Source organism: Cupriavidus consociatus (genome assembly GCF_017814975.1).
Lineage (GTDB): Bacteria > Pseudomonadota > Gammaproteobacteria > Burkholderiales > Burkholderiaceae > Cupriavidus > Cupriavidus consociatus.
Map to the genome: position 1 here is coordinate 1 of NZ_JAGIQA010000019.1, position 55,338 is coordinate 55,338.

Annotated in this window: 58 protein-coding genes and 1 tRNA gene (1 of these 59 only partly in view); 32 read left to right on the forward strand and 27 right to left on the reverse strand. The window is 67.7% G+C overall.

Annotated features, from left to right (window positions below; genetic code table 11):
* Positions 1-339 precede the first annotated feature (339 nt).
* From J8I82_RS23810 to J8I82_RS23820, 3 genes are all read left to right on the forward strand, one after another.
* Positions 340-726 (forward strand): DUF488 domain-containing protein, encoded by a 387-nt coding sequence (locus tag J8I82_RS23810; protein ID WP_209761328.1) that lies wholly within the window; start codon positions 340-342, stop codon positions 724-726.
* A 56-nt stretch (positions 727-782) separates the two neighbouring features.
* Positions 783-2,027 carry a nucleoside recognition domain-containing protein gene (locus J8I82_RS23815; protein WP_209761329.1) on the forward strand — a complete coding sequence of 415 codons (1,245 nt, stop codon included), beginning with the start codon at positions 783-785 and terminating at the stop codon, positions 2,025-2,027.
* 460 nt (positions 2,028-2,487) lie between these two features.
* Entirely contained in the window at positions 2,488-2,766 is a 279-nt protein-coding gene (locus tag J8I82_RS23820; RefSeq protein ID WP_029046679.1) for a DUF1488 family protein, read from the forward strand.
* A 66-nt stretch (positions 2,767-2,832) separates the two neighbouring features.
* On the opposite strand, the gene J8I82_RS23825 is transcribed toward J8I82_RS23820, so the two are convergent.
* Positions 2,833-3,303 (reverse strand): universal stress protein, encoded by a 471-nt coding sequence (locus J8I82_RS23825; protein ID WP_209761330.1) that lies wholly within the window; start codon positions 3,301-3,303, stop codon positions 2,833-2,835.
* Positions 3,304-3,522: 219 nt separating this feature from the next.
* On the opposite strand from J8I82_RS23825, the gene paaA reads away from it, so the two are divergent.
* The 7 genes from paaA (at position 3,523) to J8I82_RS23860 (ending at position 9,095) form a co-directional block, all read left to right on the forward strand.
* Entirely contained in the window at positions 3,523-4,539 is a 1,017-nt protein-coding gene (gene paaA / locus J8I82_RS23830) for a 1,2-phenylacetyl-CoA epoxidase subunit PaaA (RefSeq protein WP_209761331.1), read from the forward strand.
* A gap of 52 nt (positions 4,540-4,591) precedes the next feature.
* A complete protein-coding gene (gene paaB, locus J8I82_RS23835) occupies positions 4,592-4,879 on the forward strand; it encodes a 1,2-phenylacetyl-CoA epoxidase subunit PaaB (RefSeq protein ID WP_209761332.1) in 288 nt (95 codons plus the stop codon).
* Between the two features lie 12 nt (positions 4,880-4,891).
* Positions 4,892-5,734: a 1,2-phenylacetyl-CoA epoxidase subunit PaaC gene (gene paaC / locus J8I82_RS23840; protein ID WP_209761449.1), complete on the forward strand. Its 843-nt coding sequence runs from the start codon at positions 4,892-4,894 to the stop codon at positions 5,732-5,734.
* Positions 5,735-5,765: 31 nt separating this feature from the next.
* On the forward strand, positions 5,766-6,326 hold the full coding sequence (gene paaD / locus J8I82_RS23845) for a 1,2-phenylacetyl-CoA epoxidase subunit PaaD (protein ID WP_209761333.1): 561 nt from the start codon (positions 5,766-5,768) through the stop codon (positions 6,324-6,326).
* A gap of 27 nt (positions 6,327-6,353) precedes the next feature.
* Positions 6,354-7,442: a 1,2-phenylacetyl-CoA epoxidase subunit PaaE gene (gene paaE / locus J8I82_RS23850; protein WP_209761334.1), complete on the forward strand. Its 1,089-nt coding sequence runs from the start codon at positions 6,354-6,356 to the stop codon at positions 7,440-7,442.
* A 232-nt stretch (positions 7,443-7,674) separates the two neighbouring features.
* Positions 7,675-8,466 (forward strand): DUF1835 domain-containing protein, encoded by a 792-nt coding sequence (locus J8I82_RS23855; RefSeq protein WP_209761335.1) that lies wholly within the window; start codon positions 7,675-7,677, stop codon positions 8,464-8,466.
* 11 nt (positions 8,467-8,477) lie between these two features.
* Positions 8,478-9,095 (forward strand): TetR/AcrR family transcriptional regulator, encoded by a 618-nt coding sequence (locus tag J8I82_RS23860; protein ID WP_063240960.1) that lies wholly within the window; start codon positions 8,478-8,480, stop codon positions 9,093-9,095.
* A 36-nt stretch (positions 9,096-9,131) separates the two neighbouring features.
* Here the strand turns inward: J8I82_RS23860 and kefC are convergent, their stop codons facing one another.
* On the reverse strand, positions 9,132-10,946 hold the full coding sequence (kefC, locus tag J8I82_RS23865; RefSeq protein ID WP_209761336.1) for a glutathione-regulated potassium-efflux system protein KefC: 1,815 nt from the start codon (positions 10,944-10,946) through the stop codon (positions 9,132-9,134).
* Positions 10,943-11,497, reverse strand: a complete 555-nt coding sequence (gene kefF / locus J8I82_RS23870) for a glutathione-regulated potassium-efflux system oxidoreductase KefF (RefSeq protein ID WP_209761337.1) — start codon at positions 11,495-11,497, stop codon at positions 10,943-10,945. The genes kefC and kefF overlap by 4 nt, the downstream gene beginning before the upstream one ends.
* Before the next feature lie 334 nt (positions 11,498-11,831).
* Here kefF and J8I82_RS23875 point away from each other — a divergent pair, with 334 nt between their 5' ends.
* Positions 11,832-12,530 (forward strand): GNAT family N-acetyltransferase, encoded by a 699-nt coding sequence (locus J8I82_RS23875; protein WP_133097733.1) that lies wholly within the window; start codon positions 11,832-11,834, stop codon positions 12,528-12,530.
* Between the two features lie 82 nt (positions 12,531-12,612).
* On the opposite strand, the gene J8I82_RS23880 is transcribed toward J8I82_RS23875, so the two are convergent.
* The 5 genes from J8I82_RS23880 to J8I82_RS23900 form a co-directional block, all read right to left on the reverse strand.
* Positions 12,613-13,107, reverse strand: coding sequence for an Lrp/AsnC family transcriptional regulator (locus tag J8I82_RS23880; RefSeq protein ID WP_010813460.1), 495 nt, complete (start codon positions 13,105-13,107; stop codon positions 12,613-12,615).
* Between the two features lie 416 nt (positions 13,108-13,523).
* Positions 13,524-14,123, reverse strand: a complete 600-nt coding sequence (locus J8I82_RS23885; protein WP_209761338.1) for an EF-hand domain-containing protein — start codon at positions 14,121-14,123, stop codon at positions 13,524-13,526.
* A 156-nt stretch (positions 14,124-14,279) separates the two neighbouring features.
* The gene (locus J8I82_RS23890) at positions 14,280-15,014 is read right to left on the reverse strand and encodes a type II secretion system protein N (RefSeq protein WP_209761339.1); all 735 of its coding nucleotides are present in this window, start codon (positions 15,012-15,014) and stop codon (positions 14,280-14,282) included.
* Positions 15,015-15,102: 88 nt separating this feature from the next.
* Positions 15,103-16,323, reverse strand: a complete 1,221-nt coding sequence (locus tag J8I82_RS23895; RefSeq protein ID WP_209761340.1) for a globin domain-containing protein — start codon at positions 16,321-16,323, stop codon at positions 15,103-15,105.
* 94 nt (positions 16,324-16,417) lie between these two features.
* Positions 16,418-16,870, reverse strand: coding sequence for an RrF2 family transcriptional regulator (locus J8I82_RS23900; protein ID WP_209761341.1), 453 nt, complete (start codon positions 16,868-16,870; stop codon positions 16,418-16,420).
* Positions 16,871-17,075: 205 nt separating this feature from the next.
* Here J8I82_RS23900 and gspG point away from each other — a divergent pair, with 205 nt between their 5' ends.
* The 11 genes from gspG to gspF all read left to right on the forward strand — a co-directional run bounded on the left by gspG (position 17,076) and on the right by gspF (position 28,642).
* Positions 17,076-17,549 (forward strand): type II secretion system major pseudopilin GspG, encoded by a 474-nt coding sequence (gene gspG, locus J8I82_RS23905; protein WP_209761342.1) that lies wholly within the window; start codon positions 17,076-17,078, stop codon positions 17,547-17,549.
* 28 nt (positions 17,550-17,577) lie between these two features.
* On the forward strand, positions 17,578-18,075 hold the full coding sequence (locus J8I82_RS23910; RefSeq protein ID WP_209761343.1) for a GspH/FimT family pseudopilin: 498 nt from the start codon (positions 17,578-17,580) through the stop codon (positions 18,073-18,075).
* Entirely contained in the window at positions 18,072-18,476 is a 405-nt protein-coding gene (gspI, locus tag J8I82_RS23915; RefSeq protein ID WP_209761344.1) for a type II secretion system minor pseudopilin GspI, read from the forward strand. The genes J8I82_RS23910 and gspI overlap by 4 nt, the downstream gene beginning before the upstream one ends.
* Complete coding sequence (locus J8I82_RS23920) at positions 18,454-19,161, forward strand: PulJ/GspJ family protein (RefSeq protein ID WP_209761345.1); 708 nt, start codon at positions 18,454-18,456, stop codon at positions 19,159-19,161. Before gspI ends, J8I82_RS23920 begins: the two co-directional genes overlap by 23 nt.
* On the forward strand, positions 19,158-20,189 hold the full coding sequence (gene gspK, locus J8I82_RS23925; RefSeq protein ID WP_209761346.1) for a type II secretion system minor pseudopilin GspK: 1,032 nt from the start codon (positions 19,158-19,160) through the stop codon (positions 20,187-20,189). Before J8I82_RS23920 ends, gspK begins: the two co-directional genes overlap by 4 nt.
* 207 nt (positions 20,190-20,396) lie before the next feature.
* Positions 20,397-21,878, forward strand: coding sequence for a type II secretion system protein GspL (gene gspL, locus J8I82_RS23930; RefSeq protein ID WP_209761347.1), 1,482 nt, complete (start codon positions 20,397-20,399; stop codon positions 21,876-21,878).
* Between the two features lie 19 nt (positions 21,879-21,897).
* Complete coding sequence (locus J8I82_RS23935) at positions 21,898-22,506, forward strand: type II secretion system protein M (RefSeq protein WP_209761348.1); 609 nt, start codon at positions 21,898-21,900, stop codon at positions 22,504-22,506.
* Positions 22,506-23,384, forward strand: a complete 879-nt coding sequence (gene gspN, locus J8I82_RS23940; protein ID WP_209761349.1) for a type II secretion system protein N — start codon at positions 22,506-22,508, stop codon at positions 23,382-23,384. Before J8I82_RS23935 ends, gspN begins: the two co-directional genes overlap by 1 nt.
* 34 nt (positions 23,385-23,418) lie before the next feature.
* Positions 23,419-25,857 (forward strand): type II secretion system secretin GspD, encoded by a 2,439-nt coding sequence (gspD, locus tag J8I82_RS23945; protein WP_209761450.1) that lies wholly within the window; start codon positions 23,419-23,421, stop codon positions 25,855-25,857.
* A gap of 8 nt (positions 25,858-25,865) precedes the next feature.
* A complete protein-coding gene (gspE, locus tag J8I82_RS23950; RefSeq protein ID WP_209761350.1) occupies positions 25,866-27,407 on the forward strand; it encodes a type II secretion system ATPase GspE in 1,542 nt (513 codons plus the stop codon).
* A gap of 17 nt (positions 27,408-27,424) precedes the next feature.
* A complete protein-coding gene (gspF, locus tag J8I82_RS23955; RefSeq protein WP_209761351.1) occupies positions 27,425-28,642 on the forward strand; it encodes a type II secretion system inner membrane protein GspF in 1,218 nt (405 codons plus the stop codon).
* Positions 28,643-28,738: 96 nt separating this feature from the next.
* Here gspF and J8I82_RS23960 read toward each other — a convergent pair whose 3' ends face one another.
* A complete protein-coding gene (locus J8I82_RS23960; RefSeq protein ID WP_209761352.1) occupies positions 28,739-30,013 on the reverse strand; it encodes an NYN domain-containing protein in 1,275 nt (424 codons plus the stop codon).
* A 343-nt stretch (positions 30,014-30,356) separates the two neighbouring features.
* Here J8I82_RS23960 and J8I82_RS23965 point away from each other — a divergent pair, with 343 nt between their 5' ends.
* Positions 30,357-33,950 carry an indolepyruvate ferredoxin oxidoreductase family protein gene (locus J8I82_RS23965; protein ID WP_209761353.1) on the forward strand — a complete coding sequence of 1,198 codons (3,594 nt, stop codon included), beginning with the start codon at positions 30,357-30,359 and terminating at the stop codon, positions 33,948-33,950.
* A gap of 74 nt (positions 33,951-34,024) precedes the next feature.
* Here the strand turns inward: J8I82_RS23965 and J8I82_RS23970 are convergent, their stop codons facing one another.
* Positions 34,025-34,636: an HD domain-containing protein gene (locus tag J8I82_RS23970; RefSeq protein WP_209761354.1), complete on the reverse strand. Its 612-nt coding sequence runs from the start codon at positions 34,634-34,636 to the stop codon at positions 34,025-34,027.
* 173 nt (positions 34,637-34,809) lie between these two features.
* Here J8I82_RS23970 and J8I82_RS23975 point away from each other — a divergent pair, with 173 nt between their 5' ends.
* The 4 genes from J8I82_RS23975 (at position 34,810) to J8I82_RS23990 (ending at position 38,314) form a co-directional block, all read left to right on the forward strand.
* Complete coding sequence (locus tag J8I82_RS23975) at positions 34,810-35,160, forward strand: GFA family protein (RefSeq protein ID WP_209761355.1); 351 nt, start codon at positions 34,810-34,812, stop codon at positions 35,158-35,160.
* 8 nt (positions 35,161-35,168) lie between these two features.
* Complete coding sequence (locus J8I82_RS23980; protein ID WP_209761356.1) at positions 35,169-35,576, forward strand: VOC family protein; 408 nt, start codon at positions 35,169-35,171, stop codon at positions 35,574-35,576.
* Between the two features lie 143 nt (positions 35,577-35,719).
* Positions 35,720-37,015, forward strand: coding sequence for an MFS transporter (locus J8I82_RS23985; RefSeq protein WP_209761357.1), 1,296 nt, complete (start codon positions 35,720-35,722; stop codon positions 37,013-37,015).
* A gap of 171 nt (positions 37,016-37,186) precedes the next feature.
* Positions 37,187-38,314, forward strand: a complete 1,128-nt coding sequence (locus J8I82_RS23990) for an MFS transporter (RefSeq protein WP_209761451.1) — start codon at positions 37,187-37,189, stop codon at positions 38,312-38,314.
* A 51-nt stretch (positions 38,315-38,365) separates the two neighbouring features.
* Here J8I82_RS23990 and J8I82_RS23995 read toward each other — a convergent pair whose 3' ends face one another.
* On the reverse strand, positions 38,366-39,250 hold the full coding sequence (locus J8I82_RS23995) for a DODA-type extradiol aromatic ring-opening family dioxygenase (RefSeq protein WP_209761358.1): 885 nt from the start codon (positions 39,248-39,250) through the stop codon (positions 38,366-38,368).
* A gap of 283 nt (positions 39,251-39,533) precedes the next feature.
* Here J8I82_RS23995 and J8I82_RS24000 point away from each other — a divergent pair, with 283 nt between their 5' ends.
* The gene (locus J8I82_RS24000) at positions 39,534-39,890 is read left to right on the forward strand and encodes a hypothetical protein (RefSeq protein WP_284183138.1); all 357 of its coding nucleotides are present in this window, start codon (positions 39,534-39,536) and stop codon (positions 39,888-39,890) included.
* Positions 39,891-40,047: 157 nt separating this feature from the next.
* Positions 40,048-41,052 carry a hypothetical protein gene (locus tag J8I82_RS24005; protein WP_245180040.1) on the forward strand — a complete coding sequence of 335 codons (1,005 nt, stop codon included), beginning with the start codon at positions 40,048-40,050 and terminating at the stop codon, positions 41,050-41,052.
* A 22-nt stretch (positions 41,053-41,074) separates the two neighbouring features.
* Here the strand turns inward: J8I82_RS24005 and J8I82_RS24010 are convergent, their stop codons facing one another.
* Complete coding sequence (locus J8I82_RS24010; RefSeq protein ID WP_209761359.1) at positions 41,075-41,431, reverse strand: DUF2314 domain-containing protein; 357 nt, start codon at positions 41,429-41,431, stop codon at positions 41,075-41,077.
* Between the two features lie 139 nt (positions 41,432-41,570).
* Here J8I82_RS24010 and J8I82_RS24015 point away from each other — a divergent pair, with 139 nt between their 5' ends.
* Positions 41,571-42,206, forward strand: a complete 636-nt coding sequence (locus J8I82_RS24015; RefSeq protein WP_209761360.1) for a DNA-3-methyladenine glycosylase I — start codon at positions 41,571-41,573, stop codon at positions 42,204-42,206.
* Positions 42,207-42,582: 376 nt separating this feature from the next.
* Here J8I82_RS24015 and J8I82_RS24020 read toward each other — a convergent pair whose 3' ends face one another.
* Positions 42,583-43,551 (reverse strand): cation diffusion facilitator family transporter, encoded by a 969-nt coding sequence (locus J8I82_RS24020; protein WP_209761361.1) that lies wholly within the window; start codon positions 43,549-43,551, stop codon positions 42,583-42,585.
* 163 nt (positions 43,552-43,714) lie between these two features.
* Between J8I82_RS24020 and J8I82_RS24025 the strand changes: the two genes are divergently transcribed.
* Together J8I82_RS24025 and J8I82_RS24030 are read left to right on the forward strand one after the other, a co-directional pair.
* On the forward strand, positions 43,715-43,966 hold the full coding sequence (locus tag J8I82_RS24025; protein WP_209761362.1) for a hypothetical protein: 252 nt from the start codon (positions 43,715-43,717) through the stop codon (positions 43,964-43,966).
* Between the two features lie 229 nt (positions 43,967-44,195).
* Positions 44,196-44,570 carry a calcium-binding protein gene (locus J8I82_RS24030; protein WP_209761363.1) on the forward strand — a complete coding sequence of 125 codons (375 nt, stop codon included), beginning with the start codon at positions 44,196-44,198 and terminating at the stop codon, positions 44,568-44,570.
* Between the two features lie 84 nt (positions 44,571-44,654).
* Here the strand turns inward: J8I82_RS24030 and J8I82_RS24035 are convergent.
* The 14 genes from J8I82_RS24035 to J8I82_RS24100 form a co-directional block, all read right to left on the reverse strand.
* Positions 44,655-44,730, reverse strand: a tRNA-Ala gene (locus J8I82_RS24035).
* A gap of 74 nt (positions 44,731-44,804) precedes the next feature.
* On the reverse strand, positions 44,805-46,526 hold the full coding sequence (gene soxB / locus J8I82_RS24040) for a thiosulfohydrolase SoxB (protein ID WP_209761364.1): 1,722 nt from the start codon (positions 46,524-46,526) through the stop codon (positions 44,805-44,807).
* Between the two features lie 57 nt (positions 46,527-46,583).
* Entirely contained in the window at positions 46,584-47,084 is a 501-nt protein-coding gene (locus J8I82_RS24045; RefSeq protein WP_209761365.1) for a TlpA disulfide reductase family protein, read from the reverse strand.
* Positions 47,085-47,089: 5 nt separating this feature from the next.
* On the reverse strand, positions 47,090-47,755 hold the full coding sequence (gene soxX / locus J8I82_RS24050; RefSeq protein WP_209761366.1) for a sulfur oxidation c-type cytochrome SoxX: 666 nt from the start codon (positions 47,753-47,755) through the stop codon (positions 47,090-47,092).
* A 19-nt stretch (positions 47,756-47,774) separates the two neighbouring features.
* Positions 47,775-48,602, reverse strand: coding sequence for a sulfur oxidation c-type cytochrome SoxA (gene soxA / locus J8I82_RS24055; RefSeq protein WP_209761367.1), 828 nt, complete (start codon positions 48,600-48,602; stop codon positions 47,775-47,777).
* An 89-nt stretch (positions 48,603-48,691) separates the two neighbouring features.
* Positions 48,692-49,147, reverse strand: a complete 456-nt coding sequence (locus J8I82_RS24060) for a DsrE family protein (RefSeq protein ID WP_209761368.1) — start codon at positions 49,145-49,147, stop codon at positions 48,692-48,694.
* Between the two features lie 106 nt (positions 49,148-49,253).
* On the reverse strand, positions 49,254-49,565 hold the full coding sequence (gene soxZ / locus J8I82_RS24065) for a thiosulfate oxidation carrier complex protein SoxZ (protein ID WP_209761369.1): 312 nt from the start codon (positions 49,563-49,565) through the stop codon (positions 49,254-49,256).
* Positions 49,566-49,624: 59 nt separating this feature from the next.
* Complete coding sequence (gene soxY / locus J8I82_RS24070) at positions 49,625-50,080, reverse strand: thiosulfate oxidation carrier protein SoxY (RefSeq protein ID WP_063240926.1); 456 nt, start codon at positions 50,078-50,080, stop codon at positions 49,625-49,627.
* Positions 50,081-50,289: 209 nt separating this feature from the next.
* The gene (locus tag J8I82_RS24075) at positions 50,290-50,616 is read right to left on the reverse strand and encodes a c-type cytochrome (protein ID WP_035826540.1); all 327 of its coding nucleotides are present in this window, start codon (positions 50,614-50,616) and stop codon (positions 50,290-50,292) included.
* A 129-nt stretch (positions 50,617-50,745) separates the two neighbouring features.
* Complete coding sequence (locus J8I82_RS24080) at positions 50,746-51,783, reverse strand: c-type cytochrome (RefSeq protein ID WP_209761370.1); 1,038 nt, start codon at positions 51,781-51,783, stop codon at positions 50,746-50,748.
* Positions 51,767-53,116: a sulfite dehydrogenase gene (gene soxC / locus J8I82_RS24085; protein ID WP_209761371.1), complete on the reverse strand. Its 1,350-nt coding sequence runs from the start codon at positions 53,114-53,116 to the stop codon at positions 51,767-51,769. Before soxC ends, J8I82_RS24080 begins: the two co-directional genes overlap by 17 nt.
* 108 nt (positions 53,117-53,224) lie before the next feature.
* Positions 53,225-53,641 carry an ArsR/SmtB family transcription factor gene (locus tag J8I82_RS24090; RefSeq protein WP_209761372.1) on the reverse strand — a complete coding sequence of 139 codons (417 nt, stop codon included), beginning with the start codon at positions 53,639-53,641 and terminating at the stop codon, positions 53,225-53,227.
* Between the two features lie 134 nt (positions 53,642-53,775).
* The gene (locus J8I82_RS24095; RefSeq protein ID WP_209761373.1) at positions 53,776-54,669 is read right to left on the reverse strand and encodes an EamA family transporter; all 894 of its coding nucleotides are present in this window, start codon (positions 54,667-54,669) and stop codon (positions 53,776-53,778) included.
* A gap of 133 nt (positions 54,670-54,802) precedes the next feature.
* Positions 54,803-55,338, reverse strand: the final stretch of a protein-coding gene (locus tag J8I82_RS24100) for an NAD(P)/FAD-dependent oxidoreductase (protein WP_209761374.1). Its footprint extends 730 nt past the window's final position; 536 of the gene's 1,266 nt are visible here — the last part of the coding sequence; the start codon falls outside the window, past its right edge — the gene reads right to left on this strand; the stop codon is at positions 54,803-54,805.

Consider the following 55,338-nt stretch of genomic DNA (forward strand, 5'->3'; position numbering starts at 1 on the left):
TCAGCAATCTTTTTTTGCTGCGGTCAGCGCTGCAAACCTCGCCGCGCCAACCTCCCGGTCGACCCCGCAACCCTTGCCGCGTCTGCCTTTGCAGCGCCGCGTTGTGTTGCGAGGGGGCGAATATTAAGGGACGCCGAGGGGGCTTGGCAAGGGGTTCCAGGAAATAATTCGAATCGACCACAAACATGCCTCTGGCTGCTCTTTTATGGCGCAACGGCTTCCTCCTATATAGACGTCACAGAAACGTGCAGATGTTTGTCATGCACGACCCGTTGATTCATGATCTGGTCTTCAGCCTCGCGCAGCCGCGCAGGCAGTCCGGACCGCGGGACCTCCTCCATGACCATCCGAATCGTAAGACTGGGAACACCACGCGCAGCTGACGAAGGCCTGCGTATCGGTACAGTGCGGCGGCCGCCACGCGGCGTGCCGAAGTCCGAGTTTGCCAGCCGTGATTATTACGATGTCTGGTACCCCGACCTATCCCCTACCCCGGAACTGGTTGCGCAGGCGCAGGCCGCAACGGACGACAAGGCATGGCGAGCATTCGTCCGCCATTTCCGCAAGGAAATGGGCGAGCCGGAGCCAAGCCGCACGCTCGACCTGCTGGCTGCGCTGTCGCACCAGACCAATTTCTCACTTGGTTGCTATTGCGAAGATGAGGCGCACTGCCACAGATCGGTGCTGCGCGAACTGCTGGCCGAGCGCGGCGCAAAAATCGCCTGATCCGCCCTGCCTGGCGGGTGATTTTCCCGCTTTGACCTTTTCGTTTGCGCAATCCGATGGCCCTGAACGTTGTCTGGCTCGGCTTTTTCCTGGTTTCCTTTGTCGCCGCATGCATCCGCCTCGCCAGCGGCGACCTGGCTGTCTTCCCGGCCATGCTGTCGAGCCTGTTCGACAGTGCGCGCACGGCCTTCGAGATTGCACTCGGGCTCGCCGGCGTCATGAGCCTGTGGCTGGGCATCATGCGCATCGGCGAACGGGCCGGTGTTGTCGACGCCTTTGCACGGCTGGTGAATCCATTGCTGCGGCATTTCTTTCCCGGCGTGCCGCAGGGGCATCCGGCGCAAGGCGCCATGATGATGAACGTGTCGGCTAACCTGCTGGGCCTGGATAACGCGGCGACGCCTCTGGGGTTGAATGCGATGCGCGAGCTGCAGACGCTAAACCGTCGTCCGGACGTGGCCACCGATGCGCAAATCATGTTCATCGTGCTGAATACGGCCGGACTGACTTTGATTCCGACATCGGTCATCGCGATCCGACAGGCAATTGCCGTCAAGCAGGGACTGGTGGGCTTCAATGCGGCAGATATTTTTCTGCCGACACTGCTGGCCACCGGTGGCTCGTGCCTTGCAGGCCTGCTGGCTGTCGCCTGGGTACAGCGGCTCAATCTGCTGCGGCCCGCCGTACTGGCCGCCTTCGGCATGGTTGCCGCGGCGCTCGCCGGGATGTTTGCCTGGTTGAAGCATGCGCCGCCCGAGCAGGTCGGCAGCGTGACGGCTTTGGCCGGAGCGGGCTTTATCCTGTCGCTGATCACGTTGTTCCTGATCTGCGGCGCCCTGCGGCGGGTCAACGTCTATGAGGCCTTTATCGATGGCGCCAAGGAAGGTTTCGGGGTGGCGGTGCAAATCATTCCGTATCTTGTCGCCATCCTGGTCGCAATCGGTCTATTCCGGGCGACCGGCTGCATGGATGTGCTGATGGGCTGGCTGACGCTCGGCTTTGCACACATCGGCATCAATACTGATTTTGTCCCGGCCTTGCCGGTGGGCCTGATGAAGATCCTGTCAGGCGCCGGTGCGCGCGGCTTGATGGTCGATGTGATGACGACCTATGGCGTCGACTCGTTCCAGGGTCGCCTTGCGGCAATCATCCAGGGGTCGACCGAAACCACCTTCTATGTCCTGGCGGTCTACTTCGGCAGCATCAATGTGCGAAATACCCGCCATGCGCTTGGCTGCGCGCTGGTGGCAGATGTTGCCGGCATTTTTTGTGCAGTAAGCGCCGCTTATTTGTTTCGTTAGTAGCGTAGATTCCATCTTTGTCGTATGTACACAACATCATTGTGCGCATCATCAGACATTGACACAACTGCGCTTGGTGCGACGCAACAAAACATGTATAGTGAAGTCTGTCTCCTCCACCACCTCGGTGGATTCCAACCCACGCACAACCTGCGTGGGTTTTTTTTTGCCCTGATGCCGGCCTGTGCGACAACCGCTGCACCTCAAAGCCCCGGCAACGCTCACATGTTGGGAAACGGCGCAACAGTGGAACTTGGTGACGCCCAACAGGGCATCGCATGGGAGCGCGGCTCCGCACCCGCCCCTGTTGCTGCGCAACATCCACGCTGCAGAGTGGCAACCAAGGTCACTCCAAAATAGCATCGGCAGCCGGCGCGCTGAAGACCTCTCCGGATCCTTTACGGAAAGCCGCAATGGCCTAGAATGATTGAATACGTCCGTCGCCAGCACGAGGTACGCCATGCCTGAGATCACGTTCCCTCGCAGCGTCCCGACCTACTGCGCAGCCAGCCTCACGCTGTCCTGCCCCGCTACGGTCAATGGCAGTCCGACTCAGTATTCCGTCACCGCGGAAGCCCTTGAGGCCCACTTCGGTGCGCGCTCGCCGCGCGAGGAAGACCTGGTTGCCGCCTTCACCAGTAATCGCCAGCGTATCGAAAGCCTCGCCGAAAGCCTGTTCGAGCTCACCCAGGCACGCGAGATCGTGCTGCGCAGCGGCCATTTCCGCTTCGCCGGATGATCCCCTGCCGCAATCGACCACTGCATCGAGGTTGAGACGCCGGGCCAGACCGGCGTCTTCGCATGCTCAGTCGGCCTTGGCTTCTCCGCGCACCAGCAGCACCGGCATGGTCGACTGCCGGATCACCGCTTCCGCCACGCTGCCCAATACCAGCCGACGCACACCGCGCCGCCCGTGCGTGCCGATTACCAGCAGGTCGGCCCCCCACTGGCGTGCGGCGTCGTTGATCGACGCACCGATATCGCCGGGCACCGCCGCCTCGCTGACCAGCCGGGTTTCATGCGGCACGCCGGCCGCGGACAGTTGCTGCGCGGCGTCCTGCAGCGCACGCTTGCCGCTTTCTTCAAAGGCCTTCTGGAGCTGGCTCGGATCGTAGTAGCCGACATCGAACATCAGCGTACCCGTGTCGACGACATAAAGCGCCAGTACCGTGGCACCGCCCGGCGCCGCCACGCGGATGGCTTCGGCCAGTGCCAGTACGGAGGTGCTGCTGCCATCCACCGCCACCACGATCTTGCTGTATGCCGCGCTTGCCATATGCGTTACCTCCGTAGACAAAGGGGAATCAGGGGTCGGACCGCAGGAGGCCGTTCCGGCTTCGATACTACCCGTGCAAAAGTCGTCACGTAGCCGCCCCGCCCTGGCGACAGTCAACAAACCCCGTCTTAAATTGACCGACCGGTCGGCTTATATATAATAGGGCCAGCCGTCGCGCCACGGTTCCCACCGGCCGCGGCCCCCGCCAGAGGAGGCGCTATGTACACCCAAAGCCTGGACGTTCCCGGCCACGCTGACTCCGCCCAAATCGCCGCCCCTCAGGACGATGAAGTCCGCCAGGCCGCTTTCGACGCGCGCATGTCCGCCGACGGCAAGATCGAGCCGCAGGACTGGATGCCGGCTGCCTACCGCAAGACACTGGTGCGGCAGATTTCCCAGCACGCGCACTCCGAGATCGTCGGCATGCTGCCCGAGGGCAACTGGATCAGCCGCGCGCCCTCACTCAAGCGCAAGGCGATCCTGCTGGCCAAGGTGCAGGACGAAGGCGGCCATGGCCTGTACCTGTACTCTGCGGCCGAAACGCTTGATGCCTCCCGCGACGACCTTGTGGACGCGCTGCACAGCGGCAAGGCCAAGTATTCCTCGATCTTTAACTACCCGACGCTGACCTGGGCCGACGTGGGCGTGATCGGCTGGCTGGTGGACGGCGCGGCGATCATGAACCAGATCCCGCTGTGCCGCTGCTCTTATGGCCCGTATGCGCGCGCCATGATCCGCATCTGCAAGGAAGAGTCGTTCCACCAACGCCAGGGGTTCGACGCACTGCTGGCGATGATGCGCGGCACCGACGCCCAGCGCGCGATGGTGCAGGACGCGGTTGACCGCTGGTGGTTCCCGGTGCTGATGATGTTCGGCCCGCCCGACGCGGCCTCGACCAACAGTGCGCAGACCATGGCCTGGGGCATCAAGCGCATCTCGAATGACGACCTGCGCCAGAAGTTCGTCGATGCCACGGTGGAACAGGCGCGGGTGCTGGGCGTGACCCTGCCCGACCCGGGACTGCAATGGAACGCCGAGCGCGCCCACTATGACTACAGCCCGCTGGACTGGGACGAGTTCTGGCGCGTGATCAACGGCGACGGCCCCTGCAACAGGGAGCGCCTGGCCACGCGCGTCAAGGCGCACGAGGACGGCGTCTGGGTCCGCGAAGCCGCACTGGCCCACGCCGCCAAGCAGGCCGAGCGCGAAGCGGGCGAGCGCCGCGCGGCTGCCTGATCGCTGCCTGAACACAAACCGCAGCCAGCACGCAAGGACTGAGGAGACAACGATGAATCGCAAGGAATGGCCGCTGTGGGAGGTGTTCGTGCGCAGCAAGCAAGGACTGGAGCACAAGCATTGCGGAAGCCTGCACGCCGCCGACGCGCAGCAGGCGCTGCACATGGCGCGCGATGTCTACACGAGGCGTCAGGAAGGCGTGTCGATCTGGGTGGTGCCGTCCGCCGCCATCACGGCGAGCGTGCCGGACGAAAAGCCGGAGCTGTTTGACCCCATGGCCGACAAGATCTACCGGCATCCGACGTTCTACCAGTTGCCCGACGAAGTCAACCACATGTAAGGGCCACGCATGATGACCGCGTCCCCGCAACCCGCCTCCCTGGATCACCTGCCGCCGGCCCGCACCGCCGCGCTGCGCTATGTGCTGCGCCTGGCCGACAACGCGCTGGTGCTCGGCCAGCGCAATGCGGAATGGTGCGGCCACGGCCCGGTGCTGGAGGAAGACATTGCGCTGGCCAACATCAGCCTCGACCTGATCGGCCAGGCGCGCCTGCTGTACGGGCGCGCCGGCGAACTGGAAGGCGAGCTGACCGGCCTGCCACGCCATGAAGACGACTATGCCTACTGGCGCGCCGAGCGCGAATTCCGCAACTGGACACTGGTGGAACTGCCTCACCGCGGCCCGCTGGCCGGCACCGCCTCCGCGGCACGCGACTACGCTGTGACCATCATGCGCAATTTCCTGTACAGCGCGCTGATGGTTGAACTGTGGGAGGCGCTGCAGTCCGGCAGCGATGACCAACTCGCCGCCATCGCCGCCAAGTCGGTCAAGGAGGCGCGCTACCACCTGCACCATGCCGCCGGCTGGGTGGTGCGCCTTGGCGACGGGACCGAAGCGTCGCACGCCCGCATGCAGCGAGCCTTGGACCACCTGCTGCCCTATATGAATGAGTGCTTTGCCGAAGACCCAGTGGAAACTGAAGCCGCGGCGCAGGGCATCGGCGTCGCCACCGCCTCGCTGCGAGCTGCCTGGGACGCGACCGTCGCCGAGACCCTGCAAGCTGCCACGCTGACTCTGCCGCCCGCGAGCAGCTTTGTCTCGACCGGCAAGCTCGGCGTGCATTCCGAGCACATGAGCTACCTGCTGGGCGAGATGCAAGGCCTGGCGCGGGCCCATCCGGGCGCGCAATGGTAAGTACCCGCTTCGGCGCAAAGGACTGACCGGCATGAACGTCACCTCCCCGCCCCGTCCAGCGAACGCCGCCGCCGATGCGCGCGTCGCGCAGGCATGGACCGCACTGGAAGCGATCCCCGATCCGGAGATCCCGGTGGTGTCGATACGCGAACTCGGTATCCTGCGCGGGATCGTCGTCGATGCCGACGGCATGCTGGAAGTGACCATCACGCCAACCTACTCCGGCTGCCCGGCAATGTCGCAGATCGCCGAGGACATCGGCCATGCGCTCGACGCCGCCGGCCTGGCGCCGTGGCGCCTGCGCACCGTGCTGGCGCCAGCGTGGACCACCGACTGGATCACCCCCGCCGCGCGTGAGCGCTTGCGCGAATTCGGCATCGCGCCGCCCGGCCAGTGCGGCACGCCGGCGGCGGCCCAATCGTTGCGCTTCGTCCCGCGTGCCGCGCGGGCAGGCGCGCCGGACCGAGTCGCCTGCCCGCGTTGCGGCAGCGTGCACACGCAGGAAATCTCGCGCTTCGCCTCGACGGCGTGCAAGGCGCTGTACCGCTGCCTGGACTGCCGCGAGCCGTTCGACTATTTCAAACCCTACTGAGCCCCGCCGGGCCGGAGCCAGGCTGCCATGACCCCACAGTTCCACCCGCTGCGCGTGGCGCAGGTGCGCCCCGAGACTGCCGACACCATCTCGATCGCGTTCGAGGTGCCGGAAACGCTGCGCGACGCCTACCGCTTCACCCAGGGCCAGTTCCTGACGCTGAAGGCGCCGGTCGACGGCAAGGACTTGCGGCGCTCGTATTCGATCTGCTCGGCGGTGCAGGACTACGACGCACAGGGCGAACTGCGCGTGGCGGTGAAGCTGGTAGAGGACGGGCTGTTTTCGTCCCACCTCCACGACACCATCGCCCCCGGCCAGGTGATCGACGTAATGACGCCAGACGGCCGCTTTCACGTGCCGCTGGATCCGGCCGCGGCGCGCCACTATGTCGCCTTTGCCGCGGGCAGCGGCATCACCCCGGTGCTGTCGCTGATCCGCACCACGCTGCAAGCCGAGCCCCGCAGCCGCTTCACGCTGGTCTACGGCAACCGCAATGTCGACAGCATCATCTTTTCCGAGACGTTGGAAGACCTGAAGAACCAGTACCTGTCGCGCTTCACGCTGTACCACGTGCTGTCGCGCCAGCCGCAGGAGGTCGACCTGCTGCACGGCCGGCTTGACCACGACCGCGTCACCGCCTTCCTCCAGACCCTGATCCCGGTGGACGACATCGATGCGGCCTTCGTCTGCGGACCGGCGTCGATGATCGACGAAGTCGAGGCGGCACTGCGCGACGCTGGCATGGATCCGCACCGCATCCACGCCGAGCGCTTCGGCGTGCCGCTCGCCCAGGCCAGGCCCAAGCTGCCACACACGCACGCCGACCAGGCGGGCACCGCCGAGCTGGTGGTGGTGCTCGACGGCAAGCAGCACAGCATGCGCCTGCCGCTGGAAGACGCCAACGTGCTCGATACCGCGCTGGCCGCCGGGCTCGATCTGCCGTACGCCTGCAAGGGCGGCGTCTGTTGCACCTGCCGCGCCAAGGTGCTGGAAGGCCAGGTCGAGATGGAGAAGAACTACACCCTCGAACCGTGGGAGATGGAAAAGGGCTTCGTGCTCACCTGCCAGGCGCGCGCGCTGACGCCGCGGGTAGTGGTCAGCTACGACGAGCGCTGATCGAGGTACGCGGCGCAGGGATGGCCAGCGCCGCGTACGCGTGCCGACATTCGCCGCCTTTGACCAGGCCGGGCCGTGATTACAATGGCGGCAGGCCGGCAGCGGCCTGGCGCGATGCTTGCTGGGGCGGTAAACGGCGGTGGCGCATGGCCTTGCACGGCAGCGCCTGCCGACTGTCATGCTGGCGCCGCGCGGTGCCAGCGAACCGTCCCACCCATATACAATCACGGCCATGCAATATATCCACGTCGTCAACGGTGATGTAGCAGGCACGACCCTGCGCCAGGCGCTGGCGCAGGCCGCGCGGCCGGACCCTGTCGTGGTGCTGCGCGACGACCTGGCCGTGGGGCCGCTGGCCGACATCGACAGCACCGGGCTGATTCGTTCCGGCTTCTGGCAGCGGGTCGCCCCGCACACCGACATCGATTTCGCCGCCGAGATGCGCCAGGCGCTGGACCAGCTCCAGGGGCTGCGCCAGGACGACATGGAAGTCGCCATCTGGCACGGCCAGAGCGCGGCCGACCAATTGATGCTGCGCCGCGTCGTGTTCCACCTGTACCAGGCGCCACAACGGATCAATGAAGTCGCAATGGACCTGCGCGAGCTGGAAATGCCCGCGCAAGGCAACCTGGCCGCCATCGGCATGTATTCGCCGGCGCGGCTGGCGCGGCGTTTCTCCACCATCGCGCCGGTTTCGGTGCTGCGGCTGGGACGGCTCGGCTACGAGTGGCAGCAGAACGTCAAGGAAAATGCCGACGTCCGCCTGTGGAAGGGCAACACGCTGGTTCCCGCCGCCTACCACACCATCGACGACATCATCATGGATCGCGCGCCGGCCGAATGGACTCCCGCATCGCAGGTGGTGGGCAGCGTGATGGGCGCGATCGAAGGCCTGCTGGCCAGCGACTGGTTCGTGTTCTGGCGCTGCCGCGAGCTGATCGCCTCCGGCCAGATGGTGCTGCGCGGCAACTCCGATTCGCTCGAGACGTGCGAGCTGCGCCGCCACGCCGGCGGTGGCGAGTAACCCCGATACACATGGCCCGTACCAAGGCACCCGATTTCGAGGCGCAGCGCGAACAGATCCTGGACCTGGCCGCAGCCGCCTTCGCCAACAGCAGCTACCCCAGCACTTCGATGGCCGACCTGGCCGCCGCCTGCGGCACCTCCAAGGCGCGCCTCTACCACTATTACGAGAGCAAGGAAGCGATCCTGTTCGACCTGCTGGACCGCTACACGCGGCGGCTGATGCTGCTGGTCACCGAGGTGGAAGCCGACGCCGAGCGCCATGCGCGCACCGACAAGGAGGCGTTCGCCAACCTGATCCGCGCCTTCCTGGCCGAGTACGAAACCTCGCAGACACGCCATATCGCGCTGATCAACGACGTCAAGTTCCTCGCCGAAGGCCAGCGCGACGTGATCCTGGGCCGCGAGCGTGACGTGGTCGCGGCTTTTTCGCGCCTGCTGCGCCGGGCTTACCCGGAGCGCGTCACGCGCGATAACCAGACCGCGCTCACCATGACCGTGTTCGGCATGATCAACTGGACCTTCACCTGGCTCAAGCCGGGCGGCCGGCTGTCGTACGCCGACTTTGCCGAAACGGTGCTCGACCTTCTCGAAGGCGGACTGCCGGGCCGCGCTGCCGCAATCCGCTGAGGAAGGCTGGCCCGCCACGACCTGCGCGGGCCATCGTCAGGACCATCCTGCCTCTTCGCGCTGCCGGCGCTGCTCGCGGTCCTGCCTGAACATTTCCTCCAGCTCGTCGCGGGCCTGGCGCGCCAGCGAGACCAGCTTCTTCTGGTCGGTGTAGTGTGGATAGAAGCGGTCGATCGCCTGGATGTTATGCCGGCGGAAGCGCAGCGCCACATTGCGTGCCTCGGCCGGGTCAAAGCCCAGCCCTTCCAGAACGCGCCGCCCCATCGTCAGCGACCCCTCGAACATCTCGCGCTCGAACAATTGCACGCCGCGGTCCTTGAGCTGGTAGATGTGCGACACATGGCGCGCCCGCGCATAGATCCGCAGTTCCGGATAGCGCTCGCGCACGCGGTCGATCAGCTGCAGGCTCTCGTCCATGCCGTCGATCGCCACCACCAGGATGCGCGCGCGGGCGATACCGGCGGCTTCCAGCAGGTCTAGCCGCGTGGCATCGCCATAGAAGATCTTGAAGCCGTACTGGCGCAGGAACTCGATCTGGTCCGGATCGTGGTCCAGCACCGTGACGCCGATGCCCTGGCTGTACAGCAGCCGCCCGATGATCTGTCCGAAGCGGCCGAAGCCGGCGATCAGCACCGGGTTGTCCTGCGGCGTGATGGCCTCGTCCGGACGCGCCCTGGCGCGGCCCAGCCGCGGCGCCACAAGCTGGTCATAGGCCAGCAACAGCAACGGCGTAGCCACCATCGACAGCGCCACCACCAGCACCAGCAAGGCCTCGGTCTCACGCGGCAGCAAGCCCGCGCCGCCGGCGACACCGAACACCACGAAGGCGAACTCGCCGCCCTGCGAGATCAGCAGCGCAAACAGCAGCCGCTGGCCGCGCGCTATCCCGAACCTGCGTGCCAGCAGCACCAGCACCCCGGTCTTGGCCACAACGAAGGCGGCTACCAGGCCGAGCACCAGCCACGGCGAGCGTGCCAGCACGGCAAAGTCGATCGACATGCCGACCGCCATGAAGAACAGTCCCAGCAGCAGCCCCTTGAACGGCTCCAGGTCGGCCTCCAGCGCATGGCGGTATTCCGAATCGGCCAGCAGCACGCCGGCCAGGAAAGTCCCCAGCGCCATCGACAGCCCGACCGCGTCCATCATCAGCGCGATACCCACCACCAGCAGCAGCGCAAACGCGGTGAACATCTCGCGCATGTCGGTGCGCGCGATAAAGCGCAGCGCTGGCCGCACCAGGTAGCGGCCGCCGACCACCACCGCGCCAATCACCGCTACCGCCTTCACACCAGCCACCCAGCCGGCGGCACCTGCACCTGCTCCTTCGGCGCCCTCGAGGGCGAGCAGCGGCAACAGCGCGATCATCGGGATAGCGGCAATGTCCTGGAACAGCAGGATGCCGAAGCTGGCCGCGCCTGCCGGCGTGCCGAACAGGTTGCGCTCGGTCAGTGTCGCCAGCGCGATCGCGGTGGACGACAGCGCCAGGCCAAGGCCCGCGACCAGCGCCACCTGCCACGACGCACCCGCCAGCGCGGCCGCCCCGCCAATCACCAGCGCGCAGGCGGCAAGCTGGGCGCCACCGTAGCCAAAGATGCTCCGCCGCAAGGCCCACAGCTTGCGCGGCTCCAGTTCCAGGCCGATGACGAACATCATCAGCACCACGCCGAACTCGGAGAAATGCAGGATCGACTCGACGTCGGAGACCAGGCGCAGCGCAAACGGACCGATCGCCGCCCCCGCCAGCAGGTAGCCCAGCACGGCGCCCAGGCCGCTGCGCCGCGCCAGCGGCACCGCCACCACCGCCGCAACCAGGAACACCAGCAGCGCAATCAGGAAGCCATGCTGGTTCATGCGCGCACCTCCGCGGGCATGGCGTCGGCGCCCAGGCGCCCGCAGACGTGCGCGATATGGTCGGCCAGCGCCTGCGCATCGGCATTGTCAGCGTCATGCAGCACCACCGGCGGCAGCCAGGTCATGCCGCACAGGAGCGCGGTCTGCTCCAGCGGCAACAGGAATTCGCCGATCGGATGGCCATGGTTGCCATCAGGGCCATAGGCATCGGCGCTGCCGCCGGTACTGACCACCGCCAGCATCGACTTGCCGCGCAGCGCCGTGCCGCCAGGGCCATAGGCCCACCCGTGCTCGAGCACCTCGTCCAGCCATAGCTTGAGCAGCGCGGGCACGCTGTACCAGCGCACCGGAAACTGCAACACGACGGTATCCGCGACCGCCAGCACGCGCTGCTCGGCGACGACATCGATGTCGTAATCCACATAGAAACCGTAAAGATCGCGTACCTGAACCTGCGGCAACGAGGCCAGGGCATCGGCCAGCGGCCGGTTGACGCGCGATCGGCTGGGCGTGGGATGCGCGTAGATCACTGCAATGGGAGACTCGGTCATCGAAGACGGGGCGGCTTGGCCAAGGGAGCGGGATCATGGCGCGGGCATGGCTTGCTTGCGGCGTTGCAGCATATCCACAGTTGATCCCGCGCAACAATTCATCACATTTTTTTAGATCATTGATTTTATTGCATTTTTCGAAGCGATGCGGCGGGGCGGCCGGCTGCTGCGGCGCAGGAAGCTTACGCCAGACTGACAATTCCACTACAATACTTTTCACGCTGCATCAAGATAGTGTTTCCCCGAATCACGCACCGGGCCAGGGAAAAAGTGCCTGGCGAAACACCACCGCAGTGCCTATTTTTATCTCTTACCGCACCAGGAAGGAATTAACGTGAACCCGCTCGAACTGAGCAAGGCTGTCGGCGCACTGACCGACGAAGATCTGCGCAAGGCAGCTGCAGCGACGCAGGCCGCCCACCGTGCCACCGTTCTGGTGCGCGAGCTGGCCGCCCATCATCGCTCGCGCCTGCTGAAGCATTTCCTCGCCCTGGGCGAGGACGATCGCCTGCTCCGTTTCGGCCAGTCGGTGGGCGACCACGTGATCGAAGCCTACGTGGACAGCATCGATTTCGACCACGACACCGTATTCGGCGTCTACGACGACAAGCTCGAACTGATCGGCGTGGGCCACTTCGCCAACCTGCGCGACAACGCCCAGGGCCGCGTGGCGGAGTTCGGCGTGTCGGTGTCGCGCAGCGCCCGCGGCCGCGGTATCGGCAGCGCGCTGTTCGAGCGTGCGGCCATGCATGGCCGCAACACCAGCGTGCGCACGCTGTACATGCACTGCCTGTCGCGCAACGCCGCGATGATGCACATCGCCAAGAAGGCCGGCATGAAGGTCCAGTACGCTTACGGCGAGGCCGACGCCTACCTGGAACTGCCGCCGGCGGACACCGTCAGCCGCCTGACCGAGGCGCTGGACGAGCAGATGGCCGACCTGGACTATGCGGTGCGCCGCAACCTGCGCGACGCACGCCGCTTCGGCCTGCGCTTCTGGCGTTCGATGGTGCCGCAAAAGCACACCGCCTGAGCGGGCTGCTCCCGCTTCGCCGCTACGGCCACCACGGCGCATCGCAACGATGCGCCGTTTTTGCATGTGCCCTTGATACCGGTCAGGCCGCGCCGCCGACCGGCAGCGCCGTCGTGTCCTTGATGCTTTCCAGCGCAAAGCTGGAGCGCACGTCGATCACCGACGGATGGGCCAGCAGTTGTTCCTGCATGAAGCGCGCGAAGTGCTCCATGTCCTCGACATAGACCTTGAGCAGCAGGTCCATCTCGCCGGTCATGGCATGGCAGGCCGCCACCTCGGGCCATACCGCGATGGAGGCGCGGAACAGGTCCAGCGGCGCCTTGCCCTTGGGCGCGCCGCCATGCTTCTCCAGCCGGACATTGATATAGGCCAGCAGGCCGAGCCCGATCTTGTTCGGCTCAAGCAGCGCCGCGTATTGCCGGATCACGCCGATCTCCTCCAGCCGCCGGATTCGGCGCAGGCAGGGGCTGGGCGACAGGTTGACGCGCTCGGCCACCTCCAGGTTGGTCAACCGGCCGTTGGTCTGCAGCACTTCCAGGATCTTCCGGTCGATCTTGTCCAACTCCACCTTGCTCACGATATTGTTGCTCCGCAATATGTTTATTGGCAATTTTTTTGCGCAAATTTAGCAAGCCGTGCACAAGTACGCAATTTTTTGTGTGATTGCGTCCGCTGCGGGCCGGATTTCTGACGAATCGGCAGCCTTTTGGGTCACTCGTGCTGCAGCCGGTCGGGCTGGGCAACCTGTTCGGTGGCACGGCTGCGGGGTTGCGGTCGCGCCCGCGGCGACCGGGAGAAGGCAAGGATGGTGCCAAGGCCGGCCGCACAGGGAAGCGGCATTCTACGGGCGTTTGCCGCCGGGGTCAGATACTTCCTGGTCAACGCGCGGTCCGTCGCAATGACGGACGCCCCAAAAGCAAAAGCGCGCGGCCCGGGGCTCGCGCGCTGAACAGCGGTTTCAGGCAGGACGACCATGGCCGTCCCGACGCAGCCTCAGCCGCCGCTGCTGGACGGAGCACCCGGTGCTGACGGGTTCGCAGGCGCTGGCTGGCTGCCCGGAGCACCCTGGCCCTGCGGGCCACGGCGATGGTGCTCGCGGTGCATCTTCTCCATGCCGGCGCGGATTTCGTCGCGGGTCAGCTTGCCGTCGCGGTTGGCGTCGAGCTGGTCGAAGCGCTTGGCCAGCCGCGGCATGCCGGCATTGGCCTCGGCCTTGGTCAGGGCGCCGTCGCCGTTCTTGTCAGCAGCCTTGAATTTCTCATCGAAAGCGGCCTGCATGCGGGCGTGGCGCTCGGCCATGACTGCCTTGCGGTGCGCGTCCATCTCGGACTTGTCGATTTTGCCGTCGCGGTTGGTGTCGAGCTTGTTGAAGTAGGCGTCGGCCTCCGCCTTCGAAATCGCACCGTCGTTGTCGGTATCGACCGCCTTCATCCACCCGCCGCCATGGCCCATATGGTGGTGGTGGCCGGGGCCAGCCTTGCCGGCCGGTGCGGCGGGGGCGCTGGCCTGGGCGAAAGCGCCGCCGGCAACCAGCAGGGCGGCCGAGGCGGCCAGGAATTGTTTCAGGATCTGCGGCTTGTGATTGCGTTGCATGTCTTGCTCCTTGTCATCACGTTGGCATGTACGGATTAGAACGCAGACGATGCAGGGAGGTTGGCGCTTTTAATACGATGTTACCCGCCTCACAGAAAGGCTGGCGCCCCGTAAGGGAACGCAACGGGCCGCGAATATTCGCGGCCCGTTGCCAGACTAATGCTTGGGGATCAGCATCCCGTCCTGGCTGGGCGGCGGCGCCATCATGGGCTGATGCGGTGCGGCAGGCTGCGCCTGGAGTTGGGACTGGACCTGGGGCTGCGGAGGCTGGCCTGGAGCCGGTTGCGCCGGTTGCGCCGGTTGGGCCGGTTGGGCCGGTGGGGCCTGCTGGCTGGCCACCGGGGTCGGCGGAACCGGCGGCGGCATTGGCGTCGCCATCGGCGCGGCGGCGCCAGCGGGCGGCGTCGGCAGCGCGGGAGCCGGCGTACCGGCGACCGGAGCGCGCGCGGCGCCGGGCTGCACCGGCAATGCGATCTCCTGGCGCACGCCGCTGCGATCGATCACCACCGAGCGCTGGCGGATCTCCACCAGCCGGATCTGCTGCGACAGTTCGGCACCGGACCGCACCGCCTTGGGCGGCCCGCCATCCAGCGACACGATCGCTGCGCCGGCGCCGCCATCGACCTCGGCCACCACGCCGAGCAACTGCACGTCACGCGGACCACCCTGGGCCGAGCCGCCGAACAGCGTCGCCACGGCGCCGGTCTCGACCGCCTCGGTCTGGGCAACGCGCGCGCTCTGCGGCACCGGGAGGGTGCGCATCGCGCTGAAGGTCAGCACCCAGTACGTGGCCAGCGCGCACAGCGCGACAAACAGCGCCACGCTTGCCAGGCGTGGCAGCCACGGCGCAGCGGCATTGAAGCGAAGGACGGGCCGGAGGGAGAGTTGCACGGGAACGGTACCCCTGACGCAAATGAACGATCGCGCCAAGCGTACCAGAGCCACATGACACTGTCGCCACTCCCCCGGCAGACCGGACTCAGAGCAGGTCGTCGAGCAGGTCGGGCCCGAAGACTTCGCGGTCGATGTGCGCCACCGGCACGCCGGCGCTGACCAGCGCATGGCGCTGCGCCTGCATAAAGCCGAGCGGGCCGCACAGGTAGAAGCGGCCATCGATGAAGCGCTGCAGCTCCGGCTGGGCCAGCAGCTCGGCCGTCGGCATGGTGCCGGCGTGGTCGTAGTCGCGGCCGACGGCGTCGGCGGCCTCGGGCGCTTCGTAGCTGATATGCGTCACCAGTTGCGGCAACCGCTCGCGCGCCCACTGCACGTCGGCGCGATGCGCATGGTGGCGGCCGCTGCGGGCGGCGTGGGCGAACAGGATCGGACGCTGCGAGCCCTGGGCGGCCAGCGTGCGCAGCACCGACAGCATCGGCGTGATGCCGATACCGGCCGACAGCAGCACCAGCGGGCGATGACCGTCGAGCGCCGGGGTGAAGTCGCCGAACGGCGCACTCACCTTCAGCTCGGTGCCTTCCTGCACGTTGGCATGCAGCCAGTTGGAGACCGCGCCAGCCGGCGTCGACTGATCGCCGTCTTCACGCTTGACCGAAATGCGCCAGGTCGGCAGGCCGGTCTCGCCGGACAGCGAATACTGGCGCAGCTGGCGCGTGCCGTTATCGAGATGCGCCTCGACGCTGACGTACTGGCCGGGACGGAAGTCGCGCAGCGGGCCGCCGTCCGCGGCGGCCAGCGTCAGCGACACCACATGCTCGCCCTGCGCTTCGCGGCGCATCACGCGCACCGCCGTCAGCTCGCCGGCGCCTACGCCGGTGCGCTGGTATAGGCGTGCCTCGGCGGCGATCAGCTCGCCGGCCAGCAGCCAGTAGGCTTCGTCCCAGGCGGCAATCAGCGGCGGCGTGGCCGCATCGCCCAGCACCGCCTTGATCGCGCCCAGCAGGTGGCGGCCGACGATCGGATAATGCGAGGCGGTCAGGCCCACTGCCGCATGCTTGTGCACGATGCGGTCGACCACCGGCGCCAGCGCCGCGCCATTGTCGATATTGGCGGCGTAGGCGAACACGGCCGACGCCAGCGACTGCTGCTGGCTACCGTTGGCCTGGTTGCCCATGTTGAACAGGTGCGTGAGTTCAGGCCGGTCGGCGAACATCTCGCGGTAAAAGTGGGTGGTGATGGCCAGGCCATGCTCGCGCAGCACCGGGACGCTCGCATCGATATAGGGGCGGGAAGCGGCGGACAGCATCAGATAACACTCCATTTAATTCATGCATGCTATATGCATGTTTTTTCGCACAATAAAACCGGCGCTCGTCAGCGCCTGCGCGGAGCATGTCCACTCAGGCCGAACGCCGGTTCAGGAAATCCCGATGCAGCTGGATGATCGACTCGGCGGTCTTGCTGCCGATGACGTCGGCCAGCGTGACATCATCCAGCGCGCGGTAGAACGCCTGCTCGGCCACATCCAGCGCGCGCTTCAGGCGGCAATTGCCGTTCAGCGCACAAGGCGGGTTGTCGCAGTCGATGATGGCCTTGTGGCCTTCCAGCTCGCGCAGGATCGTGCCGATGGTCAGCTGTTCGGCACCCGGCCCCAGCTGCAGGCCGCCGTGGCGGCCGCGCGTGGCCGTGATCCAGCCCAGCTTCGACAACCGCGCCGCCACCTTGACCAGGTGGTTGTGCGAGATATCGAACTGCTGCCCCACTTCCGCAATAGTGATCGGCCTGCTGCCGTCGCCTCGGGCGACGTACATCAGCAAGCGGAGTGCATAGTCGGAAAAGCGGGTCAGTTGCATCGTGGCGACATCTTAAAAAATGTGCATCCATGATGCAAGTTAAATCGGGAGCCCGCATCAGCTGTGCTTTGCATCACACATTGCCGCGACGCCGACGCCACCCCCATAAAACAGTCATGTGGCGCCGGTTATACTGACTGGCGAAACCGGCCCGCCGCCAGCCCGGCCGCGGGCCTAGCCATTCCAGCAACGAGGTTCACAGACGATGCGCATTTTCACTACCCGTTCCGCCAGCCCTGCCAGTTCCCGGCCCGCGCGCGCGCGCCGCGCACGCGGCTTCACCCTGATCGAAATCATGGTGGTGATCGTGATCCTTGGCGTGCTGGCGGCGCTGGTAGTGCCCAAGATCATGAGCCGTCCGGACGAAGCGCGCATCGTCGCTGCGCGCCAGGACATCTCGTCGATCATGCAGGCGCTCAAGCTGTATCGGCTCGACAATAGCCGCTACCCGACCACCGAGCAGGGCCTGGCCGCGCTGGTGACCAAGCCCGCCACCGAGCCGGTGCCGAACAACTGGAAAGGCGGCGGCTACCTGGAGAAGCTGCCCAAGGATCCCTGGGGCCATCCGTACCAGTACCTGAACCCGGGCGTGCGCGGCGAGATCGACGTGTTCAGCTTCGGCGCCGATGGCCAGGCCGGCGGCAACGGCAACGACGCCGATATCGGCAACTGGGAATAAGTCCCGGCGCGCCCACCTCCCCTGACCCATGACCACGGCGCCGCGCCACAGCGCGCCCTTGCGGCGCCGGGGCTTCACCCTCCTCGAGCTGCTGGTGGTCATGGTGATCGCCGGCATCGTGATCTCGCTGGTGGCGGTCAACGCCTCGCCCAACGAGCGCGGCCGCGTGCTGGATGACGGCCAGCGCATTGCGCGGCTGTTCGAGCTGGCGCAGGAAGAAGCGCAGCTCGGCGCCCGCCCGATTGCCTGGGAGGGCGACGCAGGCGGCTGGCGCTTCCTGGAATCGAGCCCGAACGGCTGGATCCCCATGCGTACCGACGTGTTCGCGCCGGGCCATTGGCGGCTGGCGCTGGACCAGGTGGTGGTTGCCGAAGGCGGCCGGCCCACCGGCACCGGCGGCCCGCTGCGGCTGGTATTCGGGCGCGAACTGATCGATATGCCGCAGCGGCTGGTGCTGGTGCGCGGCGATATCCGCGTGGACGTCACCGGCGACGGCAGCGGCCGTTATGTCGCCAGCACGCCATGACCCGCGCTCCCCTGCACGGTCTCCGCCGCGCCGGCTTTACGCTGATCGAGGTGCTGGTCGCACTCACCATCCTGGCGGTCGCGCTGACCGCGGCCATGCGCGCCATGGGCTCGATGGTCGACGCCGGCGCCGCGCTGCAGACCCGCATGCTGGCCGAATGGAGCGCCGAGAACCACCTGGCCGCGCTGCGCCTGGCCAAGACCTGGCCCGAGCCCGGCGTCAGTGGTTATGCCTGCCCGCAAGGCGGCACCCCGTTGTACTGCGAGCAGTCGGTCTCGGGCACGCCCAATCCGGTTTTCCGCCGCGTCGAGATCGCGGTCTACCCGTCGGCCACCGACAAGTCCGTGCGGCTGGCGTGGCTGGTCACCATCGTTCCCAATGAAGCCCGCAACGTGCTCTGAGCGCCAACGCCCAGGCCAGCGCACCCGCGGCTTCACGCTGCTGGAGATGCTGGTCGCGATCACGCTGCTGGCGGTGATGGCGGTGATCGGCTGGCGCGCGCTCGACAGCCTGACGCGCAGCCGCGAGCGCCTGACCGACCACGATGCGCGCCTGGATGCGTTGAAGATTCTCTACGGCCAGTTCCAGGCCGACTGCGAGCACCTGGCCAATCCGACGCTGCTGCAGGGAAGCCCGGTCGAGGTCGGCCAGAACCGGCTGCTGCTGGTGCGCGACCGCCGCGACGAGGGGCAGCCGCCGGCCTGGCAGGTGCTGTCGTACCAGATCGACGGCAGTACCTTGGTGCGGGTGGCTGCCCCGCCGGTGGCGGACCGGGCCGGGCTGCAGTCGGCGCTGCTGTCGCTGCGCCAGGGCGGCAGCAACGCGGCGCAGGTGCGGCGCGTGCTGCCCGACGTCGCCGGCATGAGCGCGCGCGCCTGGGTGGAGCCAGCCGGCTGGCAGGTCGATACTGGCCGCATCCGCAACGTGCTGTTCTCCGGCAACGCCGCCAGCGCGGTGGCGGCCTCGGACGTCGGCACGGCATTGCCCAACACCGCGGTGCGTGCGGTCGAACTGACCGTGTTCGCGCGCATGGGCGACGGCGACGCGCCGCGGCAGTTCCAGAAGATCTGCATGACCGGGCTATGACGCGCGCTCACGTCCGCTCCCGCCCGGCCTTCGCGAAGCGCGGCGCCCGCGGCGCCGCCGTGGTCACTGCGCTGCTGATGGTGACGCTGGCCGTGGTGGTGGTGTCCGGCATGCTGTGGCGCCAGCAGGTGCAGATCCGTGCGATCGAGAACCAGCGGCTGCTGGCGCAGGCGACCTGGATCGAGCGCGCCGCGGTCGACTGGGCGCGGCTGATCCTGCGCGACGACCAGCGCCGCACCAACGTCGACCAGCTCGGCGAGCCCTGGGCGGTGCCGATCGCGGAAACCCGGCTGTCGGATTTCCTCGGTGCTTCGCTGCGCACCGACGTGGCCGGCGAAACCTCGTTCCTGTCTGGCCGCATCCTCGATGCGCAGGCCCGCTTCAACCTCGCCAACCTGGTGATCTGGACCGCCACCGCCGGCCAGGGGCGCGCCGCTTCGGTCGATCCCGCGGCCCAGGCCGCCTACCGCCGCCTGCTGCAGACCGTGGGCCTGAACCCGCAACTGGCCGAGTCCACCGCGCGCGCCATGCTGCAGGCGGCGCAAGGCGGCAGCGACGGCGGTGGCCGAGCGGCGCCGCGCCCGCTCGACAGCGTGCAGGGGCTGCTGTCCCTGCCCGGCTATACGCCGGAAATGGTCGCCGTGCTGGAGCCCTTCGTCACCGTGCTGCCCGAGCGCACCCTGGTCAACGCCAATACCGCCGAGGCCGAAGTGCTTGCCGCCGTGATCGACAAGCTGCCGCTGGAGCGCGCCCGCGAACTGGTACGCCAGCGCGACCGCGCCTATTTCAATAACATCGGCAACGTGCAGACCCAGCTGGCAGCGGTCGCGCCGCAGGCGGACAGCGCCAACCTGGCCAATATGATCGACGTGCGCTCGCACTATTTCCTGGTCTACGGACTGGTTCGCCACGAACGCGCCAGCCGGCTGCAGGTCTCGCTGATCTTCCGCGGCGAGCCGCTGGGCGCCACCAATACGACACGGGTGGTCTGGGTACAGGACGCCGACCGGCTGCCGGACCTGCGCTGAATGTCTGATACAAGGCGCACGGGCATGCATGGGCGGCGCGATTCGCAAGCGTTGGCAACCGGGGAGGAATAGTATTGACGCGGTTTAGTCACACAGGCAAGGTATGCTGCGACGCTGGCGCGAGCGAGGCGCCACGCGGCAATGCGCCTTCCCGGATTTTTTCCCACGTCCCGCCATTGACGCCATTGACGCCACGTTAAGGAAAACTTGAGCACCACCCTGTATGTCCGCCTGCCGCACCGGCCGCACGATCAGCCGCAACCCTGGCAGTTCGGCGCCCTGTCGTTCGCGCTTGTGCGCGCCGGCACCGACGCCGCACGGCGCGCGCCCGGCGGCACGGCCCCTGAAGTGTTGCGCGAAGGCCACGCCCGCATCGCCGACCTGCCCACTGCCGAACGCCTGGTGCTGATCCTGGCAGCCAGCGACGTACTGCTGACCACCGCCAGCGTGCCGCCGCTGCCGCCGGCGCGTTTGAAACAGGCGCTGCCCAACCTGATCGAAGACGCACTCGCCACCGACGCCCAGCCCTGCCATATCGGCGTGGGGCCCGCGCTCGACGGCAGCGCCGCGATTCGCGGCCCACGCCGGCGGCTGCTGATGGTGGCTGACCGCGCCTGGCTGCGGGCCGTGCTCGACGCCTTCGCCGAACACCGCCATCGCCGCCGCCATGTGTTGCCGGCGCAGCTGTGCGTGCCGCCGGCAGCGGCACGGGCCACCGCCGCCGAAGCGCCCGCGCAGGCGCCGGGCGCCGAGCCCACGCTGCGCCCGGCGGAGTACACTGCACAGGACGAGCCGGCCACGCTGGTGGTCGAGGCAGCCGCGAGTGCCTTGGCTGACGGCGGCGAACTGCTCGACAGCGCCACCGTCGGCGCCACCGAGCCTGCCCCTGTGCTGGCCAGCCAGTGGCAACTGACCGTGCGCACCGGCGCACACGCAGGCTACGGCCTGCTGCTGGGCGACGACGCTCTCGCGGCCTGGCAGGCACTGGCGCCCGACGGCACCTGGTACGCCGACGCCGATGCCGCCGCCGCGGCGCCGGTTCCCGCATTGCGCAACGCCGCCCGCGCCGGCTGGCCGCTGTGGATCGAAGGCGCGCAGGCGTGCCTGCGCGAGCCGGCACTGGACCTGGCGCAGTTCGAGTTCGCGCAGGGCCGGGCCGACCGCTGGAACCTGGCTGCATGGCGGATTCCGCTGGCGCTGCTGGCCGGCATCGTGCTGGTGCAGGTGCTGGGCATGAACATCCACTGGCTGCTGCTGCGCAACGAGCAGCAGCGCGTGGAAGCCGCACAGCAGCAGGCCTTGCGCAGCGCCTTCCCCCAGACCCAGACCATCCTCGACGCGCCGCTGCAGATGCGGCGCCAGGTCGAGCAGCTGCGCATCGCCAGCGGCCGCAGCACGCCGGAAGACTTCCTGCCGCTGGCCGACCGCTTTGCCCAGGCCGCGCGCCGGCTGCCGCCCGACGCGCTGCAGGCGCTGGAATACCGCGGCCGCATGCTGGTGGTGACACTCAAGCCGGGCACGGACATTGCCAGTCTGCGCAACGCCGTGCGCCAGGCCGGCCTGCAGATGGAAGAGGACAAGACCGGTGGCGCACCAGGCAGCGCCCCGGGCAGTGCGGCAGGCGGCGCGACGGGCAGCGCCACGCCGGTGACGCCGGGCTCTCGCTGGACCGTCAGGCCGGGCCTGTGAGCGCGGCAGCACGATACGCATGGATGCCATGAAAGACTCCGCCCGAAACCAGCCATCCCGCCCCGCCCGTTCCCAAAGCCCCACCGCCCTGCGCGCGCGCATGGCGCGGCTGCGCCCGAGCGTGCCACAGGCCTGGCAGGATCACTTCAACGCCTTCTGGTCGGCGCGCAACCCGCGCGAGCAGGCCATCCTGGCCGGCGGCGCCGCGGTGATGGTGCTGGTGATTGGCTATACGCTGCTGTGGGAGCCGGCCGCCGAAGGCCGCCAGCGCCTGGCGCGCAACCTGCCCCAGATGCGCGCAGACCTGGCCGAAATGGAATCGCTGGCGCAGGAAGCGCGCGGCCTCAAGGCCACGCCGGCACCAGCGCTGCGCGGCGACGCGCTGACGCAGGCGCTGCAGGACAGCCTGGGCCAGCATGGCCTGAAGGCGACGCGGCTTGCCGCCGGTGCCGACAATAACGTCCAGGTGCAGCTCGACAAGGTACCCTTCGGCGCGTTCAGCAGCTGGCTGCAGGACGTGCGCCAGCAGCAGCGCATGAAAGTGATCGACGCCCGCATCGTCTATGTCGGCGCCACGGCGCTGGTCAATGTCAGCGCGACCCTGCAGGGTCCGGGCGGCCGCAGCTGATGGTACGGCTGGAAACGCTGCGGCTGCCGCGCCGCAAGCTGCGCCAGCCGGGGGCATGGCTGGGCCTGCGCTGGCTCTCGCTGGGACTGGCCAGCGCCGCGGCCACGGTGGTGGCGATGCTGCCGGCCGCGTGGATCGCCGAACGCGTGGCCACGCAGACGCAGGGACGGGTCCTGCTGGCCGATGCCAGCGGCTCACTGTGGCGCGGCAGCGCCACGCTGGCGCTGTCGGCCGGCGCCGGCAGCCAGACCGCCACGGTGCTGCCGGGCCGGCTGCAGTGGACGCTGGCCTTCTGGCCGCTGCTGACCGGCACCGCGCGCGCGGTGGTGACGCACACCGAAGCCATGGCCGCGCCGGTGGCAATCACCGCGACGCCAGGCGGCTGGACCGTGCAGTCCGGCGCGATGCGGCTGCCGGCATCGCTGCTGGAAGGCATCGGCGCGCCGTTCAATACGCTGCGCCCGGATGGCCTGATGCGCGCGGACTGGTCGACGCTGCAAGGGAGCTTTTCCGGCCGGAAAGGCGACGCAAAGGGCGACGTAAAGGGCGACGTAAAGGGCAACGCAAATGGCAGCGGAAATGGCAATGGCATGCGCGGCCATGTCACGCTGCGCATCGAGCAGGTGTCCTCCGCGGTCAGCCGGCTGCGCCCGCTCGGCAGCTACCGCGCCGAGATCGACTGGAGCGGCGCCGGCGGCGGCAAGCTGCAACTGAGTACTATCGCCGGGCCCCTGCACCTGGAGGGCAGCGGCTCGCTTGGCCGGCAGGCGCGCTTCGAGGGCACCGCCCATGCCGAGCCCGATGCGGAAACGCAACTGACCAGCTTGCTGAGCCTGCTGGGACGACGAGACAACAACGTGACAAGGCTGCGCTTCTGATGCCAGGCAGCGCCTGGAGCGTACGGAAATGACTATGACAACCCATGCCACCCGACCTGTTTTCCAGACCGCCTGCGCCCGCGCCGTGGCCCTGCTGTGCGGGCTCTCGCTGCTGGCGCCCGCGCCGCTGTGGGCCCAGCCGGGCGCACGCACCACGGGCACGCCGCCGGCACCGCCCGACGTCACGCCGGCCAACCGGGACCAGGTGGTGCTTAACTTCGTCAATGCCGACCTGGACGCGGTGATCAAGGCGGTCGGGCAGGCCACCGGCAAGAACTTCGTGATCGATCCGCGCGTGAAGGGCACGGTCAACCTGGTCACCGAGCAGCCGGTGTCGCGCGCGCAGGCGCTGCAGACGCTGGGCTCGGTGCTGCGCATGCAGGGCTACGCCATGGTCGAGAGCAACGGCTTTACCAAGGTCGTGCCCGAGGCCGACGCCAAGCTGCAGGGCTCGCCCACGGTGATCGGCGCGGCGCCGGGCCGCGGCGACCAGGTGATGACGCAGGTGTTCCGGCTCAACTACGAATCGGCCAACAACCTGGTGCCGGTGCTGCGGCCGATGATCGCGCCCAACAACACCATCACCGCCTACCCGGCCAACAACACGCTGGTCATCACCGACTACGCCGACAACCTGCGGCGGCTGGCGCGCATCATCGCCGCGATCGACGCGCCCGCTTCGGGCGAGGTCGAACTGATTCCGCTGCGCCATGCGCTGGCCAGCGACACCGCGCAGGTGCTGCAGAAGCTGCTCGACCCCGGCGCGGCGGGTGCGGCCGGCGGCGGCGGCGCGCCGGGCGTCGACGCCACGCTGCGCACGTCCGTGGTGGCCGAGCCGCGCAGCAACGCGCTGATGATCCGCGCCTCCAGCCGCGCGCGGCTGCAGCAGGCACGCCACCTGATCGAGAAGCTCGACCAGCCCTACGCCCGCCCTGGCAATATCTGGGTGGTGCCGCTGAGGAATGCCGATGCGGTCAAGCTGGCCGCCACGCTGCGCGCCATCGTCGCGGCCGACAGCAGCTTCGCCTCCGCGACCCAGCCCGGCGGTGCCGGTGCCGCGGGCGGCATCGCCGGCGGGGGCGGCCTGACCAATGTCTCGACGCCGGCCGGCGGCCAGTTCACCGGCGGCACCACCGGCACGCAGACCGGCATGCGCAGCGGCGCCACGGGCACGGGCACGGGCGGCGGCGCTTATGGCAACTCGGCCTTCGCCGCTTCGTTCGGCACCAGTACGCAGCCGACCACCGGCGGCATCATCCAGGCCGACCCGTCGACCAACTCGCTGATCATCACCGCCAGCGAGCCGGTCTACCGCAACCTGCGCGGGGTGATCGACGACCTCGACGCGCGCCGCGCGCAGGTCTACATCGAATCGATGATCGTCGAGGTCACCGCAACCCAGGCGAGCGAACTCGGCATCCAGTGGCAGGGCCTCATCAGTTCGTCGAGCGGCAACAACAACGTCTTCGCCGGCACCAACTTCGGCTCCGGCGGCCAGAACATCCTGAACCTGACCCTGGCCGGCGCGCTGTTCGACAGCAACCGCACCGCCGGCATCGCTGCGGCGCAGCAGCTGGTGCCCGACGTGGGCGGCCTGAACCTGGGCGTCGTCAACAAGGCGCTGGGGCTGGGCGCGCTGCTGCGCGCGCTGGGCAGCAACGGCAGCGTCAACCTGCTGTCCACACCGAACCTGATCACGCTGGAGAACGAGGAAGCCAAGATCCTGATCGGCCAGAACATCCCGATCACCACGGGCTCGTATGCGCAGACCGGCGGCGCGGCCTCGGTGACGCCGTTCCAGACCTTCGACCGCAAGGACGTCGGCATCACGCTGCGCGTGAAGCCGCAGATCACCGACGGCGGGCTGGTCAAGATGCAGATCTTCCAGGAGTCGTCGTCGGTGGTAGCTGGCACGCTGACGCAGGTGCAGGGCCCGACCACCAATGTGCGCTCGATCGAGACCAACGTGCTGGTCGACGACGGCCAGATCATCGTGCTCGGCGGCCTGATCGAGGATTCATACGGCGACGGCGTGCAGAAGGTGCCTCTGTTGGGCGACATCCCGCTGATCGGCGGCCTGTTCCGCTACGAGAACAAGAACCGCTCCAAGACCAACCTGCTGGTGTTCCTGCGCCCGTATGTGATGCGTACGACGGGCGCCGCCGACCGCCTGACTGCGGACCGCTACGACTATATGCGCGCGCAGCAGCAGGGCTTCGTATCGCCTAACATCATGGTGCGCGACACCAACACGCCGCTGCTGCCGCCGGCAGATGCGCCGACCACGCCGTTCGTCGATCCGCGCGCAAACGGCCCGGTGCCCACACCGCTGCCTCTGCCGCAGACGCTGCCGCAAAATCCGCAGCAGCCCGGCATGCCGGCGCAGCCGCAACCGGTGCCGCCACCCGCGGCCTTGCAGCAGCCGCTGAGCCAGCGCGGCGAAGCCGCCACGCCGGGCGCTGTCCAGAACTGAGGCCTGCCATGGCGAGCGAAGTCCAGATCCCTCCCCCCGACACACTCGAGCCGCCCTCGCCGATGGCGGCGCGGCTGGTTTCGTACGGCTTTGCGCGCGAAGCGCCGCTGCTGATCGCGCACCAGCGCCCCGACGGGCTGGAGGTATGGGTCAGCCGCGCCACCTCCCCGACCGCGCTGGCGGAGATTGCCCGGGTGCACGGCGCGCTGCGACTGCGCGTGCTCGAGCCCGAGGCGCTCGAGCGCGCCATGTCCGATGCCTACAACCGCCAGGACGGCAGCGCGGCGCAGGTGGTGGGTGAAGTCGAGGGCGAGGTCGACCTGTCGCGCCTGATGCAGGACATTCCCGCCGTGGAAGATCTGCTCGAGTCCGAGGACGACGCGCCAATCATCCGCATGATCAACGCGCTGCTGACGCAGGCGGCGCGCGAAGGCGCATCGGATATCCACATCGAGCCGTTCGAGTCGTCGTCGGTGGTGCGCTTCCGCGTCGACGGCACGCTGCGCGATGTGGTGCGGCCAAAGAAGGCGCTGCACGGCGCGCTGATCTCGCGCATCAAGATCATGGCGCAGCTCGATATCGCCGAGAAACGCCTGCCGCAGGACGGCCGCATCACGCTGCGCGTGGGCGGGCGGCCGGTGGATGTGCGCGTGTCGACGCTGCCCACCGGCCACGGCGAGCGCGCAGTGCTGCGCCTGCTCGACAAGGAAGCGGGCCGGCTCGACCTGGCCAGGCTCGGCATGTCGCCCAATACACTGCGCGGCTTCGACCACCTGATCCGGCAGCCGCACGGCATCGTGCTGGTGACCGGGCCGACCGGCTCGGGCAAGACCACCACGCTGTATGCCGCGCTGTCGCGGCTGGATGCGCGCACCACCAACATCATGACGGTGGAAGACCCGGTCGAGTACGACCTCGAAGGCATCGGGCAGACCCAGGTCAATGCGCGCATCGACATGACCTTCGGCAAGGCCCTGCGTGCGATCCTGCGCCAGGACCCGGACGTGGTGATGATCGGCGAGATCCGCGACCTGGAGACTGCGCAGATCGCGGTGCAGGCCTCGCTGACCGGCCACCTGGTGCTGGCGACGCTGCACACCAACGATTCGGCCTCGGCGGTAACGCGGCTGGTCGACATGGGGATCGAGCCGTTTCTGCTGTCGTCGTCGTTGCTCGGGGTGCTGGCGCAGCGGCTGGTACGCCGCCTGTGCCCGCACTGCAAGCGCGAGGAAGTAATCGAGCTGCCTGCGGAAGCAGCCGCGGCCGATGCCGAAACGCTGCCGGCGCAGGGCAAGCCGCTGCAGCATGTCTGGCATCCGGTGGGCTGCGACAAGTGCGGACAGTCGGGCTACCAGGGCCGCATGGGCGTCTACGAGCTGCTGACCGTCGGCGACGAGATCCGCACGATGATCCACCGGCAGGCGCCGGAATCGGAGATCAAGCAGGTGGCGCTGGCGCACGGCATGCACACCATGCGCGGCGACGCACAGCGCTGGATCGACAGCGGCGCGACCTCGCTTGAGGAAGTGTTGCGCGTGACGCGCGACTAAGGCGGAGCAGACACCGGATGCCAGCCTTCCGCTATGAAGCCGCCGACGCCGCCGGCAAGACCGACCGCGGCGTCATCGAGGCCGACAGTCCGCGCCAGGCGCGCTCGCAACTGCGCGCGCGCGGGCTGACGCCGCTGACCGTCGATGCGCTGGCCGGTGCCGGGCTGGCGCCGCGCAGCGGCAGCCAGCTGTTCGCGCGCAAGCTGTCGACGCAGGAGCAGGCGTTGTTCACGCGCCAGCTCGCCAGCCTGATCGTGGCCGGCCTGCCGCTGGACGAAGCCCTTGGCGCCCTGGCCGACCAGGCCGAACGACCATATGTGCACGAGCTGCTGGCCGGCATTCGCGCCGAGGTGATGGGCGGCAGCTCCCTGTCGGTGGCGCTGGCGCAGCATCCGCGCGACTTTCCGGACATCTACCGCGCGCTGGTTTCCGCCGGCGAGCATTCGGGCCATCTCGGGCTGGTGCTGGAGCGGCTGGCGGGCTATATCGAGTCGCGCAATACGCTGACGTCGAAGATCCGGCTTGCGTTCACCTATCCGGCTATCGTCACGGTGGTCGCATTCGCGATCGTGATCTTCCTGCTGTCCTATGTCGTGCCGCAGGTGGTGAGCGTGTTTGCGAACACCAAGCAGAAGCTGCCGACGCTCACCATCATCATGCTGTGGCTGTCGGATTTCGTGCGCAACTGGTGGTGGGCGGCGCTGGCGTTCATCGCCGTGATTGCCCTGGCGATCCGCAGCCTGCTGAAGCAGCCGGCCGTGCGGCTGGAATGGCACCGGTGGCTGCTGACCGCGCCCCTGTTCGGCAAGCTGATCCGCGGCTATAACACCGCGCGCTTTGCCGGCACGCTGGCGATCCTGGTGTCGGCGGGCGTGCCGATCCTGCGCAGCCTGCAGGCGGCCGGCGAGACGCTGACCAACGAGGCATTGCGCGCCAATGTGGAAGACGCCAATACGCGCGTGCGCGAAGGGGCGTCGCTGGCGCGCGCGCTGGCGGCGCAGAACCAGTTTCCGCCGGTGCTGGTGCATTTGATCCGGTCGGGCGAGGCGACCGGCAACTTGCCGGTGATGCTGGACCGGGCTGCGCAGGGCGAGGCGCAGGAGCTGGAACGGCGCACGCTGTTCCTGACCAGCTTGCTGGAACCGCTGCTGATCCTGACGATGGGGGTGGTGGTGCTGTTGATCGTGCTGGCGGTGTTGATGCCGATTATCGAGATCAACCAGTTGGTGCGGTAGGCGGTGATATCGCGCTGGCGACTGCATTGCCTGACGCCGCTCGCACAAGCACCCCTCTCCCGCACGCGGGAGAGGGGCGCAAACAGAGCGGTCTATTTACTCGAGAGTGGTTTCCTTTTTCTTGGCAGTCCGCTTGCGCGGCTTCCGCGCCGGCGCCGGCGCCGGGGCAGGCGCTGCCTCGGCTACCACTTCCGGCTGCGCCGGCACTTCAGGCTCCGCCTCCACCGTCGCCGTCAACACCGTCGCCCCCGGCGCGGCAAACACCGACTGGTCGATCGGCCATGGCGTCTCGCTCAGCGTCACCTCCGGACGGCTCGCGGGGCGCTTGCGGCTGCGCGGCTTGGGCTCTGCGTCGGCCCCGGGCTCGGGATCCGGCTGTGGCGCGGCTTCCAGCGGCGGCACTAGTTCCGGCTCCGGCTGTACCGCGTCGGCCGCGACGAAGGGCGGCTCTTCCACTGCCTGGGGTTCCAGCTGGACAGCGACAGGTTCCGGTGCCGATTCGGGGATTTCAACCACCGCCGGGGCGGGGTTGCGGCGCGCCGGCTCGGGCTGAGGAGCGGGTTGTTGCTGCGACGGCCGCTGTTGCTGCTCGCCGCCGCCCTTGCTCCGCTTCTTCAGGCGTACCCAGATAGTCTTGTTGTTGCCGCCGTTGCGGGTCTCGACCTCGAACAGCCCCGTAGCCGCCACCAGTTCCGAGAGCTTGCCGTAGCCATAGTTGCGCGAGTCGAATTCCGGCGCCTGCTTGGCGATGTGGTTGCCCATGCTGCCCAGCGTCAGCCAGCCGTCCTCGTCGGACACGGCCTGCGCCGCGCTCTGCAGCAGGCGCACCAGGCGCGAGTCCTGGCGCAGTTCGCCGGCGCTGCGCTTGCGCGTGGGCGCGGCGGCCCCATCGATGCCTTCAGCGCCTTCGGTGTCGGCCTCGGCGCGCAGCACGTCGGAATAAATGAACTTGTCGCAGGCGGTGACGAAGGGCTTGGGCGTCTTGCGCTCGCCGAAGCCGTAGACGATCAGCCCCTGCTCGCGGATGCGCGAGGCCAGCCGGGTGAAGTCGCTGTCGCTGGAGACGATGCAGAAGCCGTCGAAGCGCCCGGTGTACAGCAGGTCCATGGCGTCGATGATCATGGCGCTGTCAGTGGCGTTCTTGCCGACGGTGTAGCGGAACTGCTGGATGGGCTGGATCGAATGCGACAGCAGCCGCTCCTTCCAGCCGGCCAGGTTGGGCCGGGTCCAGTCGCCGTAGATGCGCTTGACGGCCGCGACGCCGTACTTGGCGACTTCGGCCAGCAGGCCTTCGACAATGGCGGGCGCCGCGTTGTCGGCGTCGATCAGCACGGCCAGGGTCGCGGTGCCCTGGCGGGGGGAATTGGTCATGTTCGGGTATTCGCTGGACTGCCCGTGCTAGCGACGGGCAATCGGAAATCAGGTTGCACCAGGCTGGCGCGGCAGATGTGGTGCATCGAAGACCGCGGGGCGGCAGCGCCGGCGTTCTCGATGCAACGCAGTGTACACGTGAACCCCCGTCCATATGGGAAATCACCGTTGCCAAGGGTACGTTTCGTGCTGCGCTGCAAGGTACCGCCGACCGCACGGCGGTGCTACCATGCCGCGCAGAGACACAGCCGCCCAACGCCTCCACAAGAGGCTGCGAGGCGGTTGCCCACAACTGCAGGTGTCGGTGATCCCGACCACACGCCCCATAGAGGAAGGAGCACCTATGAATGCCCCCCTGACCACCCCGGTCAGCGACGCCATCCGCCGCGCGCTCGCCAATGTTTCCCTCGACGACAAATACACGCTGGAGCGTGGCCGCATCTACATCAGCGGCACGCAGGCGCTGGTACGCCTGCCCATGCTGCAGCAGGAGCGCGATCGCGTCGCCGGGCTGAACACCGCCGGTTTTATCTCCGGCTACCGGGGGTCGCCGCTGGGCGCGCTGGACCAGTCGCTGTGGAAGGCCAAGAAGCACCTGGCCGCGCACAACATCGTGTTCCAGGCCGGGCTGAACGAGGATCTCGCCGCGACCTCGGTATGGGGCTCGCAGCAGGTCAACATGTACCCCGATGCCAAATTCGATGGCGTGTTTGGCATGTGGTACGGCAAGGGGCCGGGCGTGGACCGCACCGGCGACGTGTTCAAGCACGCCAACTCGGCCGGCTCGTCGCGGCATGGCGGCGTGCTCGTGCTGGCCGGCGACGACCACTCGGCCAAGTCGTCGACGCTGGCGCACCAGTCGGAGCACATCTTCAAGGCCTGCGGCCTGCCGGTGCTGTATCCGTCGAACGTGCAGGAGTATCTGGACTACGGCCTGCACGGCTGGGCCATGAGCCGCTATTCCGGCCTGTGGGTGGCGATGAAGTGCGTGACCGACGTGGTGGAATCGTCGGCATCGGTGGAGCTGGACCCGCACCGCGTGCAGATCGCGCTGCCGGAGGATTTCATCATGCCGCCGGGCGGCCTGAATATCCGCTGGCCCGACCCGCCGCTGGAACAGGAAGCGCGCCTGCTCGACTTCAAGTGGTACGCGGGCCTGGCCTATGTACGCGCCAACAGGCTGGACCGCATCGAGATCGATTCGCCGCACGCGCGCTTCGGCATCATGACCGGCGGCAAGGCCTACCTTGATACGCGCCAGGCCCTGGCCGACCTGGGCCTGGACGATGCCACCTGCGCGCAGATCGGCATCCGCCTGTACAAGGTCGGCTGCGTGTGGCCGCTGGAAGCGCATGGCGCGCGCGCGTTTGCCGAGGGCCTGCAGGAAATCCTGGTGGTCGAAGAGAAGCGCCAGATCATGGAGTACGCGCTCAAGGAAGAGCTGTACAACTGGCGCGACGATGTCCGTCCCAAGGTCTACGGCAAGTTCGACGAGAAGGACAACGCCGGCGGCGAATGGTCGATCCCGCAGAGCAACTGGCTGCTGCCAGCGCACTATGAGCTGTCGCCAGCGATCATCGCCAAGGCCATCGCCACGCGGCTAGACAAGTTCGAGCTGCCGATGGACGTGCGCGCGCGCATCACCGCGCGGCTGGCCATCATCGAGGCCAAGGAAAAGGCGCTGGCCACGCCGCGCGTGACCGCCGAGCGCAAGCCGTGGTTCTGCTCGGGCTGCCCGCACAACACCTCCACCAACGTGCCCGAGGGCTCGCGCGCGCTGGCCGGCATCGGCTGCCACTACATGACGGTGTGGATGGACCGCAATACCAGCACCTTCAGCCAGATGGGCGGCGAAGGCGTGGCGTGGATCGGCCAGGCGCCGTTCGCGGGCGACAAGCATGTGTTCGCCAACCTGGGCGATGGTACGTACTTCCATTCGGGTCTGCTGGCGATCCGCGCGTCGATCGCCGCGGGCGTCAACATCACCTACAAGATCCTGTACAACGATGCGGTGGCGATGACCGGCGGCCAGCCGGTGGACGGCCAGCTGTCGGTGCAGGACATCGCCTGGCAGGTGCATAGCGAGGGCGCGAAGAAGATCGTCATCGTCACCGACCAGCCGGAGAAGTACAACGCGGCGATCAAGCTGCCCCAGGGCATCGACATCCATCACCGCGACCAGCTCGACAGCGTGCAGCGCGAGCTGCGCGAAGTGCCGGGCTGCACCATCCTGATCTACGACCAGACCTGCGCCACCGAAAAGCGCCGCCGCCGCAAGCGCGGCACGATGGAAGACCCGGCGCGCCGCGTCTTCATCAACGATGCGGTGTGCGAAGGCTGCGGCGATTGCTCGGTCAAGTCGAACTGTTTGTCGGTGGAACCGCTGGAGACCGATTTCGGCACCAAGCGCCAGATCAACCAGTCGTCGTGCAACAAGGACTTCTCGTGCCTGAACGGCTTCTGCCCGAGCTTTGTCTCGGCCGAAGGCGCGCAGGTGCGCAAGCCCGAGCAGCATGGCGTGTCGATGGACAGCCTGCCCGCGCTGCCGGCGGCCGAGCTGCCGCCGATCCGCCGTGCCTACGGCATCCTGGTGACCGGCGTGGGCGGTACCGGCGTGGTGACCATCGGCGGCCTGCTGGGCATGGCAGCGCACCTGGAGAACAAGGGCGTGACCGTGCTCGACATGGCGGGCCTGGCGCAGAAAGGCGGCGCGGTGCTGTCGCACGTGCAACTGGCCGCGCGTCCCGAGGACCTGCACGCAACCCGCATCGCGATGGGAGAAGCCGACCTGGTGATCGGCTGCGATGCAATCGTGTCCGCCACCGACGAAGTCATCTCCAAGACCCAGGCGGGCCGCACCCGCGCCGTGGTCAACACCGCGCAGACGCCGACCGCCGAATTCATCAAGAACCCGAAGTGGCAGTTCCCGGGCGTGTCGGCCGAGCAGGACGTGCGCAACGCCGTCGGCGAGAAGTGCGACTTCATCAACGCCAGCGGCCTCGCCGTGGCGCTGCTGGGCGATGCCATCTACACCAACCCGCTGGTACTCGGCTATGCGTGGCAAAAGGGCTGGATCCCGCTGACGCTGCAGGCACTGGAACGCGCCATCGAACTCAACGGCGTGGCCGTCGAGAAGAACAAGGCCGCGTTCGACTGGGGCCGCCACATGGCGCACGACCCGGAGCACGTGCTGTCGCTGACCGGCAAACTGCAGACCACCGCCGAAGGCGCGGAAGTGGTCAAGCTGCCCACCTCGACCGGCGCGATGCTGGAGAAGCTGATCGCCCGCCGCATGGAGCACCTGACGGCTTACCAGGACGCCGCTTACGCGCGCACCTACCGCGAAGCCATCGACCGCGTGCGCGCGGCCGAAAGCGCGCTGGCTGGCAGCGGCAAGCCGCTGCCGCTGACCGAGGCCGCGGCGCGCAACCTGGCCAAGCTGATGGCGTACAAGGACGAGTACGAGGTGGCGCGGCTCTATACCGATCCCGTCTTCCTCGACAAGCTGCGCGCGCAGTTCGAAGGCGAACCGGGCAAGGACTACCAGCTCAACTTCTGGCTGGCTCCGCCGACAACGGCCAAGCGCGACGGCAAGGGTCATCTGGTCAAGCGCAGGTTCGGTCCGTCGACGATGACGCTGTTCCGCATGCTGGCGAAGATGAAGGGCCTGCGCGGCGGCATGTTCGATGTCTTTGGCAAGACCGGGGAACGCCGCACCGAGCGCGCGCTGATCGGCGAATACCGTGCCCTGCTCGATGAGCTGGTGGCGGGCCTGAGTGCCGCCAACTACGACACCGCCGTGGCGCTGGCCAACCTGCCCGACGATATCCGGGGCTTCGGGCACGTGAAGGAGAACAACCTGAAGGCGGTACGCGGGCGCTGGCAAAAACTGCTGGAGCAGTTCAGGCATCCGGAAACGGCGCAGCGGGCCGCGTAAGGCGCTGCCCTCTCCCGCTTGCGGGAGAGGGCCTGGGAGAGAGCGGACACAATCGGTCCGCTCGCGCCGTTGCACTACGGCTGCGCCAGCTCCTTTTCCCCCGGCTTCACATACATCGAATTTTTCGGCTGCGACAATACCCGGCGCACCATCGGTTCGAAGAACGACAACGGCAGCGTGTCGTAGTCCGTCATGAACGCCGCCGCATCGTACTTGCGGCAGAACTCGGCCGTGCGCTCGAACAGCTCCGGCTGATTGCGATACTGCTCGCGCAGGTTGCGATCGAGCCCGAGGTGATGGAAGAAATAGTAGCCCTGGAACACGCCATGCTTTTCCACCATCCACAGGTTCTCGGCACTGACAAACGGCTTCAGGATCGCTGCCGCGATATCGGGATGGTTGAAGCTGCCGAGCGTATCGCCAATATCGTGCAGCAGCGCGCAGACCACGTATTCCTCATCCTGCCCGTCCCGGTGCGCCAGCGTCGCGGTCTGCAGCGAATGGGTGAGCCGGTCCACCGGGAAACCCCCGCAATCGCCATCGAGCAGCCGCAGGTGCGCCAGCACGCGGTCGGGCAGCGCCCGCGCATACGGCATGAACTCGGCGGAAATCGCCGCCCAGTCCTCGCGGGTACCCTGTTCCATATGGCTGAAGCTTGCGCGCGCGGGCGCGTGGGTGTCGCTCATGCTGGTCTCCTTTTGTGGGAGGGTGCGCGAGGGCCGCACATCCGCTCGTCATGTTGTGCTGGCATTGTGGCACCCGCAGCGGCGCTACACTGTCAAAAAGCTAACAATGTGCCGGCATATTGCGGCGCACCACCGGTTCACAGCAGCCACAGACTGACGAACAAGGAGACGACATGACGTTCCACGGAAGCTGCCACTGCGGCAACATTGCCTTCGAGGTCGAGGCCGAAAGCATCCCGAGCGTGATCCGCTGCAATTGCTCGATCTGCCGCCGGCGCGGCCACCTGCTGTGGTTCGTGCCGCGCGCGACGTTCAAGCTGGAAACCCCAGACAGCAATGCATCGACGTACCGCTTCAACACCATGAAGATCGCGCATCGCTTCTGCCCGGTGTGCGGCTGCGGCCCTTACGCCGATGGCCAGGACAAGGACGGCAAGCCGATGGCGGCGGTGAACGTACGCTGCCTGGACAATGTCGACCTGGACAGCCTGAAGGTCATCGACTACGACGGCCTGCACCACTGACGCCCGCCATGTTCCGCATCCTCGATCTCGACCACCTGGTGCTGCGCACAGCCGATGTCGAAGCGCTGCGACGGTTCTATGTCGACGTGCTGGGCTGCAGCGTCGAGCGCGAACAGCCCGACTTCGGCCTGACGCAGCTGCGCGCGGGCAGCGCGCTGATCGACCTGGTCTCGCTGGACGGCCCGCTGGGCCGCGCCGGTGGCGCGGGGCCCGGCGCCGAGGGGCGCAACCTCGACCATTTCTGCCAGCGCATCGAACCGTTCGACGAGCCCGCGCTGCGCGCCTGGCTGTCCCGGCACGGCGTACAGGCCAGCGAGGTGGCGCAGCGCTTCGGCGCCGAAGGCAAGGGCCCGTCGCTCTACGTCAGCGACCCGGACGGCAACGTGGTGGAACTGAAGGGTCCGCCGCTCGGGTGACCACGCCGATTGCCGCGCCGGTGACCGAACAGTAACGCGCTGCCGCAGCCGTGCGGTTGCACGGCGTGCGCGCCGGATCGCTACAATTTCCCACTGGTCCCGCGCGCCGCCAGCCATGGCGCCACTCCTCGCCGGGACCCGCCATGACATCGCTAGAAGCCAGCTCCGACACGGACGCCGCCAGTACCGATTCTTCCGCAGACGCCAGTCCGGCACGCGCCGGCCCCGCGCAGCCGGCCACGCCGCCACGCCGGCTGGTCTGGATCCTCGGCCTGACCGAGACCATCTCCTGGGGCACGCTGTTTTTCGCCTTCACCGTCTTCATCGAGCCGATGATCCGCAGCACTGGCTGGTCCAGGCCATTCCTCGCGGGCGGCTATTCGCTGGGGCTGCTGGTGTGGGCGATGTGCTCGTTCGCTGTGGGCCGGCTGCTCGACCGAGCGCCGGCGCGCAAAGTGATGGGCGCCGGTTCGGTGCTGGCCGGTATCGGGCTGCTGCTATGGGCATGGTCGCCCTCCCCCGCCATGTTCCTGCTGATGTGGGTGCCGATCGGGCTGGCCATGTCCACCACGCTGTACGAGCCCGCCTTCGTAGTGCTGCGCCAGGCCTATGGCGACCAGTACCAGAAGCCGATCATGATCGTCACGCTGATGGCCGGCTTTGCCAGCACGATCTTCGTGCCGCTGGCGCAATGGCTGGTGCTGCATGTCGGCTGGCGGCCCACGCTGGTCGGCTTTGCCGCGCTGAACCTGCTGGTCTGCGCGCCGCTGCACGCACGCATGCGCTACGCCATGCATCCCACCTACAGCGGCACGCCGACCGCCGGCGCCGACGCGGGCAGCGCCGGCATCGCGCGCACCACGCTGCGCCAGCCGGTGTTCTGGGCCGTGGTGCTGGCCTTCACCGCGACCGCGGTGGTGGCTTCGCTGCTGGGCGCGCACCTGATCCCGATGCTGACCGAAAAAGGCCTGCCGGTGTCGCAGCAGCTGGCGGTGGCCGCGCTGATCGGCCCGGCGCAGGTGGCGGGCCGCATGCTGATGATGCGCGCGGCAGTGCGCCACCCGGTGCGGCTGTCGCTGCCGGTCTACCTGCTGATGAGCGCGGGACTGCTCTGCTTCGCGCTGGGCCACGGCGCCTGGCTGATGGTGGCCGCGGTGCTGTATGGCTGCGCCAACGGCGTCAACACGATGCTGCGCGCGATGGCCATGCCCGAACTGATCTCGCGCCACCACTACGCCACGCTGAACGGCCTGATGATGACGCCGGTGCTGCTGATGCAGGCCGCCGCGCCGTGGCTGGGCGCGCTGCTGTGGCGGGCCGCGGGCGGCTACTGGCTGATGCTGTGGGTCATGCTGGCGCTGGCCCTGGCCGCGCTGCTGGCTTTCGGCTACGCGCTGCACCGGCGCGGGCTGCTGCGCCTCGCGGGTACCGCGCCGTAGCGCTGCCCTTGTCGCCCGGATGCACGACAATAAGGGCTTTTGCGGCCGGGCCAACGGCGCCGGCCGTGCTGCTGCATCACGATGTCCGATTCCAACCCGCCACCCGGCACCGCCCCGCTCGCCATCGCTTCGTCCTCGCCGGGCGCGCTCGCGCGCGCCACGCGCGGCACCATGGCACTGTTCTTCGTCAACGGCGCCACCTTTGCCACCTGGGGCGTGCATATCCCGACCATCAAGGCACGTTTCGAACTGTCCGACGCGATGCTGTCGCTGGCGATGCTCGCCGTCGCCGGAGGCGCCCTCCTGGCGATGGGGCCGGTCGGGCGCTGGGTCGCGCGCGTCGGCAGCGCACGCGCGGCCACGGCCAGCGGGCTGGTTTTCGCGCTGGCCACGGTGGCCATCCTCGCCATGCCATCGTTCTGGTGGCTGCTGCCCGCGCTGGTGGCGTTCGGCATGGCCAATGCCGGCTTCGACGTGGCCATGAACGCGCAGGCCGCCACGGTGGAGGCGAGCCGCCCGCGTCCGGTGATGTCGGCGCTGCATGGCATGTTCAGCCTGGGCGGCATGGCCGGCGCGGCCTTCGGCGGACTGATGCTGGCGCTGGGGGTGGCGCCGCTCGCGCACGCGGCGATGATGGCGGGGGTGACCGCGCTGGCCGCGCTCGCGGCCATGCCCGGCCTGCTGCCTGACCACCCGGTGATGCCTGGCGCCGCGCACCATCGCGACCATGCGGTGCGCGCGCTGTGGCTGCTCGGCCTGCTGGCCTTCCTGGGTCTGATCGGCGAAGGCGCGATGTATGACTGGACCAGCGTCTACATGCGCGATGTGACCGGGGCGCCGACCGGCTGGATCAGCCTGGGCTACGCGGCCTTCTCCGGCGGCATGGCTTGCGGGCGCTTCGGCGGCGATCGCCTGCGCGCGCGCCTGGGCGATGGCGCAACCCTGGCCGGCAGCGCCTGGCTGGGCTTTGCTGGCATCGTGCTGGCGCTGGTGGCGCCGCTGCCGCTCGCGGCGTTGGCGGGCTTCACGCTGATGGGACTGGGCGCGGCCAACATGGTGCCGATCTTCTTCGTGGCCGCCTCACGGCTGCCCGGGGTGGCGCCGGCCGAGGCGATCTCGCGCGTGGCGCGCTTCGCGTACCTGGGGCTGCTGCTGGGGCCGGTGCTGATCGGTGGCGTAGCACACCTGGCCGACCTGCGCTTGGGACTGGCCGTGGTGGCGCTCACCATGGGCTGGATCGCGCTGGCCGGCGCACGCTCGGCGCGGCGCTACCTGCCGCCGCGCAAGGAGAGCCGCTGAGGTGCGGCTGAGGTGCGGCTGAGGTGCGGCTGAGGTGCGGCTGAAGCCAGCTCAGGCGGCCGCGCGCAGCGGCGTGCCGGCGCCTGTCCCCTCGAACACGAAGCTGTCCATCGCCAGTACGCCGTAGGTGACCTCATCTGCCACCCGGACAACGCTGGCCGGCGGCGTACCCACACCCGCGCTCCGTGGCCCCAGCGCTGCGCCCAGCGCCACGTAGAACGGCAGCAGGTGCTCGTCGGTCGGGTGCGCGCGGCGGGCGTAAGGGGCCTGGGCTCGGTAGTCGGCAATGCGACCAATATCGCCGGTGGCCAGTGCCTCGTCCAGCGCGTCGCGCATCCAGCCGCGGAAGGCCTCGACGTACGGCTCGGCCCGTGGCCCATGCTGGTCGCGGCGGCTGCCGCTGCCGAACACTTCCTGCAGGTTGTGCGTGAAGCTGCCCGAAGCCAGCACCAGCACACCTTCCTCGCGCAGCGGCGCCAGGGCGCGGCCGATCTCGACCTGGATGGCGGGCGACAGGTAAGGATTCAGCGCCAGTTGCACCACCGGCACGTCGGCTTCCGGAAAGAAATGGCGCATCGGCATCCAGGCGCCGTGGTCGAGCGGCCGTTCGTCGTCCTCGCCGACAAACCCGGCGCCGGGAATGGCGGCGGCCTCGACCAGCGCCTTGACGCGCGCGGCCAACGCCGGCGAGCCCGGGGCGTCGTAGCGCAGCGCGTACAGCTCGCGCGGGAAGCCGCCGAAATCGTGCCAGGCTTCCTGGCGTTCGCGGCTGCTCACCGCCAGCGTGCTGTAGATCCAGTGCGCCGATACCACCAGCACCGCGCGTGGCGGCTGCGTGCGCAGGCGCTCGCCAAGTGCGTCGAAGGCCACGCCGGTGGGACCGGGGTCGATAGCGAGCATGGGCGAACCGTGCGAGATAAACAGTGCGGGAAGCATGGCGTCGTGTCTCATTGATCTGCTCATTGGATTGGTGTGCTTGCCATTGAGTTTGGCAAAGATCAGTCCCCGGAACGCCCCGCTTTTGCGCATCTTTCGTGCAAAAAAACTGAACCGGCATGCGCCGCGTGGGCTGGGCCACACATCGTCGCAGCCATGCCGGGACCTTGGCGGGCACCGCGCCCTATGATGCAGCCGAGGGGCAAGTGCCTTACCCGGCAAGCCCCTGGGCCAATGCATGACACCGCCAGCACGCCCCGTGTGCCGGATAGCCGGAGAGTTCGTGGTACCAAACCCGCTGCGCCGCCCCGGGCGGCGCTTCCCCCTTCCCGCCCACTGGTGGCAGCCGGGTGTCTATGGCAGCGCGCCGGCGGTCGCGCTGTGGATCGCGGCCAGGCTGCCGGCGCAGTGGCTGTGGTTGCTCGCCGGCCAGCCGGATGCCGGCGAATGGCTGAACCAGGCGGGCGATACGGTGTTTGTTGCCGGCTGGGCCGGCAGCGCGCTGATGCTGTGGCTGGGCCGTCACAGGCCTGCGCCGGCTGCCGGATCCGCAGGGGCTGAAAAATGCGGCACGGTCGATATCAGCGATGTTGGCGATGCGGGCGCGCAGCGGACACCAAGCCGCCATCCGGCAGCCTGATACTGGAGCCTTGCCGCCGCTTCCGCGCGATTCAAAGCCTCGGCAAACCGATCTGAAAACTTTTGCGCTCCGTTCGCACGCTTGCCCACATGGCTAGAATGCGTCGGATGGCTGCCGCCTCACGGCGCCGCGTGAGCCGTGTGCAAGGGGAACACCCATGTCCGTACGCCTGCCGACTGACCGACTTCGCGCCAGCCGGCGCCGCGCTGGCCGCTGGCGCGCCGCAGCGGCTGCGCTCGGCTTGCTGGCCGCGGGGACAGCGCACGGCCAGGCCGCCGGCAACGGGCTGCAACTGGTGGGTGCCAACGTGCAGCGGCACGCCAACGCGGTGCTGTCGCTGATGGCATATTCCGTGGTGCCCGACCTGACTTCCAGCTCGCTGTCGATCAACAATGCCACCACCGACGATCCCGGCGTCGTCATGTCGCAACTCGGCGGCGGCTTCACCATCAGCAAGTCGTTCCCGCTCTATCTGGAAGGCGCGATCGCCTACAGCCGCTACGATCCCACCTTTGTTGCCAGCAACGGCACCGAATCGCGCTCCATCCCGACCCGGTGGAACACCTTCTCCGGCACCATCGGCATCGGCTGGGATTTCCCCATCACCGCCAACAAGGAACTGGTGATCCGGCCGATCTTCAATTTTTCGCTGGGCAACGTCTCGAGCGACCTGTCGATCGGCAAGTTCGCGGTGGAGCAGACCACCGACCGGCAGATCGAATTCCTCGATGGCGGCAGCCTGAACGCGTACGGCCTGGGCGGCTCGCTGATGCTGGACTGGGAGCACTACCGCGAGAACTACGAAGTCGACGTCGAACTGCGCTACACCAGCATCCATTTGCAGAGCTTCGGCGGCTCCTCCAGCGCGGTGACCGGTTCGGCGACGGCGCAGACCGCCAACCTGTGGGCACGCTGGCGGGCACCCACGGGCCTGCGCGCGCTCGACCGGCCGGTGCGCTATGTGCTGGAGCTGTCGCATTCGCACTATTTCGGCAGCCAGGCCGGCATTCTCGGCTTCAACTACCTGACCACGCTCGGCACCGGGCTGGAGCTGGATACCAGTGCGCACGAGGTGTTCGTCACGCGGATACGGGCAGTGGTGCGCTATGTGTTCGGCAACAATGTGTCGGGGGTATCGCTGGGACTCGCGGCGAGCTTCTGACGCCCGCTGCGGTGCGGGCCGCTCAGTTCTCCTCGTCCCCTTCCCTGTAGATATGGATCACATGCCGCGCCTCGAAGCACAGCGGCATGCCGGGCGCCATCTCATCGGTGCAATACGGCTGGTTGTCCAGTTCGCCGGTATAGAGGCCGCCCTCGCGCCCGTTCACGATCACCCACATCCGCTCGACGTGGACCTCCTCGCTGCCGTCTTCGTCGGCAACCAGGATGCGGAAGATCAGCTTGACCTGCTGGCCGGGGACCAGCGCGTCGCGTTCTTCGCGGGGGGGAATCCAGAAAGTGTCGGGATGGGCGGCGGCGATGGGCTCGCCGTCATCCAGCTCCCAGCCGTCTTCATCCAGGGTCGTCAATCGCATGTCCATTTTCAGCCTTCCGCAATGTCTCGGGTGCGGGCATGATCGCAGCAAATGCGGCGCGCCGCGAGCCGCTTGAGCGACTACTTGAACGACCACTTGAGCGGCCGCCGCACCGGATCCATCGAAAACGGGAGAAAGGTTACGCATGACAAGCAACAAGGAAGCGCAGGCAGCCCCGGCGGCGCCGGTGCGCTGCGGATGGTGCGGCACGCTGGAAGACTATTGCCATTATCACGACCACGAGTGGGGCTTCCCGGTCGCGGATGACCGCCGCCTGTTCGAGAAGCTGTGCCTGGAGGGCTTCCAGTCGGGCCTGAGCTGGCTGACCATCCTGCGCAAGCGCGAGGCCTTCCGCAAGGCCTTTGCCAACTTTGACATCGACAAGGTGGCGCGCTTCGGCGAGCGCGATATCCAGCGCCTGCTCGGCGATGCCGGCATCGTGCGCCACCGTGGCAAGATCGAGGCCGCCATCAACAATGCCCAGCGGGCGCGCGAGTTGCTCGAAACCGAATCGTCGCTGGCCGCCTATTTCTGGCGCTTCGAGCCCGATCTGGCCAGCCGGCCCGAGGTGCTGACGCCCGAGGTGCTGCGCACCATGGCGATCTCGCCAGAATCCACGGCGCTGTCCAGGGACCTGAAGAAGCGCGGCTGGCGCTTTGTCGGACCGACCACCATGTACGCGCTGATGCAGGCAATGGGCCTGGTCAACGACCATCAGGAGGGCTGCGCGACGCGGGCCGAGGTGATACGGGCGCGCAAGGCATTCAAGGTGCCGCGTTAACGGTCGTCGCCCGCGGTATACGCCCACCCCGGCGACCCGCTTGCGATCGGCGCCTTGTTCAGCGCCTGAGCGCTGCGATCAGTGCAACGGTCTTGATGTTGGTTCTTACATTGTTTACGTATGTAAACATAGTAGTAGTAGGTAAACCAGCCGCCGCGCCGTGGATAAGTCACCTTTCCTCTTTCGCCTCAAGGACTTGCGAGAAAGATAACTGCGGTGCCAGCACAGCCGTATACGTGAACAGCCCGGCCCCTGCGTATACATGAGCGGCAACGGCATGGCGGTTATTCGTATACGTCCCACAGCGCGCCCCCAGGCGGGGCACAGCTTGTCCGGCGAGTTATCCCCAGGCGCGGGCGCAGATGTCCACAGCCGCCTAGCCGGCGGCGGTCATCCTGGCCACGTATACGGGGTCGACATGCGTCATCACGTTGAGCACGTGATGGTGCTCGAGCGCGCGGCGCCGTGCCTCGACGGCGATCGCATGGCCCTGCGCCACGGTCAGGGAGCCATCGATCTCCAGGTGCACATCGACCAGCACCTGGTCGCCCATCTTGCGCGTGCGCAGGTCATGCAGGCCCTGCACGCCCGGCGTGCCGAGCAGGGTCGCCTCGATCGCCGCGACGGTTTCCTCGTCCGCGGCGCGGTCCATCAGGTCATTGAGCGCATCCCAGCCAAAGCGCAGGCCCATGCGCGCCACCATCAGCCCGACCACGATCGCGGCCACCGGGTCCAGCATGTGGTAACCGAGCAGGTTGCCGCCGATGCCCAGCGCCACCACCAGCGACGAGGCCGCGTCGGAACGCGCATGCCAGGCATTGGCGACCAGCATGCCGGAACGCACGCGCCGCGCCGCCGCCAGCAAGTAGCGGAACAGCAGTTCCTTGGAAACCAGCGTGGCCAGCGCCACCCACAGCGCCAGCGCCTGAACCGGCTGGGCGCCACCCGGGTGCTGCAGCTTGCCCACCGCGGCCCACAGCATGCCGGCGCCGACCGCCAGCAGCAGTCCGCCCAGCGCCAGCGACGCAGCGGTTTCAAAGCGCAGGTGCCCGTACTGGTGGTCCGCGTCGGGATCCTTGCGGCTTTGCCATGCGGCCAGCAGCACCACGAAGTCGGAGAGCAGGTCGGACAGCGAGTGTGCCGCGTCGGCCAGCAGCGCCTGCGAGCCGGCGACCACGCCCGCGACGCCCTGCGCCGTGGTCAGCCCGATATTGACCGCCACGCTGACCAGCGTGCTGCGCCGGCCGGCGCGGTGGCGCGCGTCGGCTTCGCCCGCGGTTGCCGCGGTGGCGTCGTCCGGCAGGCCGGGGCCGAAGCCAAAGCGTTTTTCGGATTCCGATTCCATCGCGCGACTATAGCCCAGGATACGCCGGCGCCCCATCGCATTGCCCGACGTGCATGCGTTGCCTGGATCGTGGCGATTTCGTAACAGCGCTGGCGAAGTTCTTGCGCCGCCCTTACCGTAGTCATTGACCGGCATGCCGGTCAATGCAAGGAGGGCCCCAACGATGGCGATTCGGTCACTTGCCTCGCACAGCACGTCACAACTGCGCCGCCTGGTCGGCCAGATGCAGGCGGAAGTCGACGCACTGGAACAACTGTCCACTCCCGATGCCGATGCGCAAAGCCGGCTCGGCTACGCCACCGCGCGGCTGCGCGACGGCATCGAGGCCGTGGAAGACGCGCTGCAATCGCTGCGCGTGCTGCAACAGGTACGGCCTTCGGCAATGAAGGCCCGGCGCCCGACGCGGGTGGCGTAGGACGGCGGGCGCTGCGGGCGCCGGCTTCAGCCCGGCACGATTGACCTGGAGGCGCCCCGATTGCGTCCAGCCGTGCGGCGCATCATCATCAAACGATTCAATCGGCTTCAGAAAAGATTGAATTCTGCCGGCCAGTCCGCGCTGCTAGAGTGCCCTTTGCCGCCCCGGGGCCAGAAGCCAGGCCATCAACGCGGGCCGGCTATTCCAAGACACAAGCGAGGAGACTTTGATGACGAAACGCGTACTGGTGACCGGCGCCCTGTTGGCTGCCATCTTCGTCGCCGGGCAGGCCGCCGCCCAGCAACAGCCGCAGGCACAGCCGGTGCAACCGGCACAACCGGCACAACCGGCACAACCACAGAAGCCGATGACTGCCCAGGAGATGAAGGCGGCGTTCGCAGAAAAATTCAAGTCTGCCGATACCGACAGCGACGGCAAGCTGACCCGCCAGGAAGCCGAAGCCGGCATGCCCGAGGTGGCGAAGAACTTCGACAAGATCGACCGCAAGAAGACCGGCTATGTCACGCAGAAGCAGGTGGGCTCTTACGCTGTCGCCAAGGCCAAACAGCGCAAGACGGCCCAGGATCCCAGTTCGCTGAACTGAAGCCAGCCGACCCGGCTTCCTTGAGGGAGGACCCCAGAAACGAAAACGCACGGCATGAGATGCCGTGCGTTTTTTAGAAAATCCTGGTGGACCGAAGGAGGATCGAACTCCCGACCTCTGCATTGCGAACGCAGCGCTCTCCCAGCTGAGCTATCGGCCCGTCGCGGACGATTGTAGCCTACTTCGGCAGCGGCCTTCAATCCTCCCCGGCTGGCATGAGGACACCGCACAACATCAGGCGGCGATGCCTGGGTTGCCGTTCATCCCACGCACTCTGGGCTCGTTCAGCGGCCGCGCCGTGACCTCCTTGGTGCTGCGCAGCCACTGCGCCATCACGTCCCAGACCGGTGCCCCGCCAGCTTCCCGCGCTTCTTCTGCCACCGGCGCCCAGCCCGCCACCTTGTAGGTCTTGCCAGCCTCCAGCGGCTTGCCCGCGAGGTGCATGTCGGTGATGCGCTTGCCCATGCCGGCGGTGGGATCGATGGTGTACTGCAGGCCGCCGACGCGCACCATGTCGCCGCCCTGCTGGTAGTACGGGTCGGGATTGAACAGGTTGTCTGCCACGTCTTCGAGGATGGTCTTGATGGTCTCGCCGGTCATTGCCGTCACGGTCGTGTACGGGTAGGTGATGGCAGTCTGGTCCATCAGGTGTTCCATGGTGATGGCCTGCCCCGGCAGCAGCGTGGTGCCCCAGCGGAAACCCGGCGAGAACGCGATCTGCGCGCCCTGCACCTGCATCAGGCCGTCCAGGATCAGCTGGTCGAAGGTGCCGTTGAAATTGCCGCGGCGGTACAGCATGCCGCGGTTGAGGGCAAGGACTTCGGCGAGCTTCTGTTCGTACGGTGCCCGAACCTTCCTGATGAGCGCGTCCATGGCCGGGTCGGCCGGCAGGTAATTGGCGAACACCGGCAGCAGCCGGTAGCGGAAATCGGCGACCTTGCCGCCTTTCATGTCGAAGTCCAGCACGCCGAGGAACTTGCCGTTGGAGCCGGCATTGGTCACCAGCGTGGTGCCGCCAGCGTTCTTCACTGCCACCGGCGCGGGCACGCCGTCATGGGTGTGGCCGCCGAGGATGGCATCGAGCCCGCGCACGCGCGAGGCCAGCTTCAGGTCGACGTCCATGCCGTTGTGCGACAGCAGCACCACCGCCTGCGCACCCTTGCCGCGCGCCGCATCGATGACCTGCTGCAGGTTTTCTTCCTGGATGCCGAAGGTCCAGTCCGGCACGAAATAGCGCGGATTGGCAATCGGCGTGTACGGGAAGGCCTGGCCGATGATGGCCACCGGCACGCCATTGATCTCGCGGATCACGTACGGATCGAACACCGGGTCGCCGAAATCGTTGGTCTTGATGTTCTGCGCCAGGAAGGCGACCTTGCCCTTGAAGTCCTTGTCGACGATTTCCTTGACGCGGTCCGCGCCGAGCGTCATTTCCCAGTGCGGCGTCATCACGTCGACGCCGAGCGCCAGCGCCGCATCGACCATGTCCTGCCCCTTGGTCCAGAGCGCCGTGGCCGAGCCCTGCCAGGTATCGCCGCCGTCGAGCAGCAGCGCGCCCGGCCTGCCTGCCTTGAGCCGCTTGACCAGCGTGGCGAGGTGCGCAAACCCGCCGACCTTGCCGTAGCGGCGCGCGGCCTCGTTGAAATCGAGGTAGGTGAAGGCATGCGCCTGCGGCGTGCCGGCGCGGATACCATAGTGGCGCAGCAGCGTCTCGCCGACCAGGTGCGGCGGCTTGCCGGCGTAGTCGCCGATGCCGAGGTTGACGCTGGGTTCGCGGAAATGCACCGGCCGCAGCTGCGCGTGGCAGTCGGTGAAATGCAGCAGGTGGACGTTGCCGAAGCGCGGCAGGTCATACATCGACTCGGCGACCTGCGCGGCGTGCGCGTCCTGGTGGGGGAAAGTCATGCCGCCGGCGCCGGCGATGGCCAGCACCTGCAGGAACTCGCGTCGGTTCATGTCTCGTCCTGTGGATAAGTGCGTGCCGGTGGGCGCGTGGCGTCCGGCATCGCATCGCTATGGCTTTGCGTAACGCTCCAGCGCGGCCACGTCGTCTTCGAGCATCTCGCCCACTTCCTTCTGCACCACGCGCCCGCGCGCGTCGATCACGTACAGCTCGGGCAGGCCCTTGCGCTTGCCGAACACCGCCTGCAGCGCAGCGGAATCCATCGTCGCCGGGAAGGTGTAGCCGCGCTTCTTCATGTAATCGGCGGCTTCGCGCGGATCCTTGTCGATGCTGATGGCCAGCACCTGCAGCGGCGTGCCGCGCGTGCGCTCGTACAGCTTCTGCAGGCGCGGGTTCTGCATCGCGCAGAACGGGCACCACGAGGCCCAGTATTCGACCACCAGCGGCTTGCCGGCCAGGGCGGCGGCGCGCAGCGTGCGGCCGTCGAGCGTCTGCACGTCGGGCAGGCGCACGGTGTCGCCCACTTCCAGCGCGGCGCCGCCGCCGGCTGCGCAGGCCAGGCCCGCGGCCAGCAGCCAGCGCAGCAGGACGGCACGCGCGCCCGCACGCATGGGGCTTACTGGTTGACCGGCGAGGCCGGGTCGAGCAGCAGCGCCATCACGTCGCGGATCTGGGCCTCGGTCAGGATGCCCTTGTGGCCGAACCGCGGCATGTTGGAGCAGGCCGAATAGGCGTTCGAATCCCAGATCTTGCCCCAGGTGTACTTGATGACTTCCTGCGAGTTGCCGCGCAGCTTGCCGTACTGGTACAGCGACGGGCCGATATTGCCGAACGAGATCTCGGCCTTGGTCATCTGGTGGCAGGCGTAGCAGTTGCCGCCGTTGGTGCCGCCGACCTGGTCGGTGAACTGCATGCCGCGGCCGTTCTGCGCGACCTTCTCGCCTTCCTTCCAGTCGCCGAGCCAGTTGCTGTCGGCGGGATATTTCACCTGCTTGAGCTCGGCGGCCTCGATCTTCTTCGCCAGCTTGTCCGGCACCTTGCTGCGGTCCGGGTACTGGCTGCAGGCCTGCTGCATGGTGTCCTGGTTCAGCACCCCTTCCACGGTGGCCGGACCCCTTGACGAAAACGAGTCCTCGATCAGGTGCTTCATGTCGGCGTTGCTGACAGCGGCAGGCTTGCCCTTGGCGGGGCGGGCTGCCTTGGCGTTGTCCTGTGCGTGCGCGCCGGTTGCCAGCAGGGTGGCCAGCGCCGCGAGCGCCAGTGCCTTGGTGTGTCGTTGCATGTTGTCTCTCCCGTACTGGTCAGCGCTTCATCGCCGGGCCGTCGTAGGTGCCGCCGTTGGCGTTCTTGGCCAGGAACATGGTCAGCGCGGTGATCACGTCCGAGCCATAGGCGGGTTCGGGAAAGCGTTGCTGGCGCAGGCAGTCGTACAAGCGGTGCTGCATCGAGCGGACTTCGCCCTGCGACACGCGGTACGCCGGCCAGGTGGTGTAGGCAGCCTGGGCGCCCTTGTCGGTCAGCAGGTTGGGCAGGTCCTGCAGGCGGATGCGCTGGCCGTCGACCGCGTGGCAGGTGGCGCAGGCAAAGTCATAGGCGCCGCCGCGGTAGAAGAACATCTTCTGGCCGAGGGCGTAGGTGCGCTTCTCTTCCGGATGGTTGAGCTGCACGTTCACCTTCACGCCGCGCGATTCGCCGGTCAGGTAGGCAACCAGGCGTTCGATATCGGACGGCTTGCCCGAGGCCGAGAACGGGTTCCTGGTCGCCTCTTCTTTCGTGAGGCCCTGCAGCGTCACGCGGCACCAGGCCAGACGCTGCTCCAGGTCCATCACCTTGTTGGCGTCCTTGAAGTAGCGCGGCAGCTCGGCGTAGGCGCCCTTGGTCACGCCCGGGCCCTTGCCCAGGTCGCATTGCTCGAGCGAGACGTTTTTGGGGCCGGCCGGCTTTTTCCACAGCTCTTCGCCGGCGGCTTCCCACAGTTCGGCGGGATTGCCTTCGGCCAGCATCTGGCGGTACTTGGCGATTTCGTCGGCGGTGCTGCCCTGCGCATGCACGGCGGCAGCGCCTGCGGCCGCGGCGGTGGCGGCCAGGGCCAGCGCGGCGCGCCGGGCCAGGCTTCGGATCGGTTTCATGGGGCTTCTCCTCGCGGCCGCGCCTTGCGGGACGGGCCGCTTTTTCTCGCTTCTTCTCTTGTCTTGCCGTCAGGCTGCGCCAGCCCGGCTCAGGGCTTGATATAGGCGTAGCCTTCCTCGGCCTGCAGGCGGGCGATCTCAACCACGCCGGCCTGTACCACTTTTGCTTCCATCAACAGCTGCGATTCGGTAATCCTGCGCGCGGTCAGCGTATTGCGGCAAACGCGGAACTCCACACCCTCGGCGGCCAGCGCGCCCACCGGGCTGTCGAAGCTGTTGCCGCGCGCATCCTTGGCGCCTTCGACCAGGAAATCGATACCATAGCCGAAAGCGACCACCACGATCTTGGTGCCGGGGGCGCCATTCAGGTGGTTGCGCAGGTTGCCCATCGCGCGCACCGCCTGGTCGATGCCTTCGGACAGCTGGTACACCACCTTCACGCGCCCGCCCTTGCCTGCACCCGCCGGCGCCGACTGGGCCGAGGCCTTGGCCGCCAGGCCGATGGCTGCCAGGGCCGCCGATGCTCGAATAAATGCTCGCCGCATAATGCTCCTTCCGCCCGGGTCCGTCCCGGCATTTCGCCCCGAACCTTAGCAGAGGACGGCGCGGCGTGCCGGCAACATGTCGGGCAACGGCCGGGATCGCGCGGCCTCAGGCGATGGTCGCTTCGTCGGTGCGCTTGTCGCCCTTGTTATCGACCCAGGTCACGGCGACCTTGTCGCCCTTGGCGCCGCCCTTGAACTTGAAGTTCAGGAACGGGTCCTTGGACACCGCCGGGCCGAACTGGGCGCGGAACACTTCCTTGCCCTTGCACTGGGCGGTCACGGTCTGGATATGCCAGGCCGGGATGACCTTGCCGGACGCATCCTTGCGCTGGCCCGTCTCCATGTCGTGCTTCATCAGGATTTTTACATCAACCACGCCGCCGTTCTCGGTGGCGCGTACGCGCATCGGGTCTGCCATGTGTTTCTCCGGTTGCAGTTAGCGGAAATCTCGGTAACGGGGGTGAGGGCGTGCCGGCGTCAGCCGCCGCAGCCGCCCAGCGTGACCTTGATTTCCTTCGATGCCACGTACCACTTGCCGCCGGCCTTGACCGCGGCGTGCACCACCGAGGTCTGGCCCATCTTCACGCGCGTGGAGACGAACGGTTCGGTGCCGGCCGGGATGATGAAGTCGGCGGCCAGGGTATTGGGGTTTTTTTCCACCAGGATCGCGATCTGCTCGGTATCCGGGATGGTGCTGGTCACGGCCACCGGCACCACGGCGCCGTTCTCGGCGATGTCGGGGGCGTTGAAGGTGATGGCGGTGCTTTTTTCGGTGCCGCTGCCGCCGAGCGCCTTGATCACGTCGGCAACGCTCTTGCCGTCAAAGGCGGTCTTGTTCCACTCGGCCGCCTGCGCTTCGCTGATCAGGCCGGTGGCGGCCATCAGCGACAGGACAGCGGTGACCCGCAGCACTTCTCGTCGTTTGGAATTCATGTCTTTGCTCTCCGGCTACTCCGTCCCAATCGGTTTGCGTGACCGCTTTGGCGGTACTCGTTGGTGTGTCTGTCCAGCTTGTGCCCTGCGTACTGCGTGTGTCCTGCTCGCGGCCGGTGCATTGCCGGCCGCTGGATCTGTCCAGGTCGGGTCGGCTTGCGCCGTCCGGCCCGTTGCATCGGTGGACTGCCCCTTCGGGCGGTCAGGCTTTACTTGGCGGGCGCGCCTGCGAGCACCCACTCGACCACGGTCTTCAGGTCGGCGTCGCTGATGGCGGCGTTGGCCGGCATCGGCACCGGGCCCCAGACGCCCGAACCACCGCTCTTGACCTTCTTGCTCAGGGTCGCCAGGGCGTTCTTGTCGCCCTTGTACTTGGTGGCGACTTCCTTGTAGGAAGGACCGACCAGCTTCTTGTCGACCTGGTGGCAACCCATGCAGGCGTTCTTGTTGGCGATCTCCTGTGCCTTGGCGGCATCGACCGCGTGAGCCGATGCGGCGGCGCCCAGCATCAGCGCTGCGATGACAAACTGCTTCATTGTTAAGCTCTCCAAGCTCTGTAAAGCCGTGGGGACGGCAAAGGCCGCTCGGCACGCCCGACACGTGCGGCAAGCTGCTTCGCGGCATACACCGGCCGCCGCCTCGGGGGCACTGCGACGGCCAGCCCGCTATTTTGCCTCAAGAATCCACCCCACCATGGCATGGACGTCCGAATCGGGGATCTGCGGCTGCGGCGGCATCGGTACGCTGCCCCAGGCGCCCTGTCCGCCTGCCTTGACCTTCCTGGCCAGCGCGCCGTGCGCGTCCTGGCCCTTGTACTTGCCGGCGATGTCCGCGAACGACGGGCCGACCAGCTTCCTGTCCATCGCGTGGCAGGCCACGCACTGGTACTGGCTGGCCAGCCTGGCGCCGGCCGGCGCGGGCACTGAAGCGCCGGATGCAGCACCCGCAGGCATCGCCGCGCTTGCTGCCACGCCACGTACCGGGCCAAAGGCGCGCTGCTGCTGCGCCAGGTCGCCGTGCGCGCCGCGGGCATGGTCAGGCATCGCCGAGGTAATCGAAACCTGCCCGGAGCAGTCCTTCATGCAGGCGGTATTGCGCGTGTCCGGGCGGCCGCGGCCGGGCCACAGGCCATGGTTTGTGGTCATGCCGTCGCGGTTGGGCATGTGCGCCTGCACGCTGGCGATATTGGCGTCCGACAGCGTGAAGTCGGCCGGCACGATCTCGCCCAGGTGCAGCATGTAGGCGGTGACGGCATAGACCTCGCCGACGGACAGGCTCTTGGGCGCATTCCACGGCATGGCGCGGTGGATGTAGTCCCACAGCGTGCTGACCGTGCTGACCTTCATCAGCGTGGTGCGATACGGCTGGTTGCCGGTCATGGCGGCGACGCGGCCGCGCCTGCTGTCCTCGGCCGTGGTGCCGCCTACGAGCGGCGTGAAGACCTCGTTGGACTCGCCGAAATCGCCGTGGCAGGACGCGCACTTGCCATCCCAGACCTTCTGCCCTTGCGCCACGGTGCCGCTGCCTTTGGGCAGGCCCTTGAAATCCGGGCGCACGTCGATATCCCAGGCGGCCACTTCGGCCGGGGTGGCGGTGCGGCCAATTGCCGCACGGGCGTCGGCCGTGCCGGCGGCCGAGCATGGCGCCACGCAGGCGGCGGCCAGCGCCAGCATGGCGGCGCAGCGTTCAGCCCACATGGACATTGGACACCTCCCCGCCCGCTGCCACCTGCCAGCTCTGGATCGCGTTGTTGTGATAGATCGAGCGCGTGCCGCGCACGGCGCGCAACTGCGCCATCTTCGGCTGCACGTAGCCGGTATCGTCGATGGCGCGGCTCTGCAGGATCGCGGGACCACCGTCCCAGACCCAGTCCAGGTTGAAGCGCGTCAGGCACTTGGACAGCACCGGCGATTCCAGCCGCGCGGTGCGCCAGTTGCGGCCGCCGTCGGCCGAGACATCGACCCGCGTAATGCGCCCGCGCCCCGACCATGCCAGCCCGCTGATGTTGTAGAACCCCTTGCCCACCAGTTGCTGGCCGCCCGACGGCGTGGTGATTACCGACTTGCACTCCTGGATCGAGGTGTACTGGCGCAGTTTGCCGTCCGGCATCATGTCCACGTAGTGGATGGTTTCGTCCTTGGCGTTCCACGGCTGGTCGCCCAGTTCCAGCCGGCGCAGCCACTTGACCCACGACACCCCCTGCACGCCCGGCACGACCAGGCGCAGCGGGTAGCCGTTCTCGGGGCGCAGCATCTCGCCGTTCATGGCCCAGGCGACGATGATCTCGTCGGCCAGTTCCATCGGGATGGTGCGGGTCATCGACGAGCCGTCGCCGCCCTCGGCCAGCAGGTAGCGGCCGCGGCGCAGGTCGGCTTTGGCGTCGTCCAGCAGCACGCGCAGCGGCACGCCGGTGAACTCGCAGCACGACAGCATGCCGTGCGTGTATTGCACCGTCGGCACGGCGACGTTGCCCCACTCCATGCCGGTGTTGGCCCCGCATTCGATGAAATGCATGCGCGACACCGCCGGCAGGCGCATCAGGTCGTCCATGGTGTAGACGCGCGGCGCGCGCACCAGGCCGTTGATCATCAGGCGGTGGCGGGCCGGGTCGATATCGTGCCAGCCCTGGTGGTGGCGCTCGAAATGCAGGCCGTTGGGGGTGATGATGCCGAAGAAACCCTGCAGCGGCGCGAACGCGACCGACGCCGCCGCCACGCGCGTCAGGCCCGGCGACTCGCGCCGGATCAGGTTTTTCTCATGGACCGAGGGCTGGCCATAGGGCCGGGCCGCGACCGGCTGGCCGAGCGAAGTGGCCCAGGGCTGGGGCTCGAGGATGGCGGGATCGCCGTCCGCCGCCAGCGCGTGCCGGCCGGCGGTGGCGGCGGCGAGGCCTGCCGCGGCGCCCAGGAAGCTCTTGCGCAGGAAGTTCCGCCGCGGCGCGTCCAGGCCGTGCCGGCCGATGTCCTGCTGCAGCGATGCGCTGACGAAGTGCTCGGGCGCGGGCACGATGCGCCCGGGCCGGTTCCGTTCCTGCAATGCCGTCTCCTCCGGCAGCTTGCGTCCGTGGGGCCGCGCCGCCTGTTATTCGTGCCGCCGCGCGCCTCGCGCGACAGCGATCGATGGGCCGGAAGAGCCGGATCGCGTTCAGCCTGCCGCCCGGCGCCTGCGCGCGGGCGCTGCCTCGGGCTGCGCCATGAAGCGGTCGACCGCGCCGGAGGGCAAGGCGTTGTCCTCCAGCCGGCTGGCCACCTGCACGCACACGGTGCGGCACAGCTCGATCACGCTTTCGTCAGCAATCGCGTAGAAGACCAGGTTGGCTTCCTTGCGGCGCGACAGCACGCCCGAGCGGTACATCGCGTTGAGATGCCGCGACACGTTGGTCTGCGACGAACCCACCGTCTCGACCACCGTGGTGACCGGCTTCTCGCCATCGCACAAGGCGTGCAGGATCTTCAGCCGCGTTGGCTCCGCCAGCAGGCTGAAGTAGCCCGACACCTTCTCGAATACGCGATCCAGCTCTTCCATGCCGTCCAATATATTCGTATATGCGTGAATGCGCATATAGTGTTTACCCAATGATGCAGAACAGCATGATTGTGCCCGGCACGCCTGCGCGGTACCAATCATGGTTTGCCAGCGGTGGCGCCCGGTGGTGCGTCGCGATGGCCTCGTGGTGACCTCGTGTTGAAGTTGGCCTATCGGCGCAGCAGCGCCCTGCCCGCCCACAGGCGCTGGCCGAATACATTGAGCAGCAGCCCCGCCATGACCACGGCCGCTCCAGTCCATTGCGCCGGCGACAGGTCTTCGCCCAGCAGCACATGTGCCGACACCAGCCCCACCACAGGTACCAGCAGCGTCAGCGGCGCCACCTGGCTGGCGGGATAGCGCGTCAGCAACCGGCCCCACATGGTGTAGCCGAACACGGTGGCGGCAAAGGCCAGGTACGCCACGGCGAACACGCCCGCCGCCGACACATGCGTGACGCTTTGCACGATGCGCGCCGGCCCCTCCACCCACAGCGACAGCAGCGCGAACGGCACGATCGGCACCAGCGCGCCCCAGATCACCAGGCCCAGCAGGTCGACCGGCCCGATCTTCTTGCTGACGATATTGCCGCTGGCCCAGCAGAACGCCGCGCACAGCGTCAGCACGAAGCCGGCCACGCTCATGCCGCCGGCGCTGGCGGCGGCACCCGCGCCGATCAGCGCCAGCCCGGCCGCGGCCACCGCCATGCCGGCGATGTTGTGCCAGCGCACCGGCTCGTCCAGCCACAGCGCGGCGATCGCCAGCGTGAAGAACGCCTGCGACTGGAGCACCAGCGAAGCCAGCCCGGCCGGCATGCCGACCGCCATCGCGTAGAACAGGAAGGCGAACTGGCCCAGGCTGATGGTCACGCCGTACGCCAGCAGCAGGCGCCACGGCACGCGCGGGCGCGGCACGAAGAAGATGGCGGGGAAGACCACCAGCAGGAAACGCAGCGCGCCGAGCAGCATCGGCGGCACGCCCGCCAGCCCTACCTTGATGACGACGAAGTTGACGCCCCAGACGCAGACGATGGCGAGGGCTAGGAGACGGTCTCTGGCTTGCATGGCGGTGGGCGGCCGGGATGGCGACTGGCGGTGTGATCAAACCCCCAGCCTACCAGCCGCCCCCCGCGCGGCATTGCAGGTTCTTGCGGTTTTGTCATGGGGCGCCCTGGCAGCGCCCCAAATTGCCAGTGCCTTATCCCAGCATTTCCGACCAGATTCCCTTGGCCCACGACAGCGCGTACACCCCCTCCAGCGTATTGGGCGCGTCCGACAGCCCACCCGAGCCCGGCACGGGCAGCATGGTCTTCTGCGCGGCATCGTATCGGTGCACGCTCGACACATGCACCGCCTCGCGGTCCGAGGTGAAGCTGTAGCAGGTGTTGTTATAGAGCGGCTGCGGGTCCGGAGCCTGGCCCGACAGCAACGCCACGATCGCGGCGGCCGCCACCTTGCCATGCTGGTTGGCCATATGCCCGGACTTCGGCATCAGCTGCGCAATCTGGATGGCGTCGCCGATCACATGGATATTGGGTGCCGCGCGCGATTCGAAGGTGACGAAATCGACATCGCACCACCTGGCGTTGGCCGTCGCCAGCCCCGTTGCCACCGCGATCGCGCCCGCGCGCTGCGGCGGCAGCACGTTGATCACGTCCGCGCGTACATCGTCCTGCACCTCGAACTTGAGTGTGCGCGTGGCCGGGTCGACATCGACGGTGTTGTACTGCGGCC

Bases quoted from the DNA above. Each gene is read 5' to 3' on its own strand.
- paaC (WP_209761449.1), top strand. From the start codon at position 4,892: ATGACCGCGTCCCCGCAACCCGCCTCCCTGGATCACCTGCCGCCGGCC.
- J8I82_RS23900 (WP_209761341.1), bottom strand. From the start codon at position 16,870: ATGCAACTGACCCGCTTTTCCGACTATGCACTCCGCTTGCTGATGTAC.
- soxZ (WP_209761369.1), bottom strand. From the start codon at position 49,565: ATGGCAGACCCGATGCGCGTACGCGCCACCGAGAACGGCGGCGTGGTT.
- gspK (WP_209761346.1), top strand. From the start codon at position 19,158: ATGACGCGCGCTCACGTCCGCTCCCGCCCGGCCTTCGCGAAGCGCGGC.
- J8I82_RS23860 (WP_063240960.1), top strand. From the start codon at position 8,478: ATGGCCCGTACCAAGGCACCCGATTTCGAGGCGCAGCGCGAACAGATC.
- kefF (WP_209761337.1), bottom strand. From the start codon at position 11,497: ATGACCGAGTCTCCCATTGCAGTGATCTACGCGCATCCCACGCCCAGC.
- J8I82_RS24005 (WP_245180040.1), top strand. From the start codon at position 40,048: ATGTCCGTACGCCTGCCGACTGACCGACTTCGCGCCAGCCGGCGCCGC.
- J8I82_RS23965 (WP_209761353.1), top strand. From the start codon at position 30,357: ATGAATGCCCCCCTGACCACCCCGGTCAGCGACGCCATCCGCCGCGCG.
- J8I82_RS24095 (WP_209761373.1), bottom strand. From the start codon at position 54,669: ATGCAAGCCAGAGACCGTCTCCTAGCCCTCGCCATCGTCTGCGTCTGG.
- soxY (WP_063240926.1), bottom strand. From the start codon at position 50,080: ATGAATTCCAAACGACGAGAAGTGCTGCGGGTCACCGCTGTCCTGTCG.
- J8I82_RS23855 (WP_209761335.1), top strand. From the start codon at position 7,675: ATGCAATATATCCACGTCGTCAACGGTGATGTAGCAGGCACGACCCTG.
- soxX (WP_209761366.1), bottom strand. From the start codon at position 47,755: ATGCAACGACACACCAAGGCACTGGCGCTCGCGGCGCTGGCCACCCTG.
- J8I82_RS23820 (WP_029046679.1), top strand. From the start codon at position 2,488: ATGCCTGAGATCACGTTCCCTCGCAGCGTCCCGACCTACTGCGCAGCC.
- J8I82_RS23885 (WP_209761338.1), bottom strand. From the start codon at position 14,123: ATGCAACGCAATCACAAGCCGCAGATCCTGAAACAATTCCTGGCCGCC.
- J8I82_RS24090 (WP_209761372.1), bottom strand. From the start codon at position 53,641: ATGCGCATTCACGCATATACGAATATATTGGACGGCATGGAAGAGCTG.
- J8I82_RS23980 (WP_209761356.1), top strand. From the start codon at position 35,169: ATGTTCCGCATCCTCGATCTCGACCACCTGGTGCTGCGCACAGCCGAT.
- paaD (WP_209761333.1), top strand. From the start codon at position 5,766: ATGAACGTCACCTCCCCGCCCCGTCCAGCGAACGCCGCCGCCGATGCG.
- paaB (WP_209761332.1), top strand. From the start codon at position 4,592: ATGAATCGCAAGGAATGGCCGCTGTGGGAGGTGTTCGTGCGCAGCAAG.
- J8I82_RS23960 (WP_209761352.1), bottom strand. From the start codon at position 30,013: ATGACCAATTCCCCCCGCCAGGGCACCGCGACCCTGGCCGTGCTGATC.
- J8I82_RS23990 (WP_209761451.1), top strand. From the start codon at position 37,187: ATGGCACTGTTCTTCGTCAACGGCGCCACCTTTGCCACCTGGGGCGTG.
- gspG (WP_209761342.1), top strand. From the start codon at position 17,076: ATGCGCATTTTCACTACCCGTTCCGCCAGCCCTGCCAGTTCCCGGCCC.
- J8I82_RS24045 (WP_209761365.1), bottom strand. From the start codon at position 47,084: ATGCGTGCGGGCGCGCGTGCCGTCCTGCTGCGCTGGCTGCTGGCCGCG.
- J8I82_RS24080 (WP_209761370.1), bottom strand. From the start codon at position 51,783: ATGTCCATGTGGGCTGAACGCTGCGCCGCCATGCTGGCGCTGGCCGCC.
- J8I82_RS23920 (WP_209761345.1), top strand. From the start codon at position 18,454: ATGAAGCCCGCAACGTGCTCTGAGCGCCAACGCCCAGGCCAGCGCACC.
- J8I82_RS23825 (WP_209761330.1), bottom strand. From the start codon at position 3,303: ATGGCAAGCGCGGCATACAGCAAGATCGTGGTGGCGGTGGATGGCAGC.
- paaE (WP_209761334.1), top strand. From the start codon at position 6,354: ATGACCCCACAGTTCCACCCGCTGCGCGTGGCGCAGGTGCGCCCCGAG.
- soxA (WP_209761367.1), bottom strand. From the start codon at position 48,602: ATGAAACCGATCCGAAGCCTGGCCCGGCGCGCCGCGCTGGCCCTGGCC.
- J8I82_RS24060 (WP_209761368.1), bottom strand. From the start codon at position 49,147: ATGCGGCGAGCATTTATTCGAGCATCGGCGGCCCTGGCAGCCATCGGC.
- kefC (WP_209761336.1), bottom strand. From the start codon at position 10,946: ATGAACCAGCATGGCTTCCTGATTGCGCTGCTGGTGTTCCTGGTTGCG.
- gspD (WP_209761450.1), top strand. From the start codon at position 23,419: ATGACAACCCATGCCACCCGACCTGTTTTCCAGACCGCCTGCGCCCGC.
- J8I82_RS23985 (WP_209761357.1), top strand. From the start codon at position 35,720: ATGACATCGCTAGAAGCCAGCTCCGACACGGACGCCGCCAGTACCGAT.
- J8I82_RS23995 (WP_209761358.1), bottom strand. From the start codon at position 39,250: ATGCTTCCCGCACTGTTTATCTCGCACGGTTCGCCCATGCTCGCTATC.
- J8I82_RS23810 (WP_209761328.1), top strand. From the start codon at position 340: ATGACCATCCGAATCGTAAGACTGGGAACACCACGCGCAGCTGACGAA.
- paaA (WP_209761331.1), top strand. From the start codon at position 3,523: ATGTACACCCAAAGCCTGGACGTTCCCGGCCACGCTGACTCCGCCCAA.
- J8I82_RS23910 (WP_209761343.1), top strand. From the start codon at position 17,578: ATGACCACGGCGCCGCGCCACAGCGCGCCCTTGCGGCGCCGGGGCTTC.
- J8I82_RS24030 (WP_209761363.1), top strand. From the start codon at position 44,196: ATGACGAAACGCGTACTGGTGACCGGCGCCCTGTTGGCTGCCATCTTC.
- J8I82_RS24010 (WP_209761359.1), bottom strand. From the start codon at position 41,431: ATGGACATGCGATTGACGACCCTGGATGAAGACGGCTGGGAGCTGGAT.
- J8I82_RS24025 (WP_209761362.1), top strand. From the start codon at position 43,715: ATGGCGATTCGGTCACTTGCCTCGCACAGCACGTCACAACTGCGCCGC.
- J8I82_RS24075 (WP_035826540.1), bottom strand. From the start codon at position 50,616: ATGAAGCAGTTTGTCATCGCAGCGCTGATGCTGGGCGCCGCCGCATCG.
- gspF (WP_209761351.1), top strand. From the start codon at position 27,425: ATGCCAGCCTTCCGCTATGAAGCCGCCGACGCCGCCGGCAAGACCGAC.
- gspN (WP_209761349.1), top strand. From the start codon at position 22,506: ATGGTACGGCTGGAAACGCTGCGGCTGCCGCGCCGCAAGCTGCGCCAG.
- J8I82_RS23815 (WP_209761329.1), top strand. From the start codon at position 783: ATGGCCCTGAACGTTGTCTGGCTCGGCTTTTTCCTGGTTTCCTTTGTC.
- gspI (WP_209761344.1), top strand. From the start codon at position 18,072: ATGACCCGCGCTCCCCTGCACGGTCTCCGCCGCGCCGGCTTTACGCTG.
- J8I82_RS23935 (WP_209761348.1), top strand. From the start codon at position 21,898: ATGGATGCCATGAAAGACTCCGCCCGAAACCAGCCATCCCGCCCCGCC.
- J8I82_RS23975 (WP_209761355.1), top strand. From the start codon at position 34,810: ATGACGTTCCACGGAAGCTGCCACTGCGGCAACATTGCCTTCGAGGTC.
- J8I82_RS23895 (WP_209761340.1), bottom strand. From the start codon at position 16,323: ATGCTGTCCGCCGCTTCCCGCCCCTATATCGATGCGAGCGTCCCGGTG.
- gspE (WP_209761350.1), top strand. From the start codon at position 25,866: ATGGCGAGCGAAGTCCAGATCCCTCCCCCCGACACACTCGAGCCGCCC.
- soxB (WP_209761364.1), bottom strand. From the start codon at position 46,526: ATGAACCGACGCGAGTTCCTGCAGGTGCTGGCCATCGCCGGCGCCGGC.
- J8I82_RS23970 (WP_209761354.1), bottom strand. From the start codon at position 34,636: ATGAGCGACACCCACGCGCCCGCGCGCGCAAGCTTCAGCCATATGGAA.
- J8I82_RS24015 (WP_209761360.1), top strand. From the start codon at position 41,571: ATGACAAGCAACAAGGAAGCGCAGGCAGCCCCGGCGGCGCCGGTGCGC.
- J8I82_RS24020 (WP_209761361.1), bottom strand. From the start codon at position 43,551: ATGGAATCGGAATCCGAAAAACGCTTTGGCTTCGGCCCCGGCCTGCCG.